Below are 47344 nucleotides of genomic sequence, written 5' to 3'. Positions count from 1 at the left end.
CAAAAAAGTATCTAGAGTTAATGTTTTAGTCATTATCTTTATCTACTTGCTTTTTGATTACATTTAGCATAAGACAAGAATCTATAGTTGATATGGACTGCATCTGGAGATTATGTAAAGAAAAATAGATAATCAATTGTATATCCTAATGGATGCTTAGACAAGATTGAAACTTTATATGAATTTGAATAATTAAGTTCCCCTTTGTTTTTGGGTGCGAGGGACTAACCCTTTCTAATTTGAAAGCAAACTTTTTATTAATTGAAGAATTAAAAGAGGTGGGGATCTTACTGCCCATTAATGCGGGATAAAAGAAAACCGCCTGAAATGATGTGTAATCGAATAGTAGTACATAAAAAAATACAAGTAACAATAAATTAAATCTCGTTAAAACAAAAAGGAGATGTCCCAGGCATGGTACTAGGACATCTCCTTTACTTATCTAAATTTCTAAATTCTATACAGCACTATCAATTAGACAATTATTAAATATATCTTCTATCTAAAACATCGTATTATCATTAGCTGCTTCACTTGGAATCTCTTGAATTACATCCCAGTGTTCGACAATCTTTCCATCCTTGATACGAAATATATCCACTATAGCAACTCCCTTATCTTGAGAATTAGTACGAGAGTGTACATGAAGAGCAACTGTATCCCCTTCAGCTACTACACGTTTAATCTCTGCAGAGGAATTAGGATTTTTAACAAAATCCTCCTTAAAGAAATCCATGAAGGCTTTTCGTCCATCAGCAACAAAAGGATTATGTTGCTTATAATCTTCGCTAACATATTTAGGGATAATATCGATATTATGTTTGTTAAAAACTTCATTATAGAAATCAACTACCATCTTTTTATTCTTTTCATTTTCTTTCACTTCTTTTGATACAGAAGCAACATTCTCGCTCTTTATTGAGTTTCCTTTGTTATTACCGGTGGAAGCTTGATATACCAAAGTCGAAACTACTCCTAAAATAAATACAGAAATAATTGTTATGATTAAACTTTTCTCTAATTTCATATATACCTACCTCTTCTACTTAAATAAGTTTTCTTCTATAAAAAGTTTGAAGAAGGAGAAACCTTCCCCAAAATGTAATGTCAGGGGTAATGTTAGGAATTTCATTTATCCTCCCCCTATACAAGGCATACTAGAAACGATTAACTCTAACTTAATACCTCATTAACAGTTGCACTGTCCACAATTTGAATAAACTTCTTAACCTTATCGTTCTCATCAAACTCATAAAGGTGACAAAAATCTGCTACAAATGACTTCCCTGTAGCTTTATATGTTCCACTATATTTTCCATACACGATAACAATATCGTTATTAAAAGTATAAATTTCATCTTTAGCGCTATAGTCATCCCATTCCGTGCCAAGACGTTCATGTACGTTTTTCACTACTTCATCTGGACCTATATAAGTACCTGCATATGGAAACCCAGCAGCTTCTGTCCAAGATACATTTTCACTTAAATACGTTTTGAACGCATCCAATTTCCCTTCGCCAGTTAACACATACGTTTCATGTAATAGTTTTTGATATTTATTCATATCATTAACCCCAAGGCATTTCTTTTGTTACAACTTTTGCACTTAATTCTAATACACCTTTATTTGCATAGCCTGGATATGCTGCTTCAAGTTTTGCCACAAAATCTTTTGAAGTTCCACTTTCCTCAGAAGCTTGAATCGCAGTTCTTAGATAATCCATTGTCGCAGTAAGTGCTTGATTATTTAGGGATTTTTCGATTGATCCATGGCTAGGTACAATTATGTCAGCATGTAATGCTTGTAATACTTTCAAGTTCTCAATCCACGCCTCCATAGCCGCTTTTGAGCTAGTATCCGCTAAGAATACATGTATTTCGTTAAATACATCAATACCACCAATTAATACTTTTAGTTCTTTATTAAATAGGCTAGTTCTGTAATGATCTAAGCCTACTAGTTCAAATGTTAACCCCTGAAAATCAATCGCTTTTTCTTTAAACACTTGAGGTAATACCACGTTACTTGGTGCATTTTCTCCAAGGGCGTCTTTCCAAACTTTTAATTTTCCTAAGACAGAATGAACGATATGTTCAACAGTAGGCTCTGTTGCATACGCTATAGCTTCTGGGTAAACGGCTTTAATGCTCTCTAATCCAAAGTAGTAGTCTGGATCCCCATGAATAATAAAGATTTTATCTAGAGATAAGTTGTTTTTTTTCAAATACTCTACAATTTCTTTCGAATCAGATTGAGTAAATTTTGAGTTTATTAAAAATGCATGTCCTGCTTTCTCAACTAATGTTGCTGTGACCATAAAGCTTTTTTCGTCCGAACTAAACACCGTTAATTTCACATCTTTTTGATTTGTATCGATTGTTTTAAACATAGTATGTTATTCTCCTTTTGTTAAAGTTATTAACTAATTATCATATTTTTATCTTGTTCCGATAAAATCTCCCACCCCCATTCATCTGAAAGTGTAATAGTACTGGCGAATATTCCGGAGATGAATGTCAGGTGGCCTAAGATAACATGTTTGCTACTATATCCTAAATTTTCTTAATATAAATTTTTAAAACGCGCTTCAATTTTATCTGGCGTCATTACGCCACCACCAATAGGAATAATTTGATTATCCTTTTGTAAAAGTAAGGAAGGATAGCTATTAACACCAAGCTGTCGAACTTTATTGAAATCATTTTGGACATCTATTATTGTTTCTTGAGCGTTTAAACGTTCTAATACTTGTTCAGGGTCCAAACCATGCTCGATTGCAATTTTGCGATATGTTTCAGGATCACTCAGACTTTGGCCCTCATAATAAAACGCTTTTTGCATAGCCGAAGTGAATTCTAATAAACGGTCTGGCGCTAATGAGCGTAAAGCTGAAAAACCAATTGCAGCATCTTTCGAATTCATTTTAAAAGTCCCTTCCTCCACCAATTTTTGATATGAAGGACCAAATTCAGCACCTGTAAGTTGATTAATTCTTTTATTTCCTTCTTCTATATATGAGAAGTTTTTCATTGGTAAATTATCTAAAAATAACCCTCCACATAAAACCGTTAATGGCACTTCAGTGTGGTTTTTGTAAAATCCTTTAATACTTTCTGAAAAACCATAGCACCATCCACAATATGCATCCCATACGTAAATAAGGTTATCTTGTTTCGTCTCCATTTAAATCTCCTACCTTTTTTTTATTATCCAGCTCAACTAAATTTTTGATTTATATAAGTACATCTTTTTATACCTTGTTCTTTTTTAGATACCTTACTATATTTCCCCAAAACTAATATTTCCAAAGAAAGATCCACCAAGGTTTTTAACAAAAGATAACATTGCAACTTATTGCCCCGTAACAGAAAATACTAAAGCTTAGAATATGCATTGATTTGAATGTGTTAGTAACTTTCTACACCGGGTGGCAACGTATGGACCACCATCCTTAATTAAATATATAAATCATATTTTCAGCAGATATTAGTTGTAACTAAATTGATTACATCTTTATGTAACTATTTTAGTTACAACTAATATAGAAGTCAATTCTTTTTTTCGAAAACATTAAATTTCTACATTAATCTACAACCAATCCCACTCTTTAAAAAAATATATCAACGATTATTCGATTATATCGATCGTAACTCCGAATATATCAACGTTTCGACACAACATATCGATTTACCGACAAATTTCGAGCGTGTTATCTCCTAAACTAACAACCAATCCCTCACCTCAGCACAAAAGAAAAAAGCACCAGGTCCCCCCAATGCTTTTCCTCAAATCTAAAACAAATGACAAGCCACCTGATGCCCCTTCGCAATCTCAACCATCTTCGGTACTTCCTGTGCGCATTTTTCAGTGGCGAATTTGCAGCGCGTTCTGAATTTGCAGCCGGATGGTGAGTTTAGTGGGCTTGGTACTTCTCCCTCTAGGATGATCCGTTCTTTGCCTGTGTTTGTTGGATCTGGTTCTGGCATAGATGAGAGTAGTGCTTGTGTGTATGGATGTGCCGGTTTTGTGTATAGGTCTTCACTATCGGCAATTTCTACTATGTTTCCTAAGTACATGACTCCGATTCGGTCTGATATGTGCCTTACCATCGATAGGTCATGTGCGATGAATAAGTATGTGACTCCTGTTTCTTCTTGGATGTCTTGCAGCATGTTTACGACTTGTGCTTGGACTGAGACATCGAGTGCTGAGATTGGTTCGTCACATAGGATAAAGTCTGGTTTTACAGATAGTGCACGCGCGATGCTGATGCGCTGTCTTTGACCTCCGCTAAATTCGTGCGGATAGCGGTATAAGTGTTCTTCTTTTAGGCCTACTTTTTTCAGAAGGTCTAAAATGATTTCTTTTTGTTCTTCTTTTTCATAAGATCCGTGAATATTCATTGGCTCGCTAATAATTTGGAATACATTCATTGCCGGGTTTAATGATGCGTATGGATCTTGGAAAATAATTTGCATTCGTTTTCTATATTCTTTTAGTTCACTTTCTTTTAAACTTGCGATATCTTTTCCGTCGAATAAAACGTTACCTGAAGTGACATCGTGTAAACGAATGATGCTTCTTCCTGTCGTTGATTTTCCGCAACCTGATTCTCCTACTAATCCGAATGTTTCACCTTTTTTAATGGTGAAGCTAAGGTCATCGACTGCTTTTAATTGCTCTGTTTTCCTGCCAAATAGTCCTTTTTTAATAGGAAAATACTTTTTTAAGTTCCGAACTTCAATTAAGTTTTCTTCATGCATGTGAATCACCTACTGTCTTATCGTTTAACCAGCACATGGAACGTCTTTCGTTTCCGATTTCAAAATAGGGCGGACGTTCTTTTTCACAAATGTCCATTTTATGTGGGCAACGCTCTGCGAATGGGCAACCTTGTGGCGGGTTTAATAAGTTTGGTGTTACACCTTGAATAGGAGCGAGTCTTTCTTTTACGCCGTTCGCTATTTTTGGCAAAGAGTTTAATAGCCCTTTCGTATATGGATGATTCGGCGATTGGAAAATATCAAGTACAGGTCCTTCTTCCATAATAAGCCCGCCGTACATAACGATAACGCGCGTACAGTTTTGCGCGACGATTCCTAAGTCATGCGTAATAAGAAGTAACGCCATATTCGTTTCGTTCTTTAAGTTTTTCATTAAATCTAGTATTTGTGCTTGTATCGTTACATCAAGTGCAGTCGTCGGTTCGTCAGCAATAAGAAGGTCTGGGTTACAAGACATCGCCATTGCGATCATAACCCGCTGCTTCATACCACCGCTTAGTTCATGCGGATATTGTTTTACCCTTTCTTCTGGTGACGAAAGGCCGACTTGTTTTAACAAGTTAATCGCGATTTGCTCTGCTTCTTTCTTTTTCACTTTTTGATGACGTATAATTACTTCCGTCATTTGTTTCCCAATTTTTACGACTGGATTTAGCGCTGACATTGGGTCTTGAGAGATAAGTGAAATTTGATTTCCTCTAATAGAGCGCAATTCTTTTTCAGATTTAGAAAGTATGTTTTCATTATGAAAAAGGATTTCCCCTTCTTTCACTTTTCCTGGTGATGTAACGAGAGACATAACAGACTTCGCCATTACACTCTTTCCGCTTCCAGATTCCCCAACGATACCGACTACTTCTCCTTTATTTAAGCGAAATGTAACGCCGCGAACCGCTTCAACTTCGCCACTTTCTATGAAAAAAGAAGTCTTTAAATTTTTCACTTCTAGTAGTTTTTCAGACACGCTTCTCACTCCTTTCACTTAACACTTTAGTTTTCATGTCCGGCTCCTTTTGGTGCGAAAGCTTTCTTCAATGCTTCACCAATTACGTTAAAACTAAGTACCGTTAAAAGGATAAGGGATCCTGGGAAGAGTGTTAAATACCAAGCTTCATCAATATATCCTTGCGCATTGTTTAGCATGCTGCCCCAAGAAGAATCTGGTTCTCTAATACCTAAACCTAAGAAACTAAGTGATGATTCCATTAAAATCGATGTCGCAATCGTTAATGTCGCGGCGATAATAATGGTTGATAAAATGTTAGGAATGATATGTCTTACAATAATCATAAGTGATTTTTGTCCTGATACTTTTGCGTATAAAACGTACTCACGCTCTTTTACAGATAACGTTTCTGCCCTTACAATACGGGCGGTGTCCATCCATGTTAGTAATCCGATAATAAGAACTAGCGTCGTAATTCCTGGTTTTAAATACGCATTTAATAGTAGCATTAAAAAGAATGATGGAATTGACATCAGTACTTCAACAACTCGCATTAAAAAGTTGTCTAACTTTCCGCCAAAATATCCGCTAATTGTTCCAACTGCAGTACCGATTGTAATAGAAACAACCATCGCAAGGAAACCGACCGCAAGTGAAACTCGTCCGCCATATAACGCTCTCGTTAAGTAATCCCTTCCGTAATCATCCGTTCCGAAAGGATGACTCATACTTGGTTCTTGTAAGCGATCTGGAATCGACATTTTGCTAGGATCGTACGGCGATACGAATGCGAAAATTGATGCGACCGTTAAAACCGCAAGTATAATAACTCCCATTGCAACAAACTTATTTTTCGTAAAGCTATGTTTTATCGTTTGAAATCTCCTATTATTCATTCCAAATCACCCCCTCATTCGAATGCGCGGATCTACTACGCCATATAAAATATCAGCAATTAAGTTACCGAGAATTAACATGAATGATGATAGTAATGTAATTGCCATGATAATCGGATAATCAAATCTAAAAATAGCATTTACCCCAAGTGAACCAAGACCCGGCCATGAAAATACTGTTTCCGTAATAAACGCTCCGCCTACTAAACTTGGAATCGATAATCCGAAAATTGTAATGATCGGTATTAATACATTTCGAAGTACGTGATTAAATAACACTGTTTTCTTTGAAGCACCATACGCATATTGAATTTGTACATATTCTTCTTCTAATTGCTGAATCGTACTTGAACGAATATATCTCATATAAACAGATACGTTTTGGAACGCTAACACCATACAAGGTAAAATGCCGTGTTGCACAATATCCCAGACAGAATCTTTACCTACGGTGCGCATACCCATACTCGGAAGTAGGTTCAATTTTAAAGAGAATAAGTAGACTAACAGTAGTGCAAACCAGAAAACCGGCATAGAAATACCAACGTATGAAATAAAGTTTACAATGCGGTCAAAGAATGAATTCTTTTTCACACCTGTAAATAGTCCAAGTGGTATTGCGATTACGAATGAGACGAGTAAAGATGATCCCATTAATCCAATTGTTGCGGGTAATCTTTCTGCGATAAGATTTAAAACAGGACGATGATTTTGAAGTGAGTAACCAAAGTTTCCTGTTAAAATGTTTTTTAACCATAAAAAATATTGCACGTAAATTGGTTGATCTAGTCCTAAACTTTTGCGAATACGCTCCACATCAATTGGACTCATATTTGGCGTAACAAAGTTTCGAACGGGATCCCCCGGTGCTAGTTTTATTAATAGAAAAGAAATAATAGAAATAACAAATAAAAGCGGAATTGCATTTAAAAACCTCTTCGCAATTACTTTATACACAAACTTCCCCCCTCAAGCTAAAGAAGCTGATTTCCACCAGCTTCTTTATTGTTTCTTATTTCACTTCATAAATCTTAGATAGATCTTCAAACATTGTGACAGGAATTGCTTTTGCTTCTTTTAATCCATCAAACTTTTTATCTACTGCAATAACTGCTTTTGGATATGCGATTGGTAGATAAGGTAAGTCTTCTCGAGCTGTTTCTTGAATTTTATGGTATAGCTCTGCACGTTTTGTTTTATCCGTTTCAACTGCAGCTTCTTCCCATAACTTATCGAAGTCAGCGTTTTTATAACGTGCATAGTTGTATTCTGCATTACTTAAGAATAAGCTCTTATATGAATCTGGCTCAGGTCCCATAATGTAACCACCAAATGTAATGTCATATTCTTTATTCTCTTTATCTAAGCCTTTTTCACTTGCCGCACTAGCATCTAATGCATTTAGTTCAACCTCTAAACCAACTTCTTTTAATTTTTGTTGTGTATAAAGCGCTAAGCTTTCCATAATTTTATTATTCGTTACATACATCACGCGTACTTTTTCTTTATCTTTCACGCCTGCTTTTGCTAATAAATCTTTCGCTTCTTTTTTATCATACTTATAGTCTTTAATATCTTTCGCATAATACATAGCGTCTGGCGTTAAGATTGAATTTGCTGGTTCTGCAAATTCACCTGAAACGAATGCTGAGTTAATCATTTCTTTCTTATCTAACGCATGTGCAATCGCTTGGCGCACTTCTTTTTTCTTCATAAGATCAGTATTCATGTTATAAGATAAGTAGAATAATCTACCTTCAGGGAATGTCACCATTGAGAAGTTCCCAGTGCTATCTAGCTTCTTAAAGTCTTGCGGCTCAATCATCTTCATATTGATTTGACCATTTTGCAGTGAAACATTTGCTGTATTACGGTCTTTTACAACGCGGTATACGATAGAGTCTAACTTAGCTTTCCCACCTACATAATCATCAAATCGATCTAATGCAACATACTCATCTGATTTATACTCTTTAAACTTAAACGGCCCTGATCCTACAGGCTGTAAGTTTTTCTTACTCTTCGCTAAATCTGCTTCCCCTTCAAATACATGTTTCGGAATTGGGAAGAAATCATTCATCACACCTTCGAAAGATGCGCTTACTTGTGGTAAAACGAATTGAGTTGTTAACTCATCTACCTTTTTCACCTCAAGCGGCTTTCCTTTAAAAATAAAGTTTTCACGACTTGAGCTATTTTGCTTCTCATCTAAAATAGATTGGAATGTAAATGCTATATCGTCTGATGTAATTTTCTTACCATCATGCCATTTCAAATTATCTTTTAACTTCAACGTCCACGTTAATTGATCTTCTGAAGGCGTAAAGCTCTCAGCAAGAACAAACTTTTTCTTACCGTCTTCCATATGATATAGCGGCGCATATAAAGCTTGCTGCACAGTTAATGACACACGATCATTCGCATAAAGCGGATTCATCGTATCTGGATTATCGCTAACACCAATCGTTAACGCCCCTCCGTCTTTCGGAGTCCCTGATTTACTAGTGCCCGCTTGCTTTGAAGAATCTTTTTCCCCAGAACAAGCCGCTAATGCAATAAGTAGTATTAGAACAAATGGTAATGCAAATAACTTCTGTTTCATCTTTCGGCCCCCTCAAACTAGTTATACCCATAAGAAAACTCGGAATTAATCCCGAGTTTTCTTATAAGTTTTAAATTACCACTACCTGTATGTAAAGTCAAACTTTTTTGTAAATGTGGAAAGTTTGCAATCTACTAATGCATTCTTGCCATAAAATATATTTATAAGGATGATAAAATAAAAAGACCACGAATAGGTTACCTCGTAAAATGAGTAAAAAAACTAGTAGCTTACAAAAAAACTCTAAAATGATTGTTATATATGATCGAAAATGTAGAATGGGATTAAAGACAAAAAACACATTTAGGAGGTTATCATGACATTTGATGAATTGAAAAAAAACAAACCAACAACCTCATGGGTTGAGTATGATGAAGATGGGGAATTTTTTACTGAAGAAAATATAAGTGCAACAAATACAGTTCTTGACACTTACATTAACAATTTACAGCGATTAGGAGAGAATCCAACCGAAGTCGAAGTAATGCAAGTTGTTAAAGAGGTAGTTATTAAATTAAATGAATTAAATATCGAACATGACCATTTTATCGAAACAATGGAAAGAGAAGATCTCTATGAATTTATCGATACAGCAGCACGAATAGCTGGTCTAGAATCTGAAGAAGACATAACAGAAGAATGGCGAGAATGGTAAAAAAAGCTGCATACGTGGCGTCTAAATTTACTCCTTCATAAAACTTTGTCCCCCCTTATTCTTCAATTAGAAAATAAGGGACAAACAAAGACAACTCCAATAGAAACCAATACTGACATATATTAAAATTTTTATTCAAATTAATAATATGATTAGATGTTTTTCTAAGTTCTTCTTCTCTAAATAAAATTAATCTATTTCCCAAACTCATTTTCTAATCAATTACCAAGGTATTTTGAACATAAATATCTTATATTTTTTTAGATGTGTATCTTTAGATTATTAAATAAACAGAAAAACAGCCGACTCTTTGTATAAAAGTCGGCTGCTTTCTTATCATTCAAGCTCCCCCTTTCCCAGGATTTCAACAACTATTTGTGACTGCTCTTTAACACTAGCTTTTGCATTACATTTGAGATGCAAAAGCGCATTACAAACAAAAAGAACACCACAATCTCAATACACTTTCATACACAAAAATATACGAAGCACCAAATAGAATAACTTATAACCCAAATTAAAAAGACCACCAAAAGGCAGTCTCAAAACTCAATCTTATTCCCTACTCCGTGCTCCAACGCTTTCTCATACAAATACTTCGCAACGATAATATCTACTACCGCTAAACCAACTGATTTGAAAATAGTAATCTCTTCATCATTTTCGCGTCCAGCTTTTTCTTTGCTTATAATTTGACCAAGTTCAGCGTGAATGGCGTTTGCTTTGAATAGACCTTCTTTTATCGGAACTTGAAGGTCTCCTGTTTCGTCTAGTGCTGCTTCTTTTGATTCGACTGCTACTTTGTTTGCGCTTGTGATGGCGTGAGATGGTAGTTCTTGCATGCTCGGTCTGAATGAGCCGACGGCGTTTACGTGGACGCCTTTTTGTAGTGTTTCTGAGAAGACTGGTGTGGATGCATTCGTAGTTGTGACGATGATGTCTGCTTCACGTATTGCTTCATTTGGATCCCTGTAAACGTAAGCCGGTTTACCAAATTTCTCTTGTATATATTGCGCAAATGCATACGCTTTTTCTTCTGTGCGATTGTATAAAATGACTTTTTCGATATCTCTAACCGCAAATATTGCTTCGGCCATTCCCTTCGCTTGTTCACCCGTTCCGATAATGCATAAAGTTTTTGCGTTATGACGAGCTAAATATTTTGTCGCTACTCCTGATAAGGCGCCCGTTCGGATCATCGTTAAGTACGATCCTTCTAAAAGTGCAAGCGGTTCTCCCGTTTGAAAGTCTGATAGCATCACAATCCCATTGATTGTTTTCTTTCCTATCTGTTTATTTTGCGGGACTACCGTTACTATTTTTACTCCAAGTGCCTCAAGCCCTTCCGCTACTGAAGGCATAATTAATGCCGTATTTTGCTCATTCGCAAATGGTAACGAGCCTCTTATTGGTGTAATCGTTCTTTCTGCGGAAAATTCTTTTAAAGCAAGCGCCGCGTATTCAATAACCTCATTCATATTTACTAAGTTTCTTTGTTCGTTTGCGCTTATGACTAGCATATCTTTCCACCCCCTTCTTCTATCCCGTATTAACGGGCAGTAAGACTCCCATCTAAAAATTCGGTTGGACAAAGAAGTTACACGGGAGATCAACTGCCCGTAAAAACCCGATTGGTTCAACTAATAATCAGTGGGGAACCCCTCCACTGATTAAAGTTTCACTTTATCCTATCAAAAACCCTCGGTTCAAATCATCTCTCGGATCTACAACGAACTGATGAAACCCTGTAATAAATGCATGCCCCGTTACTTTCGGAACGACAGCTTCATATGTACCTACTGCTGTTACCGACAATACTTCTCCCTCGAATTTCCCGTCAGTAATGCATTCGTGGACGAAAATTTCTTCCTTTTGTAAGGCATCTTTTTCAAAAAGAGTTGCGATTCTCGCTGAAGTTCCTGTACCGCAAGGAGAACGATCTACTTGCCCATCAGCAAAAATTGTTACATTTCGTAGTGTAGCACCTTTTTCTTTCGGTTCATCTGAAAAAATAACGCCGTATATTCCTTTCAAATCTTCTTCAATTGGATGTTTCACTTCCATTTTGCTCTCTATATAATGTTTAATTTTACTTCCCCACGTTTGAATAGCGGGCAAGTCTTTAAAATCAACTTTCAAACCAAATTCTTTACAGTCTACAACAGCGTAAAATGCTCCTCCAAACGCGATATCTACTTGAAATTCATAGTTATCTATTTTAATAGGAACGTCTTTTTTGTATACAAAGGAAGGAACATTTTCAAATGATACAGATTCTACTTCACTCCCGTTATATTTTGCATACGCAATAACTTCTCCGGCTGGGCTATCAATAATGAACTTTTGTTTTTCACCCTTTACTTCAAACATGCCTGTTTCAATTCCAACTGTAATGACAGCAATAATGCCATGACCACACATCGTACTCCAGCCTTCATTGTGCATAAATAATACGCCAAAATCAGCGTGGGCACTTGCTGGCGGTGTAATGATACAACCGTACATTCCGTGATGCCCTCTCGGTTCATACATCAGAATTTCACGAAGGTAATCCAAATGTTCCATACAGTATGCGCGTCTTTCCAGCTGCGTTTCCCCTTTTATTTCTGGCACTCCGCCCGTAATAATTCGAAGCGGCTCCCCAGCTACGTGTGCATCAATCGTTGTATATATTTTACTAACCTTCATTTCTATCTCTCCCCTATACGTTGATACTATTTCCAACGCAAATATCATGCCAAATCGTATAGCATTACTTTTTTTCAAATCCCCTCAGTAATGTGTATTCTTTTTTCAACAAATTCATATACAACTGTCTACTTTTTTATACACGGCTTGGACGTTACGTTATAAAACACCTCGATAACTTTGCAATTCCTCTCGTACACACATGTAGGATTCCTTTTACCATTATTATTTTCAATGTAAAGTTACTTCGCCCCCCAACATATACTGTTCAAAAGCAAAAAGGAAGTGATCCCATGTATTACGGAACAAAGGGCTGGTACGTAGCTGAACTAAAAAAATTAGGCGTACGCTATCATGAAGGACGAAAATTAGAAAGTTACCGCGGACACGTATTACGCAATTTATTAATCGCACAACAAGAAAAATTAAAAGAACAGTAACATTCTAATGTAACAATATCGACGATTCTCGGAATATATCAGCGATTCAACACAATATATCGGCAATTTTTTAAATTTATCAGCGATTCGCCATGGAATATCGACTTACCGACAAATTCCGCTAATTCATCTATCTACACCACCAACCAATCACACATCAAACTACACTAAAAAGGTCACCCAAACGGGTGACCTTCCTTTCTTATTCACAAACAAGAATTTGTCTAGTAAATGATCCTTTTCTTGTAATACAGCGATCTGTAATTTCAAATCCTGCTTCATGGATCATGTCGTCCATTGTCTCCATCGTTACAACGACTACCTTTTTAGCGATGCGGCGCGCACTTGAAAGAATGGAGAGCTGGTCTTCTGGTGTGGCATGCGTAAATAGGTCGTACGGCATATCGATAATGGCAACGTCGTAGTTCTCAGTAATTTCCTCGATTGGTCCTTTTGTTACTGTTCCTTCAAATCCGAAATGTGCGATATTTTTTCTTGTTCCAAGAACTACAAGTGGATTTATATCTCTACCAACGATGTTAATCCCCATAGAAAGTGCTTCTACTACTACTGTTCCAATACCGCAGCACGGGTCAATTGCTCGTACTCCCTCTGGATTTGGTACAGCGATATTTGCAACTGATCTCGCAACACGTGTGCTAAGAGATGTCGAATAACTATGCGGTTTTTTTATGTGATGATACCAAACTGGTTCGCTTTCTACATAGTGCCCAAAGTACCAGCGTCCTCCAAGAGGAACAATCCCGAATACACGCTCTGGATTACGAACATCCGCTTCTCCTTCAATATGCATGCCAAGGTCTCGTTCAATAAGACGTCTTTCTCCATATTCAATTTTATTCTCCCCAACGAGGTCATTGATTTTAACGAAGATAACTTTAAATGTCGCTCCCGCCAAATCAATTTGTTCCACTTGTTTTAAAATGCTTTCTAAGTCGTCCCCTTCATACATAACCTCAACGCGCTCTTTCATAAACGCACTTCTACTCGGGTCAATCTTGACATCACTTTTTAAAATATTAACGTGGGACTCCATTCCAAAGAACGAGCGCATTTCCAAGTAACATAAAGCACGCTCCTCCTCACGAAATGCATACGTATATATACAGGCAGGTGTTTTACTATGATTATTCAATCTATTATCATCCTCTATCGTTTAAAATTGTTATGATTACAATTACTCAAATACTTTTCTTTTGTATATAAAATTAAATGATATCATATGCCGGAAATAAAGAGAAACGTTAATAAATAAAAGAGACTGCCAATGGCAATCTCTTATTATTTATTAACGGAAAGAAGACACGTTGTTACCCATTTCTTCATAGTAATCTAAAATACCTTGATAAATAGCTTCCGCTGCACGTTGTCTCCATTCTTCAGTGGCTAGTTTTTCACCTTCACCTTTAGCATCGATGAAACCTAGTTCAGCTAAAATAGCAGGCATTGTATTGTATTTCACTACATAGAAGTTTTCTGTCTTTACACCTCTATCATTTGATTGAAGTGCTTGTACTAAACGTTTTTGTACTTTTTCTGCTAGTACACGGCTTTCTTCTGAATTTGGATTTGTTGCCGATCTGTAGTAGAACGTTTCTGTTCCTTCTACTTGTTCATTAAACCCGTTTGCATGAATACTTACGAAAATATCACCTTTATTTTCTTGTGCAAATTCTACACGTTTTTTCAAAGATTCACCAGGAGTATTTCCCGGACGCGTATCATCATTACGTGTTAATAAAACAGTAAATGGTGTCTTTTGTTCAAATAGTTTTTGTACACGTAAAGATGTATCTAATACAATAGCACTTTCATCCATTTTCACACCAGAATGCCCTGGATCAACTCCACCATGACCTGGATCAATGATAATCGCTTTTCCTTCTAAGAAGTTACCTTGCTTCACTGGATTTAATTGATTTTTATTAACCCATTGGAAACCAGCGCCCATGCGGATACGAATCCAGCTGCCGTTCTCTTCAATAACAGTTACTTGCTGTGCGTTATGTGTTCCCATTACTTTTGACGAAGAAGAAGCTTCTGCATAAGTAGTGAATCCTTCATTAATAACTTCTGTTTTCTCTACTAAAGGTGTCCATTTATCACCGTTACTTGTTGCAATTTTAATCCATCCATCTCGCTCTTCTTTAATTTCAACCATTTGTGGATTATGCTGATTTGCACTAATCCCAGAACTTAATGATGGTGCGTGATATGTAATGAATTTTCTATCTATGTACATTTTCTTTGTTTCTACTGGACGATCACTATTCTTGCTAAATTTATCTGTTTGCGCAGTAAGTTGAGCTGCTTGTTCACGCGTAATAGAATCATTCGGTTTCCAGCCATCCTCTGTACCTAAAGAAAGTTTTAATTCTACTAAAATATTAACTTCTTCTTTACCCCAATGATTCTCTAAATCAGCGAATTTTGTAGGAACTGGTCCTGTTACTTTGCTTTTCAGATTATATGCTCTTACAAGCATAGCTGCCATTTCAGCACGAGTTACTTTTCCTTCAGGATCAAATACTCCTGGTTCTCGCCCTTTAATAATATTCTCTTTTTCCATAGCTGCAATAAATGAAGCTGCCCAACTATTTTTTGCATCATTATAAGACGGCTTTGCATTTGGATCTACTTTAGCACCAATTGCTGTTGCGATAATCTTTGCTGCCTGGGCACGTGTTAAATTTCCGTATGGCATAAAGTTACCATCTGGCATACCGTTAATTACATTTCTCTCTACTAAATAATAAATTGCGTCTTTCGACCACGCACTATCTGAAACATCAGGAAATTTCTTCGTTTCTGCTAAACTACTAATTGGATGTGCTAGTAAATTTGCTGCTAATAAACCTGCGGCTATTGCTTTGTACTTCATGAAAAATAAATCTCCTCTCAAAACTTCATATTCATACATTTTTTTAATCGAGCTAACTAAAAAATATTAACTATTAATTAATTCCTTTCATAGTGTATAACATTATATATCTATAGTAAATACGTTTCCGGCCGTATAACAAAAATCGCATATATATAACTTATAATGAATGTATATAAAACAAAACTTTAATCAGCCCACAAATAGCGGGATAAAAAAACGATTAGGACATGTCTCCTAATCGCTTCACCAAATAAAAAGCTGATTAAAAATAATATCTTTAATCAGCTCTCTATTATCTATGAAATTATTCTTCAATTAAATTAGACATTACATATGCATACACTAATGATTCTGTATGCGCAATAGAACTTTCATGTGTACGTTCAAATGCGTGAGAAGAATCAATACCCGCTCCAATTAACGCATGTTTCACGTCAAATCCCGCGCGAATCGCAGCTGATGCATCAGATCCGTAGTATGGATAAATATCTACTTTATATTCAATATGATTCGTTTTCGCAAGCTCTACTAAATGTTTACGTAAAGCGTAATGATACGGGCCGCTAGAGTCTTTTGCACAAATAGATACTGTATATTCATCAGATGTTTGTCCATCACCTAACGCTCCCATATCAACTGCTAAGTATTCAACAGTTTCTTCTGGAATATTAGAATTACCACCGTATCCAATCTCTTCATTATTAGAAATTAAGAAATGCGTCGTATATGGTAATGTTACGTTTTCATCTTGTAATCTTTTAATTAATTTTAATAAAATCGCAACACTTACTTTGTCATCTAAATGACGTGATTTTATGTATCCACTCTCTGTAATTTGAACGCGCGGATCAAATGACACGAAGTCTCCTACTTCAATTCCTAATTCGCGTACTTCATCAGCTGAAAATACGCGCTCATCAATACGAACTTCAATATTTTTCTCATCGCGTTTTGCTTCACCTGCATCTTTATATACATGTACAGATGTTTGATGCATTAAAATCGTTCCTGTATACGTCTTGCCACTTGATGTTTCAATTTCGCAATATTCTCCTTCTACAGAGTTCCAGCGAAATCCACCAATCATAGAAAGACTCAGGCGACCATCAGGCTTAATTTCTTTCACCATCGCACCTAACGTATCAACGTGTGCCGTTAATAAACGGTGCTGCGCATCATTCTTCCCTTTTACCGTTAAAATAAGAGCACCCTTATTATTACGTTTCGTTTCTACGTTCCACTCACTTACATAGTTTTCAATGAAATTAATAATTTTTGCTGTATTTCCAGATGGACTCGGAATAGAGACAAGCTCCTTAATCAGTTCCATCGTTTCTTTCGTATGATGTGCCATTGTCGTTTCCTCCTCATTTTCTCTACTATTCAGTATACAAAATTCGCCAGAAAACCTCTACTTATATAGCTTAATTTTCTAAATTGTAGTAAAATTCTTTTTAGTATACAAAAGGAGTCCTGAAATATGAATATATCAAAAAAATATATACACATTGCACTCATTTGGTTTTTAGCATCATTATTTTGTTTACAAATCTCTTATGCCATTCATACTACTACTTCTATTACAATCGGCTGGATATTAACAGCTATCTTCTTCATTATTAGCTTCATTGCAAAAAAAAAGCATAGCGTTACTCATTAACGCCATGCTTTCCCTATAAAACTATTCTTCTGAGACGTCTAATAAATAAATCCCTCTTTCAAATCCACCGCGCTCTACTTCTTTTTTCTTACGAAGGCGTTCCACATCTTCAATCGATGCACCTTCTGCACGTGCTAATGAGATGATAACTTCTAGCGCATCCGCAAGAGAATCTAGCGCATGTTCGCGTTCTTTCATAGAAGCAAATTCACGAATTTCTTCTGTTCCAATTTTCGCTAAAGCTTGTATGTATGCTTGACCTGTTAATTTTTGTGCTGTATACGTTTTTCCAGACATTAAAATCTTCTCTGGAACACGATCTCTTACTAACTTGTTATATGCTGACATCATTCATCCTCCTATATTTAATAACATCCGAGCTCTGCTTTATAGAAAAACCATTTTTTCTTCACGCACGCACTTAACATATCAATTCCTGATCCATGTGCTCTTACATGTGGAAAGAAATAGTGCTCTAAGTCTTCGTCCTTACCATATAGAGTTTGATACTCATCTGGAATCGCTTCTTTTTTCACATCTTTTTCTTTCGTCACCCCGTCAGAAAATGCAACACTTGGATGTCCCTCAAAAAACAACGCAGTCCGAACTGCCAAAGATGGTGTACTATGCAAAGCAGAATATGTAAGCAAAATAATAGTGATAACACCGATCATTTTCTTCATGTATTACTCCTTAAAAAAAAGTGCTAACACAATTATACTAAAATGTGTTAGCACTTTCTCCCCTTTATCCCGAATTAACGAGCTAATAATCAGTGAGGAATGGACAAAATCCTCACTTCACTTTATTCCCCTTTAAATGCTGGTAAACGTTTCTCTAAAAACGCAGCAATTCCTTCTTTATGATCCGCTGTTTGTCTCATTGCATATTGACCACGCTTCTCTAATTGCAATGTTTGCTCTAAATTAGAGCGATTTACTTCACATAAAATTTGCTTCGTTTGAATCATTGCTTTAATCGGTTTTTGTGACCATTCATTAATTTTTTGCTTCACAGCCGTTTGGAAATCTTCACCGATTACTTCATCAATTAAGCCGATATCAAGCGCTTTGGTCGCCGATAATTTCTTGCCTTCCCAAATAATTTGCTTCGTCATGTTTTCACCGACGCGCTTTTGAAGGAAGAAATGACCGCCTCCATCTGGAATTAAAGCGATTCCAATAAAGTTCATCGCAATAACAGATGATATATCCGCCATTACATAATCAGCTGTTAACGCAATACTTAACCCAAGACCTGCAGTTGGTCCATGAATTGCACTAATAACAAGCTTCGGCATCGTATACAATGTCACAACGACTTCAGAAATAGTATTCATAATACCATCAAATTTACTTTCATCATTACTTGAAAGCATCGACTTAATATCTCCACCCGCAGAAAAACCACGGCCGTTTCCGCATAACACAACAATATGCGCAGAACTTTCCGCTACTTCTTTCAACTTTTGTAATAACTCTTTTAATGTCGGCTCATCTAACGCATTTAACACCTCTGGGCGGTTGACCATAACCGTTGCAACGTGGCCTTCATATTTCACAACGACAGATTCTGTTTTACTTGTTATTTCCATTATATATACCCCTCTTTTCTCCATAAAGATTATACTTATATAATTATAGAAAACCACTGAAAAATCCTTCTTTTTTCTCAATTTTCTGTCTAATAATCTCGCAATTTGTACATATACCGTATAAAACATACAATTCCGTTGAAAAATATAGAAATTAAAGTCGGTTTATCCATGCTTTTCATCTATTTACCATTACAATGAAATGGTGTATTCTTAAGTTTGATAAAAAACAAATATTGAAATTCATTCGCCTTACTATGTAAAAAAGGCTTTATACCCATCTTTTGGGTGTTGTAATAAAGGAATGAAGAACTGGAGGAACATATGGTTAATAAGTTGAAACAAACGGATAACTACTTCCCACATTTCCTATTGCTATTCATTGTGTTTCAACCAATTTTAGATTTATTAACATCTTTTTCAATCTATATACTACACATGAGCGCAACAGTTGGAGTTGTAGTCCGTTTCGCCTTTATGCTTCTTGCATTAGGATACCTACTTCTTCATCACAAACAACAAGATGCGAAAAAGTACATCCTCTATTTATGTTTACTCGGAATCGCACTCACAATCGGTCTTGTAAATAATATGATGGTTAAATCGCCAGTTTCATTTGGAGAAGAAGTTAAATTCATTTTAAAAAGCGTATATCCAATTGTGCTACTGTTTGGATATATTATCGCCTTTAAAGAGCTAAAAAATAAAGAGTATGTATTTCATAAAATCATTACATATTTCTTATATGCAACTTTAATTTTAAGCATCACAATGATTGTCGCAATGCAAACTGGAACGGATTTCCCAAGCTATCCTCACTCAAAAATCGGTTCAAGAGGTTGGTTCTTCGCTGGAAATGATTTAAGTTCTCTTTTCGCCATTATGTTCCCAATCATTGTCTTATATTCGATTCATAAAACAACTTCTTTCTCGAAAATATATTACTGGATTCCAACAATACTTGCGATGTATGCAAGTATTATGGTCGGAACGAAAGTCGGATATGGCGCAATTGTTATTACATTAGGCGTAGCACTTTTCTTCTCATTCATTGAATATATGATAAATCGTAAAAAAGAAGGAAAAGGATTCACACATATTGTAAATACCGTTGTTGCCGCAGTTATACTAGGAGGTTTAATTGCTCTTACACCGCATACTCCTATCGCAAAAAATATGGGCATTCACATGCAAATATACGAATACAAAAAATCAGTACAAGAAGAAAAAGATCGAAAAGAAGGAAAAGTAATTAAAGAAGATCCAGAAGATACAAAAAAACATGCAAAAGGTGAACTTACAGATTCTGAAATGAAAAGTTTGATTTACAGTGATCGCGACAAATTCTTAAAAACATACAAACAGTACTATAAAGACGCACCGCTTTCACAAAAACTATTCGGAATGGGTTACGCTGGTAACTACACAGATAAAATTAAATTAATTGAAATGGACTTCCATGACCTATTTTTCGCCTTTGGAATTGTCGGTTTCCTTATTTACTTAATACCACTTCTATACTTTGGTATTAAATTATTCATCCGCATGATCACAAACTTTAAGAAAATCATAACCGTAAAGCATATGCTATTAGCGAGCACACTCATTCTATCACTTGGCATTGGCTTTATGTCTGGCCACGTATTAACAGCGCCAGCCGTTAGTATTTTCTTCGTTGTTATACTCGCTTATATCATTGTTGATTTTGAAATTGAATAAAAAAGAAGGTGCTACGAAATGTCAGTAGCACCTTCTTTTTTATTTAATTAATGTTTTACGTATTCTAAGCTTTCTTTTGCGATATACGCTTCTGTTACAGTAGGGTTATCTGAAATAACTTTAACCCACGCTTTTCCATTTATTATTTCTTCACCAGTAACTGTGACAACTGCATTTGTATTTAAACGATACAGTCGCTCATTTGATATACTAGGATTCTTTTTCACTTCCACGTTATTCATCACACGTGCAAGTTTATACTTGTTGTATTCTTTTTTACCCAAATAAGAATCAAAACGGTTCATGTGCCCCGCTACTTTTTTACCCCAGTTCGCATCAGATGCATATTTTGCATTTAAACCAGCAGCTTTATCACCTGTATATGTTGCTGTATAACGCCAATGTCCTGGATTTAAATATCCTTCATTCATGTATAATTTTGCTGCATGTTCAATACAATCTTCTTTTGAATTGAATGCTTCTCCGTTACCATATGGACTATCGTCTGTTGCTTTTAAACCAAATAAATTATTTTTGTCTTTTGCAAGAGCGCTTGTTCCATAATAACTTTCATGAATTGCTAATGAATATAAGAATAATGCATTTACATTATACTTGCTTTCTACTTCTTTAAATTTCTTTCCTAAACCAATTAATGGAGAGTCTGGCTTAATCGATTTCACATAACTATCTAGTTGTTCAGCTGTATAATCTGTTTTCGAACGTAATGATAAATAATTGAAATATTGATAGAAAGTTTCGTCTCCAAATGTCTTTCCATCTACACTATACATTTGCTGTCCTTGCTTCATGAAAGAAGGTGCCACACCATATCTAAATTCTGTATATCCAGGTGAACTTGTATTATATGTATAATATTTATGGTATAAATATCCATCTGATTTCACATAATAAGACGACTGTTTCATTTCATTTGTAGGAATTAAAGTGATTTCATTCTTCTTCACATAACCTGTCAAACCAGAAAGTTGAACTTTCACACGATCTTCGCCAACTTCTAACACTTTCAATTCTGTTCCATACTGAATATACGTATATACTGTTGACAAATTCTCATCATAAATATTAATGATGTTTTGTCCAGTTATTCTTTTCGCACTTGCAAAACCATCTTTAATCCATAAAAATTCGTTCTCGTATTTTACCGCATTCATACCTTTATTTTGAGCAGCTGTAACCGCTTCTTTATACGTATTATAGCGCTCTACTTCTTGCTCTGTTCCATTTTCTCTTACATTTGTCACAACATATTTCTTAGTTTCTACAGGATTGCTATTTCCGTTTTTTTCAATCGTCTGAAGCATGCGATCCAACATAGCTGAAGCCATCCCTCTTGTAGCTGATAAATGTGGTCTAAATGTATTATCTTCTGGATACCCTTTAATAATTTGAGTAGCCACCATAACTTGCACATGCTCTTTATAGTTAATACTATCTTTATCAGTAAAGGTAAGCGGACTTACAGCTACTTTAATATTTTTATAGTCTAACGCTCGCTTTACCATTATCGACATTTCTTCACGTGTAATCACATCATTTGGTGAGAATGTCTCGTTCGTACGACCATTAATAATTTTCGCTCCATATGCTCTACTTACACCATCATATAAACCGTAAGTCTTCGGCACATCCTCGAAATTCGAATCAGCTTTCGGTAAATTTAAAGCCCTTGCTATGAATGTAGCAAACTCTGCTCTTGTTACTAATTTATCAGGCGCATATACATTGTCTCCATACCCCATTAAAACTCCTTTAGTAATAAGTGAGCGCATATGCGTCTCAAACATATGTCCTGTAATATCATCATTTGCCGCATAACTTGAAATAGGAGTTAAAAGTAATGATCCCGTTAATGCCACTGCTGTTATACCTTTTGAAAAAGTCTTCAAGGTTATCCTCCTCGTAATCTACGAATTTATTATCACAAATTTGATTATATAATAATCACAATCATTTTAGCATAATAAATAGGAATTAAAATAAAACGTTTTTTAATTAGAATTTTCATTACATTCAAAACAAAAATAAAAGACACTTTACTTTTTTAATAAAGTGCCTTTTTCCATATGATCAATGAGTTTCTTTGTTGCCTGTTTGCCTTGCAACCGAAGCTCATCTATTGTCAATTGTAACTCTTGCTGCACAGTTCCTTGTTGCATTAATTGCTTTTTCGCAATTTCATATAAATAATCAGCACTCCATTCGCCATCCACACTTCCTATAACTGGCTGATTCACTTGACTTAAAAACGAATCAATTTTCGGATCGTATGAAATCCCGACCATTGGAGTTTTGGCTACAGCAGAAAAAACTAGTGCATGAAGACGCATACCAATTAGTAATGAACATTGTGATAAAATGAATATTTTCTCGTCGATATCCATTTTATATGGAAGCATATACGTCTCTTCTCCCATTAAGTCTACTACTTCACGCGAAGCTTTTTGATCAAATGGCTCATGCATTGGAACAAATAGAATTTGGTATCCTTCTTGCTTTAATTTTTTTAATGCCGCAGCTAATTTTTTTATATAATCTTCTTTTGCATTCCAATAACGCACACTAACCGCGATTACTTTTCCATGTATCGAATGCTTTTGCAACCAATCCGATTGTTTTGTCCGTTTCCATGTTAAAACAGGGTCTGGAACAATTTCAATATCGTTTTTTATGCCAAGTCCTTTTAAATATAAAAACGAATCCTCATCTCGAACTGATACATAGGAAGCTTTTGACAAGTTCCATTTTACTAATAGACGATTATATCCTTTTGTAATTGGACCTATTCCTTGTGAATAAATATAATACGGCTTTTTTAATAATCGAGCGAGTCCCATAATACCCGTATAATATAGAATACTCTTCGTACTTGTCTGATCTTGAAGAAGGCTCCCGCCACCACTAATAACTCCATCACTGTTTTTGATCGCATGATAAACAGCTTTTATATCCCAGCGATCTACCGATTCTACACCATACATTTCCTTTGTATATTTAGAATCATTTGATAGTACTACTAGTTCTATATCCGGGTTCTCTTTACTTAACGATTCAATAATTGATTGTAGAATCGCCTCGTCTCCAACATTATAAAAACCATAATATCCTGATAAGACTAAACGCACCCTAAATCTCCTCCAAAACTAGGTAACCGTTTATTTCATCTAACATAAACTGGTACCCATTCCTTACCTAAACACCTGATACCCTACATAGTTTCCTCTTTATCAGCTCATATGAATTATAATAAAAAATTAAATTTCTATATTTATCTTTTTAAAAATGGTATTTTGTTTATTGATATCCATTTTAATTTCAAAGCACATATACCATACAAAATGGTTGTAATACTTAATGCTATACCACTGAATAATAACGTCATAATTCTTGAAGATGTAATATTTATCACATTACATAGTTCATACAATCCTAGTCCCAAAATACATGCTATTGCTAGCACACCAAAAAAGCTTTTTAAATGAATAGAATAGGCAATATAGCTTCGAATATACAAATGATTTACAATACAAATCAATACGTAAGTAATGAATGTACTATACGCCGCTCCATCTATGCCAAACTTCTGCACGAACATTATGTTTAACACGACTTTCACACAACTCGCACCAATAACAATCCATGCAGCTTGTGCAGAACGGTTAATGCCCTGTAAAACACCTATTGATAATACCATAACCGCAGTAAAATACGAACTGCCAATCATCACTGTTAACATACTACTGCCTTTTACGTCTGTGAACAATCCGACATTTAACGGTACTGTTAATGCCATCAACCATATTGTTAACGGTGCTGTCAATACATGCGCTAGTCGATTTGTATTTTGAATTGTTATTTTCGCCAAATTTATATCTCTTTTGGCCAATGCGGAAGTTAAGAGTGGTATTAACGGAAATACAATTGCGCTTGCAAAAATAACAATTATTTGCGTGAATGCAAAACCGCGACTGTATATTCCAAATTGTTCTTGAATTTCTGTTGATGATCCTTGTAATACATGCGGTATTGTAAGCGAGTCTACTAAATTTAAAAGTGGCATTGATAAAGCTCCAATAGCGATTGGGATCGATACCCGCAATATCTTTTTGCCGTTTTCTCTTAAATCTCGGAGCGAATAGGAATTGCTTTTATTGTAGTATGGACTTCTATTATATTTTATACGCAAATATATAAGCGAACTAATGACTCCAAGAAAAGAGCCAACCATCGCACCACTAGTAATAACAGTATTACTCTTATCCCATGATACTAGTATGTAAGCAATTATTAACATAAAAAACACACGTACAAATTGCTCAATGACCTGTGATACCCCTGTTGGTTTCATATCACCGAAACCTTGAAAATACCCTCTATAAACCGCCATGTATGGCGCAATGAGTAATGCTAATGAAGTAATAAGCAACGGCATTCTAGTTTCTTGTCCACCAAGCATATTTGCAATTTCAATAGAAAATAATACAATGACTAAACAGCCGAAAACGCCAAATGCTATCCCTATAATTGACGCTGATGTAAATAATTTCGGAATTTCCTTTTGCTTATTTTTTTCGTTCAACTCTGCAATTAATTTCGAAATTGCAAGTGGAACTCCGGCTACCGATAATGTAAGAGCAATCATATATACAGGAAAAACAAGACGGAAAATACCGAGCACTTCATCTCCTGCAATATTTTGTAATGGAATTTGAAAAAAACTACCAAGCAATTTCGACAAAAAAGTTGTAATTGTTAAAATCGCTGCTCCTTTTACAAATGTTTTATTCATATTTTTTCTCTTTTCTTTTATGCATATACTCTCAAACATATTGTTTTAAACGATAGGAATTCACTTTATCCCATTGGTTATCATAACAAATTTATTATAGGTTGAATACTTGGTTTTTTTTACAAAATAGAAAAGAGAACCAATTTACGCCTATCTCTTCACACTCTAATTTCTAATTCCTTCCATTATATGTACATATTATAACTGTTTTCGTTACTCAAAAAGAGCTCTTCTCTATCACTGCGGTACATATTACTAAAAACATTATAAGAATATCCCACAACTCTACATTATAATGTATGTAAAATTGTGAGATATTCTAATTACCATCTAAGCACTTAAGATTTTTAATTGTTCTTTCTGTTCATCGCTTGCCATTACTATGATTGTTTTTTCAATACTCGGATGTACTTGCTCAAGCTTTACACTTGCTCCTACTTTATTTGATTGCTCAACAAAATTTAATAATGCCATAGCTCCTGATATATCCATATAACGCACATCCTTCATACGTAAAACAACCGGTGACTTCACATCTTGTAAAGTAGAGAAAATACGATCTACTGATAAGAAAGAGAGCGGCCCTTGAATTGTATATGTTTCTTCTCTTTCTTTTACGATAGAAGTTTTACGTTCTTTACATTTCACCATATATATGATGAACGAAAGAATAATACCGAATGCAACAGCAATCATTAAATCGAACTTCACCGTCACAATCATCGTTACGAGCATAACAACGACATCACCTTTAGGAGCGACATGCATCTTTTTCATGCTTTCCCAATCGAACATTCCAATACCAGTTAAAATTAAAATACCTGATAGTACAGCAAGTGGAATATATTGTACGACCGAACCAAGACCCATAATAAAAATGAATAAGATAACACTATGCATACATGCCGAAAGTGCCGTTTTACCGCCACTTCTTATATTCACGATAGACCTTACAGTCGCACCTGCACCTGCTAATCCGCCAAACAATCCGCTCATCATATTACCGATACCTTGTCCAACGAGCTCTTTATTACTTTTATGACGTGTACCTGTCACATTATCCATTACGACCGATGTTAACAACGAGTCAATCGATCCTAATAAAGCAATACTAAGCGCTGGTAAAATAAGTGCTGCTATTCCTGTTCCACTTAAAGATGGAATATGAAGCGTAGGCATCGCTTCTGGAATGCTTCCAATCTTTTCAATTACTTTATTTAACGAAAGATTTCCGATAATCGGTAACTTTACTGTAAGTCCTTCGAGTAGAGAAGAAAATAAAGGTAGCAAAGCTGTCACACCGACTAGTGCTACTAAACTAGACGGAATCGCCTTAATCCACTTACCAGAAACAATCATTACAATAATCGTTAACACAACAAGTAAAAAACTATTTTGTACGTGCTTTATTTCGCCTAAAATAATGATTAATGCAATACCATTCATAAATCCCGAAACGACAGGATACGGAATATATCGAACGTAAGAACCGAGCTTACATACACCGAATAAAATTTGAAATAACCCTGCCATCATAAAGGCAATAAAACTTGCCTCTAACCCGTGCGTCGCAATAACTCCTGTTGCAATAACGGTAATTGGTCCAGTTGGCCCTGTTACTTGCCCAGGTGTCCCGCCAAATAACGCTGCGAATAAACCTGCAAAAATCGCACCATACAATCCAACAAGCGCTCCCTCAGACGTTCCTGTCGCGGCAATACCAAATGCAATTGCAAGTGGCAACGCAACAATAGCAACAGTAAATCCTGCTAAACATTCCTTTGCTATTTTTTGAAACATAAAAAAACCACCTTTGTATAAAGTCCATGTTCCATTGTACACCTAAAAAGATACATTCGTTAGCTCACTTTTTACATTCTCGTGACGTAAACGTATTCAATGAAAAGTTTCCCCCTTATCTTTGGAAACAATTGCAACTATGCTATAATGAACAAATTAAATCTTTTACTATATACTTGGAGGCACTATGCTAACTTTTGAAGAAAAATTATCGATTATTGAATCTTTCCCAGAACTAGAAAGAAAGAACGTATCATTAAAACGTGTAAACTTCCACTTTGAAGAAAGTCGTTTAGATAAAAAGAACGTTGTATTTCATTTACACCCAAATGGAAATGGATTTGTGTATGCAAGCGGTATTAAAGGTTACAAAACGGATGATAAGGGTATGGTTAACATCCGTGAGTTTTCAGCAGAAGAGTTACGTTCAGTAATTGAGAAATCAATTGACCTTCTATCACAAGAAGAAGTAGTAGCACCTGTAGAACCTGCGAAAGAAGAAGAATGGCAGAACGAAGATGGTCATATTCTTACTCTTATTTCAGAGGATGACATGTGGAACGTGTACGCTGGTGTAAACTTAGACGGTACATTCAACTCTTATCCAGAAGCTGCGGAATACCTTGATGAAGAAGGGTTTTCACGTAAATAAAAATAGAAACCTATTTCATTCAACGACTTTTATAGTAATCAAAAAAGACACTTAAGGTGTCTTTTTTTGTTATATAAACTCCTTTCTCACACTATCTCTATTAATTTTCATAAAATGATTCAGAGGAGGTTTATATGAATACAACTGCTAAATTAATAAATTGGAAAGAACATGGCGATATGATTATTCTAGAATGTGAATTAAACGGAAAACGCTTCGAGATATCAACATATAAACAACGAATATATAATGCACACCTTTTATCAGCTGACGTTTATATTCGTTTAGATTCATCTGATAATATAATTGGAATAAATATCTATAAAAAGTAAGAAAAGCCCCCTATTCCGTAAGCGGGCTTTATCTTTATTACAAAATTTTAGAGTATACTCTCTTTTTTTCATACAGTTTATGTAATTATACATATTCATTGAAAAATACACTAAATGAATATTACATGTAGTAAAATATAACTTGTGGGCACGTTCTATAAAGCAGATTCTTTTAAAAGGCGTAACATATCAATTATTATAGGGGATGTGGCGTCACTTCGATATTGATCTCAAATCTCTTGTCTTTTGTGAACTAACAATCTAGTGTATATAGACGATTCTGCTTTATAGTGTGTGTTTACACTCATAACAAAGGGGTAATTGTAATACGGATAGATTCCGATTCGTATGAAATGAAATGGTTCAAGTCGGAGAGAGGCACCTTAAGGTGTCTTTTCTTTTTGGACATTACATCCATTTTGTTTTTCCACCTTATTTCAAATGCGCTAATTAACCTTCACCAAGAAGAAATGAGAATTAAGTAAATATAAAGTGATTGATATTCACTTAATTCCCAACCTCTACAAAAGAACAGGACATTTAAGAATTAACAAAGATATTGTTTCTTCTGTTTAATCTCTTACAGAAAAAGAGACGAAAACCCCATAGATATGGGGCATCCTTCATTTTCTATTTTTTCGCACCTTTCAGTGACTCCCTCAGCACAAACTTCTGCAACTTCCCGCTCGCATTACGCGGAAGTTCATCTACAAATAAATAATGACGCGGACGCTTATAATCTGCTAATTCGTCACTTTCTTTGCAATACGTTTCTAAATCAGCTTCTGTTATTGTTTCATCTTTCTTCACAATAACTGCCACAACACGCTCTCCCCATAATTCATCTGGCTCACCAAGTACCGCCACATCTAATACACCAGGATGACTATGAAGGAAATCTTCAATTTCACGAGGGTAAATATTTACACCACCGCTAATTACCATATCATCAACGCGATCTGCAACGAATAAATAACCATCTTTATCGAAGTATCCTAAATCACCAGAATGATACCATCCTTTATACATCGATTTTTTATTCGCTTCTTCACGATTATGATAGCCCGCCATCATAGTTGGGCCACGTAAAATAATTTCCCCCACTTCATAAGGAGGTAATACATCATCTGGTTCTGCCGGTGCATCCTCGTTCGGTTTCACAATACGAACTTCATGACTAAAGCATGGCGTGCCTGCTGAACCCGCTTTCGTAATTTGATCCTCCTCTACGAGAAACGCCACAACTGGTCCCATTTCTGTCATTCCATATATTTGAACAAGGTCAATATAAAGACGTTCTTTACATTCCTTCACTAACGCCGATGCCATTGCCGCTCCGCCATATATACCGATTTTCATTGAAGTTAAATCATACTGAGTTAAATCTTTTTGCAACAACATATTCCACATCGTCGGTGCTGCAAAGAACGTCGTAATCTTTTCTTCTTGAATCGTATGTAATACTGTTTCTGTATCAAAATGATGCAAAATGACATTTTTTCCGCCAACTTGAATGCGTGGTATGATTCCGGTATTTAATTCACCACAGTGATATAAAGGCGCAACAACAAGCCCAACACTATCTCTATTATATTTTAGGAAATACGTACAAATCATACTATGCTCAGCCATTTCACGATGACGATGTAATACGCCTTTCGGATGACCTGTCGTACCGCTCGTATAAAGCATAGAACAAAAGTCCATTTCATCAATTTCGATATTTACTTTCTCAGAAGATGCTGCATTCACTTTTTCATGGTAGGAACTTGCATAGGAAGGTTTATCGTTTTCTATAGACCAAAAAGATGTATTTGGAAAATCTCGTTCAATGATAGCAACAGTTGACTCAACTGCTTTTTCAAAGACAACGACTTTCGAGGATGCGTCCTGAAGAATATAAGATACTTCTTTCGCCTTTAAGCGAAAGTTAATCGGGTTAAAAATTGCACCAATCTTCGCACAAGCTAAGTAAACGTTTACAAATTCATGGCAGTTATATAAGTAAACAGATACTGTATCTCCCTTTCTTACTCCATCTTCTAATAGAGCGTGCGCCGTTTTATTTATTTGTGCATCCCACTGTTTATATGTCCAGCGAATATTTTTTTCAGGTTCCACTAACGCCTCTTTATTCGGATACTTACCAACAGATAAATCAAAAATTCTCCCTATCGTCATGTACATGCCAACAATTTCCCCCTTTTCTCTTTCATAAATCTATCATTTCGTCCATAAGTAGACATTGTCCTTCAATGTTTTGACTAATTTTTCTGATTATTATCGACATAGTTTTACAACACGTGCAAATCGTTGGTACATGAAATTATATCGGCGATTTTTCGAATATATCGACTTACCGCCAAAAACTGACAAGATATAATCGCTCCCCCATTACTGCAGGATAAAAAGAGGTTGTTCCGACTCGGAACAACCTCTTTCTTCTTATGCGAATAGCTCTTCTAAAATTTTCAGTTTATCTTCTGTATATTTTACAAAGCCATCGTTATATGATTTTGGATCTTTCGGATTCGCGAAGTGCGTAATTGCCCCGGTCTTCGGATGAACAAATTTACTTGATGCACCGCAACCAAGTCCGATAATTGATTGTACTTCTTCCATAATGACAATGTTGTAAATACTTTCTTGCGTCGGCATTGCATAACCAACGTTCTCTAAGTTACCTAAAATATTCTTTTGACGATATAGGTAATATGGTACGTAATTATGCTTTTGCGTCCACTCTTCTGCTTCGTGCATCATCGCTGTAATTTCTTCGCGACCTGCTACTTTATATTTACGTTTGTTTTGTGTCATTTCAGAAGCACGTTTAAATGATAACGTATGAACTGTTAATGATTCTGGCATTAACTTTTCTGTTTCATCTAACGTATGCTTGAAGATATCTAACCCTTCACCAGGAAGACCAATAATTAAGTCCATATTAATATTGTTCATTCCCATTTCACGAGCTAAATGGTATTTCTCAATTGTTTCTTCTACAGTATGATGACGTCCAATTGCTTTCAGTGTCTCTTGATGATATGACTGCGGATTAATACTAATACGGTCAATGTTCCATTTATTTAACACTTCTAGCTTTGCTGGCGTGATCGTATCTGGACGACCTGCCTCAACTGTTACTTCACGTACATTTTTCACGTCTGGGAACGCTTCGTACATTTCTTCATACAGCATATCCATCTCTTCTGCTGTAATACTTGTAGGTGTACCGCCGCCATAATAAATCGTCGTAACTTTCACACCTTTTTCTTTTAAAAACTTACCAATTTCACGAACTTCATAATGTAAACCACCTAAGAACGAATCAACAGACCCTTGGCGTCCATTAATCGCATAAGCCGGGAATGTACAGTATGCACATTTCGTTGGACAGAACGGAATACCGATATAAATACTTACTTCTTCTTTCAAACGGTATAAATCCGGAACAACTGCTAATTGGCAATCAACAATACGCTGAAGAAGTTCAATTTTCTCTTCATGAATTAAATAACTTTCACGAAGTTCTTGATGCGCTTCTTCTTTTGACATACCATTTTGAAGCATTTTATGAAGAAGTTTCGTCGGACGTACTCCCGTTAAAATACCCCAGCTTTGTTCAAGTCCAGTTAACTGCTGAAGAACAGAAAGATATACATAAGAAACAACGTGCTTCACTTGCTTCATACGCTCTTTTTCATCTGTGAAAGCAGATAAATCTTTCGAGAATGTTTCTTCATACACATTTCCTGTGCTAACATCCGTTAATCGAGCGGATGCTTTCACATTATCCTCAATGTGTATATCAACGATCAGATTCGCTTCCTCTTGTTCAAATCCAATCGTACTATCTTCAAAAAATAAGCCGCCAATATTTTGTAGCGGACGTAAAAAACGATCATCTTGTAACGTTTTAATTGAAATTAACACATTATCACCTTTTCATTTGCAAACTCTCTTTAGTTTACTTGAAGGGCGTTTACAGGTCAATACAGAAGGTTTTACCTGTTTCTCTTACATTTTTTCAAATAATTCTTTTTATGAATATCGCTCATGTATATAGACATCATGATTTTCTCTTGTTAAAATTTATTAGTACAAAAAATCGTTACATAGCGAAAATACAATATATAAAGGAGGAATGTTAACACTAGATTCCATAATCTAATGTGTTAAAAAAAAATATGAAAAAGAAATTTTATAGTGTTTTAACTCTCTCTCTTGCATTACAAACTGTTCTTGCACCTACTTATTCATTTGCAGAGAGTGCTGAAAAATCCGCCGAAGTATATACGGAGGATCAAGTTTTTAAAAGTATTAAGGAGCATGTTAATGAGCATAGTACTCATGAAGAAGATATCGAGGTTACTGGCCAATTCCTACTATACACTTCAAAAAAACATTCATTATATACCGCGAATGATTTAAAAAACAAATCGAATATCGAGATTACAGAACAAGTCGTAACGGCGACAAAGAAAAAAGGAAATGCTTACTACATAACGACGTCAACTGGCGCTGGATGGATAGATAACAATGATAATAGCTTAGAAGTTCAAGAGATTCATAAACTATCTAACCAAAAATTAATCGTAAAAGAAGAAGCTTCCATACATGCCCTTCCGTTCCAATCGTTTAAAGAAGAAGGGAAACTACAACCACAAGTCATTACTCCTACTGAACAAGCTGGAAATTGGTTTAAAGTCCAAATAAACGAAACAGCAAAATGGATTTATGCACCTTCTGCTACATTTGAAGGTACAAAAGCTTCATTATTAAAAAACAGTCGTACTGCTAAAAATAGTTTATTGAGAGCTCCGGAAGCTCTACAAACAAACAATATTTATGGCGTTACATTTAAAGAAATGATTGTCCCTAAAGGAAATGACGATATTCGCCCTGGCTACCCGATGGTACCTAAATATATTACGATTCACGAAACGGCTAATACAGCGAAAGGTGCCAATGCTCTAAATCATGCAAAATTCTTAGATAACCAAGCACGCGGAACAGCTGATCGCGCCGCATCTTGGCATTTCACAGTAGATGATAAAGAAATTTATCAACATCTTCCGGTAAATGAAGTTGGATGGCATGCTGGAAATAAAACTGGAAACTATGAATCTATCGGAATTGAAATTGCCGTTAATCAAGATGGAAACTATGAAAAAGCGGTAGAAAATGCCCGTAAATTGGCAGCTTATTTAATGAACGACTTAAATATTTCTCTAGATAAGGTCCAAAAACACCAATTTTGGTCAGGAAAAAACTGCCCTGCGTTTATGATTCAACGCGGACAATGGAATGCTTTCTTAAAAGGAACTGAAACATACTATAAAGAAAACCAAAAAAATCCCGTAACTGATGACATTACAGGTGGATGGTATGAACAAGACATTCGTCAATTAGCAGCTAGAGGCATTATGCAAGGAGAAGGGAACGGCAAGTACTTCCCAGAACGTCTTGTTACGCGTGCTGAATTTGCTACACTAATTACTCGTGCTTTACAATTACCAAGTGGAAATGCTAAGTTCACAGACTTAGAACAAGTACACCCATCTTTAAGAGACGGTATTAATCGTGCAGCAAGCGCAGGCATAATCCGCGGACGTGGTGATAATACATTTGATCCAAATACTACAATTACACGCGAAGAAGCTGTTATTATGATCGATCGTTCTCTAAAACACGCTGGTATTTTTGCAAAACAAGTTGAACTACCATTCGTAGACCAAAACTTAATTTACGCTAAAGAAGAAGTACAAAGAGTGTATGGATATGGAATTGTAAAAGGTAATGAATTTAATCAATTCGTACCAAAAGGACCATCACAACGTGCTCACGCAGCTGCATTTATAAACAGAATGCTTAGCGTAATTGAAGCTTAACATATTTATCATTCCATATAGATATTTTCATTTTATCTGTATTCACTTAAAAAGGCATCAGAGATTGTATATCTCTGATGCCTTTTATACATCTGTTAACTATTTTTAGCCATGAATCTTAAACGTATTCCTAGTAGCAGAAGCATAAAACCGATGAATGGAATGTGATTCGTATTGTGTCCTGTAGCTGGAAGTTGTTGATTATTAGAAGAACCTTGTCCTTTTTCTGGAAAATTAGGTTTTTCTACTCCCTCACCTGGTTTTTCTACTCCTTCACCTGGCTTTTCTGTTCCTTCACCTGGCTTCCCTGTTTCTTCACCTGGCTTCCCTGTTTCTTCACCTGGCTTCCCTGTTTCTTCACCTGGCTTCCCTGTTCCTTCACCTGGCTTCCCTGTTTCTTCACCTGGCTTCCCTGTTTCTTCACCTGGCTTCCCTGTTTCTTCACCTGGCTTCCCTGTTTCTTCACCTGGTTTTTCCGGACCTTTTTCTGTATCTTTTTTATTTGTAAATTGAAGCTTTACAACTTCAATTTTTTCATTAGAAATCGTAAATTTCATTTCCTTATCGGATAAAGTGTATCCTTCTGGCGCTTGGATTTCTTTTAAAGTGTAATCTCCTGGTTCTAACTTCTTAGAAGTCGCTTTACCGCTCTTATTTGTTGTTAATGTATCGATTTTTGTTCCGTCTTTCCAAATTTCAAACACTGCGCCTGCTAATATTTTATTTGTATTATTAGCATCTACCTTTGTAATTTCTAATTGACCTGTAATTTCTTCTTTCACTTTTTCATTCATAACTTCTTGTTTTACTACTTCGTTCGCTACAACATTTACTTCTACTGTCACTTCTAGCGCCTTATAACCTTCCGGTGCTTTTGTTTCTTCTAACGTATACTTTCCTGGCACTAAGCTTTCGAATTTCACAACGCCGTCTTTATTCGTTGTTTTCGCTTCTCCAACTACTTGACCAGCTTCGTTCTTTAATTTAAATTCTGCACCTGCTAGAACTTTTCCACTCTCTGCATCCTTTTTGATTACTTGTAAGCTTCCTAGTTCTTTTGCGTTTTCTATTTGTACTTCTACTACTTTGTTTGCTTCCACAACGACTTCAATTTCTTCTTTTAACAATTTATATCCTTGTGGTGCTTTCGTTTCTTTTAATGTGTATGTTCCTGGTTCTAATTTCTGAGAAATTACTTTACCTGTTTTATCTGTTCGTAACGTATCTACTTTCTTACCATCTTTATACACTTCAAACTCTGCGTCTGATAATACTTTCGTTTTATCTTCCGCATCTACTTTTACAATTTCGAATTGACCAAGGCTCTTACCGTTCGTTACTTTTACATCAATAACTTTTTCACCGTCAACTGTTACATGAATTATTTGTTTTGTTAACTCATAACCTTCTGGTGCTTTTGTTTCTTCTAACGTATATTCACCTGGCACAAGTCCGTCTACTTTAACCGTTCCAGACTTATCTGTTGTAATTCCTTCTTTTACAACATTTCCTTTTGCATCTTTCAATGTAAATTCTGCGCCTGCTAAGCGTTTCGTTTGATCTTTATCATCCATTTTAATAATTTGTAGAGAACCTAAGATTTTTTCGTTTTCTGCCTCTACTTTTACTACTTCTTTCTCGTTTTGAATTGTTACTTTCCATTCTTTATTTGAAAGCTTGTAGCCCGCTGGTGCTTTCGTTTCTTTCACTGTGTATTCACCTAGCGGTAATTTTGGTGACATCACTTTTCCACTCTCATCTGTTTTCAGTTCCGCTACCTTTTTACCATCTTTATACACTTCGAATTCTGCACCTGATAACAATTTCGTTTTATCATTCGCATCTACTTTCACGATTTCGAATTGACCTGTTACTTTTTCATTCATAACTTCTTGTTTTACTACTTCATTTGCTACAACATTTACGTCTACTGTTACTTCTAGCGCTTTATAACCTTCCGGTGCTTTTGTTTCTTCTAACGTGTACTTTCCTGGCACTAAGCTTTCGAATTTCACAACGCCGTCTTTATTCGTTGTTTTCGCTTCTCCAACTACTTGACCAGCTTCATTTTTCAGCTTAAATTCTGCACCTGCTAGAGCTTTTCCACTCTCTGCATCCTTTTTGATTACTTGTAAGCTTCCTAATTCTTTTGCGTTTTCTACTTGTACTTCTACTACTTTGTCTGCTTCCACAACGACTTCAATTTCTTCTTTTAACAACTTATATCCTTGTGGTGCTTTCGTTTCTTTTAATGTGTATGTTCCTGGTTCTAATTTCTGAGAAACTACTTTACCAGTTTTATCTGTTCGTAACGTATCTACTTTTTTACCATCTTTATACACTTCGAATTCTGCATCTGATAATACTTTCGTTTTATCTTCCGCATCTACTTTCACAATTTCAAATTGACCTGTTACTTTTTCGGGGATCTTTTTATTCACCACATCTACAGTCACTACTTTATTAGCCTCTACATCAACAGAAACTGAACTAGATGATAATTCATATCCTTTCGGTGCTTCTACTTCTTTTAATGTATAGCTTCCAACTGGAAGTTGTTTCGATAAGGCTTCACCTTTATCATCTGTAACAATTGTTTCCACAACTTTCCCATCTTTATCGATAACATCAAATTTTGCACCTGGTAGAAGTTGACCAGATTCACTATCTTTTTTCAATAATTTAAATTGGCCATTCTCTACTTTTTTCGTATTCTTCATAACAAGTTCAATTACGTTTGTATTATCAATTGTTACTTTGACTGGTGTATCAACTTTTATATATCCTTCTGGTGCACTTATTTCTTTTACAAAATAGTCACCAAGTGGTAAATCTTTAACTTCCGCAATACCCTTTTCGTTTGTTGTAACAGTAGCCACAACGTTATTATCTTTGTCTATAACATCAAATTTTGCGTCTTTTAAAACAATGTTTTTATCATTTTCATCAACTTTTTTAATTTGTAAATGTCCTTTTTCGGCTGCTGGTTTATTCCATTTTGGCCAGTTAAATTTAAAGTTATGAACCTCAAAACCATCTCTTTGGTGTAATCCTCCAACATAGGCTTGTCCATTAATAGAACCACCTTTTGTTTCTACAACTGCATTAGGTGCAAACACACTACCTACTACACCATATCCTTTAGTTGTTATCTTTTTAGCATTAGGGAACACCCAAATGACTTTACTAGCTAACTCAGTGAAGAAGGAATTAGGGTCATATGCTTGAGAGGTATTAACTAATGTGAACCCGCCCTTATCTGTCGTATCATACAGGATTGCACCGCCACCAAAATTAACTTCTTCTGCATCTGAATGAATAACAATAAAATCTTTGTTACTTACATTTGGAAGATAAACATCCTTTACATTGAATGGTTCTTGCCCTTCTAATCCTGAAGAGACATAAATATTAGGATTCTTTACATCTTCACCGATTCCAAAGGTCATACCCGATTTTGGTTTATCAGTATGTAATTGGCCCGCATCCTCAATTACGCTATCAACGTCTTTTCTAAATTCTTTAAACTTAGCATCAATCTCCGCTTGCTCTTTATAAGAGATACGGTCATATGATGTTTTCATTGCGCCATCTGGGTCACCGTCTTTTGTCATCGCCACTGTTCCATCTTGAATAATTACTTGTCCTGCTCCCGCTTTCGTAAATTGACCGCCTAGTAATAATGATGGATATCCTTCATCTACCCAAGTTGCTCCAGCTAAGTTATTTGCTCCAGTTGCAGCCGCTACGACTGTATAACTTGATGCGTTCATATTTTTCTGAACAGCCATCGCACCTTCAATATCCGCACTCGTTGCACTATGATCTCCAAAAATGATGGCGTTGTAATAAGATACATCACCTAAACCTTTTAATTCTGTTGTAGCTGCCTCTGCTTTAAATGGTAAATGGATTAAAAAATTCATACATATTAGTAATACAACTATTAAACTACTACTTAACTTTTTAATTTTTTGATTAAATGATTTCCTCAAGAAATTCATTCCCCCTTTTAAACTTCCTAAAACCACAAAAAGAAGTACATTTCATATGTACCAGGTCTTACTCACATTAACTTAAAATAATCCATTTAAATACAACAAAGGAACGCTACAACTACTTAATAAAATTACTACAATTCATTTTTGAAATAATACGTGAACTAAACTGTCATGCGGAAATACTTTTACGTATGGGAGCCCAATAAAATTAATCTGAAGAATATTTCATGTGGTGTAACTATTTTGACAACATCATCCACTTTACATTAGTTTTCTGAAGGATTCAAGTGAATTGTATGAATCCCATACACAATTCACAATTTAAAACGTTTTCATTCATTTTAATAAGCTCAACAAAAAAACGTAGCCAAAAAGCTACGTTTTTCTTTCATCGTTTCGGTGTATTTTTATGATTCTTCAAAAACGGAAGCGGGAATTGCTTACGGAAATGCTCTTTAATCATATACTCTACACCGTTTTCACTATTTGAGCGTGTAATCCAATCTGCTGCTTGCTTTAATTCTACAGGTGCGTTCCCCATCGCTACCCCAAGTCCCACGTTTTCAATAACCTCTAAATCTTCCATACTATCTCCAATCGCAACCATTTCATTTAGCGAAATATTTAAATGCTCTCCAAGCAATTGTAATCCACGTAACTTTGATACATTTTGCGGTAAAATTTCTATTCGTTTTGAATCACATTCAACATACTCTACATCTTGGAATGCTTTTCTTAATGTGTTCAGTCCTCTTTCTTTTTCACCTTTACTTTGGAAAATAACATCAATTTTTGGCGCTGCTACCGGATGGTCACGAAGCGCGTCACCTAATGAATCTACAAATTGAACTGGATAAAATAACGGATCTGCGCTTGATAATACAGTGCGCGCAATTAAGTTTGGTGTATTTCTCTCACGATTTCCTATCGAAAACCGTTCATGAGAAATGCGTACGTTACAATCAAAGTGCTCTAACACTTGCACAATGTTAAAAGTCTTCTCTTCAGATAATCTTCTTTGAACGTACGGCTTATCTAACGTTGCTGAAACGAAAGCACCACCATGTGTCACTAATATAGAATCTAATTTTAACGCCTTTGCTACTTTATGAGCGGATTGAAAATTACGACTCGTAAATAACGTAACGTATACATCTTTTCTTTTCACAAATTCAATTGTTTCTCTTAATCCTTTTGCAATTTTTCCATTGTTGTATAGTAGTGTCCCATCTATATTAAGAGCTAGTAAGCGATAAATCATGTCGCACTCCCCCTCTTCGCTGTTGTACTCTATCCATAATTTATGAAATACACCCGATAAATAGAACGAGTTAGAATTACTACTGAAAATTTGGTTTACTATATACATATACACTTAGTAAAGGAGATAGTACAATGCAGGCACCTCCTTCCTTTTATGAAGGCGATACGTTAGAAGTAGCAAAAAAATTACTCGGGCAAAAACTCGTTCATATTGTAGACGGAATAAAGCGAAGCGGAATCATTGTAGAAGTAGAAGCATATAAAGGCCCAGATGATAAGGCCGCACATAGTTACGGCGGCAGACGGACAGACCGCACAGAAGTCATGTTTGGCGCACCAGGGCATGCTTACGTATATTTAATTTACGGTATGTATCATTGCTTTAACGTTATTACAGCGCCAGTGGGCACCCCGCAAGGTGTTCTCATTCGAGCTCTTGAGCCGGTAGATGGAATAGAAGAAATAAAACTAGCGCGCTACAATAAGACCGAAATTACAAAAGCGCAGTACAAAAATTTAACAAACGGTCCTGGCAAACTATGCCGTGCACTTGGCATCACTTTAAGAGAACGCGGTGTATCGTTACAAAGTGATACGTTACATATTGAATTAGTTCCAAAAGAAGAACACATATCATCACAATATAAAATAACAGCAGGACCTCGTATTAATATCGACTATGCAGAAGAAGCTGTACATTATCCGTGGCGTTTTTATTATGAGGGACATCCGTTTGTTTCAAAGAAATAAGCAATATCAACGATTTTTCAAATATATCTATCATAACTTACAATATATCAACGGTTCGACAAGAAATATCGATTTATCGACAAATAATAACATTACGAATAAAAGAAGACTGTTCCAAAATGGAACAGTCTTTCCCTTTTACTCTGCACCTTCCGCAGTTGCAATATTATCCTCTAAATTTTCTCTTGATAATTCAGCCGCCATAAAATCAGCTGTTTCTGGAAGTGCTAAATACATATGAGCTTTTTGACAAATTTGGATCGTACAGTTTTCTATAACATAGTCGAAAACATGTCCACCCCCGCTTCTTTCATCATCAATATAATGTAAGTGGAATCCAGCTACACCAATACCTTGCGCATAATCTGGTGTCCAAAATCCAGCAAGCGTACCTTCTGTATTTTCAAATGAAAAGATTGGTTGTGATTTCGTCACTTCAACGAGTGGTGTATACGGTTTTTCTTGTCTTGGAACAGTTCTCGTTCTTACTTCACGGAACGTACCGTCCATTCGAATACCGTAAAATAAGTTTTTACTTGGCATTAATTCATGTAATAATGCTTCAACTTCTTCACGATTCATCGGACGCTCTACCGTATAACTCATTTCTTTTTCAAAAAACGTTACAGTCGCAAATGGTGTTGTTTCTTCTGGTTCTACTTTTTCTGCTGAACCGTCTGAACGTAAATGATAAAATTCATTATCAAATGCAATCATTTCACCATCTAATTGATCAAATGTGCCGATGCCAAAATCACCATGTTTTTTCAAATCTTCAAAGCTAATCACACCATCATATATACCATCTAATAGCGCAAGCATTGTAGATGTTTGATATACTTCATTACTCGTTTTCGTTTTTTTTGCATCAATATCAATTAATTGCGCAACAGTCATCTCAAATCTGCCTCCATTAGTTTAATTGGTTTGGTAATAATTTTTCGCTTAATTTAATATTGTCACGATAGTCAATTGGAATATCAATAATGACAGGACCATCTGCTGCTAATGCTTCTTTTAATACCCCTTCTAATTCATCAGGCGTGTTAACACGAAGACCTAACGCCCCGAAACTTTCCGCATATTTCACAAGATCCACATCGCCAAACTCTGTAGCTGATGTTCTGCCGTATTTCATCATTTGTTGGAATGCAACCATATCATATGTGCCGTCTCTCCAAACAAGATGGACGATTGGAGAATTTAAACGTACCGCCGTTTCTAACTCCATCGCTGAGAATAAGAAACCACCGTCACCTGATACGGAAACTACTTTTTTACCTGGTTCTACTAAAGTAGCTGCGATTGCCCAGGGAAGTGCAACACCTAACGTTTGCATACCGTTACTAAATAATAATCTACGTGGTTCATAAGAACGGAAACATCTCGCCATCCAAATAGAATGGGAACCGATGTCACATGTAACAGTTGTATCGTCACTAATTAAAGAACGAAGTGTACGAATCACTTGAAGTGGATGCGTAACACCTTCTGAAGGACGATTTGGAACTTCTGCTTGTTCTGATAATTTCGCGCGTAATCGTTCTAATACCGCTTCTGATTTCGTACTTAATACAAGTTTCGGTAATTTCTCCGCGATGCTATTTACCGTTAAGGCAATATCACCAATTAATTCACGCTCTGGTTGGTAATCATGGTCGATATCTGCTTGATGGTCGTCAAGATGAATAATCGTTCTGTCGCCAAGTTTATTCCAGAACTTTGGATCATACTCGATTGGATCATAACCGATAGAAATAACAAGGTCTGCTTCTTCTAGTAAAATATCACCTGGTTGGTTACGGAATAATCCAACGCGGCCGAAGAAATGATCTTCTAACTCACGTGAAATCGCACCAGCTGCTTGATATGTTTCAACAACAGGAAGCTCTGTATCCGCAATTAATTTACGAACAGCTTTCGTCACTTCATTTGTACTTGCTCTCATACCGAGTAAAATAACTGGTAATTTCGCTGCTTTTATTTTTTCTACTACGTATGTAATATCATGTGTGGGAGCGATTCCAAGCTGTGGCTTAGAAAGCGCACCGATAGACTCTACAGTTGTTTCCGCAGTCATAACGTCTTGCGGAAGACTTACTAAAGTAGCTCCCGGATTTGTGGAAGTCGCACTTCGAAATGCATTACTAAGTGCTTCTGGCACATTATCAGGATGCTCTACTTCTACGCTATATTTTGTGATTGGTTCGAATAGTGCAGCATTATCCATAGATTGATGCGTACGTTTTAATCGATCCGTACGCGGTACTGCACCAGCTAAAGCAACAACGGGATCACTCTCCGCATTCGCAGTAACAAGACCTGTCGCTAAATTTGATGTCCCTGGTCCTGAAGTTACAAGACATACTCCCGGTTTCCCTGTTAATCTACCAATAGCAGCTGCCATAAATGCTGCGTTTTGTTCATGACGACAAACAATTAACTCTGGTCCTCTTTCTTGCAGTACATCAAATACAGAGTCAATCTTTGCTCCTGGAATACCGAAAACATGTGTAACACCTTGTTTAATTAAACAATCAACAACAAGATCTGCTCCCTTTGTTTTTGTCTTCACGTCGTTTGCTTTTACACCTGTACTCAAAACTAATCACCCTTTATTTCATAATGTGTGTAATAAAGATTTTAATTTCACCTAGTTAATTAAGCTGGTGAAGTATATTTATCATTATATTACAAATACATTATTTTTCCAACAATATGAATTTGACATTATTTTGACAAGTTTTAAAGAATGCGCTTACAACCTTTTGTTTATCTTAAAATAATATTTTTATATCTCTTCTAAAAATACGCAAAAATATTTCCACCCATTTATAATATTAATAATTTTATAGTACCTTGCAAAGAACAATAGTAAGTGATATATTTGTAAATAATGGAATAACCATTATTTGGAATGTTATTCACAATTAGTATATCTCCTTTCAAAAAGTAGATATGGATCGAGTGTGCTGTTTAGAAAAAAGATAGGATTTTCAGCCATAATTCATCATTTTATAAAGGAAAGTGATCGTTATGAACAAAAGTGAATTTTTAGAACAACTTAGTTCTTCCCTACGGAATATGCCTAATTCAGAAAAGGAGGATATTATCTCGGAGTACGAAACTCATTTTATTAGTGGTAAACAAGATGGAATATCTGAAGAGGAAATTTCTAAAAAGCTAGGAAACCCTAAAACCATTGCTAAAGAACTTACTGTTTCCTATGCAATAAGCAATGCTGACAGTAAACGAAGCTTCAAAAATATGATAATTGCACTTTTTTCTGTTATGAGCTTAAGTGTTTTAAACTTTGCCTTTATCTTTATCGCCTTTTTCGTACTACTCTTTTTATTACCGATTCTTCTAGCACTTATCATTGCCACGCCAGTATTAATTATTTCGTCTATTTTATTAATAGGATTAGGATTCTTTAAAGGGTTTCATCAAATTAGTTATTCCGATGTTTATAATGTGTTCATCGCTTTTTGCGTCGGTTTACTCATATCCGTCATATCTTATCAAATGGTAAAACATCTATATGCACTTTTAGTAAAGTATTTGAAATGGAATATTGCTATTTTACAAAGACACTACTGAATGTAAAAGGAGATTAAAATGAAGAAATATACTTTATATTCACTCATGCTACTTACTCTTTTATTTCTATCAGCTTGTTCAAACAGTGTACAACCTAAGGAAGAAAACGATGTACAATCTATTAAAGATGTTGCTATTAAAGTTCCAGAAAATATATTTAGTTCCTCAAAGAAAAACGAAACTATTAATGAAGACGAAATGAAACAAAATATAAAAACTTATTTAGATTATAGCGGAGAGTTATACGAAAACATCGTTCCACTTTCGTCAGCCATGTCTGACGAGAAGGTTACTGAGTCCGACCGAGAGAAATTACAAAAACTAATAGATTTAGCTCAACAAAACGATGCGAACTTCCATCATTTTATTAGTAACAATACGATTCCTGATGATTACAAACAGCCTTCAAAGGAAATTCATAATTATATTTCAGCATCTACAGCACTTTCAGTAGAATTAGATCAGGAAATAGAAAAATTCGCTCAAGATGGTAACTTATTCAAAACTGATTTCTCTTTTACAAAACGCTTTGAGAAAGTTAATGGTAGGAAGCAAAAAGAAATTGAAAAGTTTTTGAAGGAGAAAAACATTAAAACGGAGTATTTCAAAAAATAACAAACAAAAAAGACGTGTGTAGAGATAATAAACTTGTTTACTTCTTATAGGGCTAATGAAGTAGTTTAATGGAAGAAGAATTTATAGTGAGTGTTATAATAATCAATATCTTAAGCAAAGGGGGCAGCATTTTTGCACAAACTCAATGCATTAATACCAGAGCTATCAGTTTCAGATATGGAGGAAAGTTTAAATTTCTATTCGGAAATTCTCCTGTTTAAAATTGAATATCAAAGACCAGAGGATAAGTTTGCTTTACTGTCTTTAAATGACTGCCAGATTATGATTGAAGAAGTAAATGGTCATTGGAGTACTGGGGAGTTATCTTATCCCTACGGAAGAGGAATCAATTTTCAAATTATCATAAATGATATTGATTCACTATATGATAGTTTGAAAAAGAACGAGTATCCAATTAAATTTGATATTCAAGAGAATTGGTATAGAGCTGATACTAAATTAAAGGGACAAAAAGAATTTTTAATTATGGATCCTGATGGTTATCTATTAAGATTTGTTCAAAATTTAGGTGAAAAAGATGTTGAGGCAGATTAAGCTATGTAAAACAGGATAAAAATTTAGTAAATGGAGCAAGCTACTTTTTTTCAATAAGCGGCATTAGTTGAAGAAAAATTAACCAACTTTATTATTTTATAAATTAAAGGCTACAACAATTAAATTTAGTTTTAAATAAATTTAAAACCACCTACAAGTTAATTTTAATAGGTGGCTATTACATTTCTTATACTAAAATTAAACACCTTTATTGTCACTGAAAAAGACGCCCCTATACTAGGAGCGTCTTCTCTCATTACGCTTGTTGTTGCGCGCTATATAATTCTTCAAGTGGCTTCATGATAATTTTGTTAACGTCACCGATTACAACGTTTAGGCGTTGCTCAGTTTCCATTAATTTTGTAATTTTAGCATCTTGTTGAATGCGAGCTACAACTTCTTGTGCTTGTTGGTTGTCTTCTTCAGTGATTTCTTGGCCTTGCATCATTTTTTGTTGTAGGCTAAGTTGCATTGTACGGAACTCATCAAATAAGTTTTTTGAAGCTGTGTCAGCTTGAACTGCTGCGTAGCTCTCTTTTAAAGTTTTGAAGTCTTCGTTTTCAGCGATTGCTTTTTGTAATTCATATGCAACATCATGAATGTTCTTTGTCATTTTATTTTTCCTCCTTTAGAAGGCTAGCGCTTTTCATACGCACTGCCTTTTCAGTGCATTTACATACGCACCTCTTCTTACCATATCAAACTATGCAAGAGATGTGAAGAAATTTCACTTTTATTTCTATGTACTCACCTTATTATCTAAGAAACAATAGTAACAATCCTTGTACGAGTCCGATCATTCCACCTAATAATGCTCCTAAATACGTAATCATTTTTAATTCGTTTTTCGTAATAGACAGAACTAAGTCTTCTAATCTTTCTGTTGAGAATGTAGACACTTCTTGCTGGACAATTTCCGCAAGGTGTAGATTATTTAGTATACTCTCTACGTTTTCTGTTCCCCACTTCAAGCCTTTCTTTACTGCACTTGGAACCACTTTTTCAATAATTGTTTCTCGAACCGGCTCACATACTTGCTGAACAGATTGATTTAAAAACTTACTCACTGTTTCCTCTACTTTAACTGCTGACAGCACGGAGCTTACAATCATTTCTTTCTCTACAAATGCTTCTAATTCTTTTACATCTCTTCCTTTTAACTTTTCCCACTCTTTTTGCAGTACGTCAGTTAAAAGCTGCTTTGTACCATCTTGACCTAAAAACTTAATAACTTCTGGCTGCACACGATCCACTACACTTACATTTCCTAAAAACATTCCGACTAAGTTAAGTAGCGTTCCGCGAGAAGCAAAGAAATCATCAATCATTTTTGAAAGACGTACTTTCCCTTCTTCACTTTCAAAAAAGCTAATTCCTCGCTCTAAAATAAACGCCGAGACATTCGGAATCGCATTCTCTACTTTTTCATTTACAGAATGAGGTAAAGCCTGTTCCCATGTATATGTATAATACTCTGCTAAAAATGCATGAATTTTTTCTGTAATAACATGTTCGATTTTTCGAGTCGCTTCTTCTTCTACATGCGCTACATTCCATTTTTCTAACATATGTCGCAGTGATTGTTCATTCGTAATTACTTTATCCACTTCCACTTGCGCCCAGTGGATTAAACCCTTTTGAAACTCTTCATTTGTTAGCTTTTTTCCGATTCCTTCCGGTGTTAACAAATGCTCTACAACCATTTTCCCTAATTGAACAGCAAGTTCATCCCTGCGCTTCGGAATTAATCCTGGTGTAAATGGAACTTGAAACTTCCCGATATAAATAGGACGATGAGGACGAAATAACATTTTTATCGCTAAATGATTCGTATATCCTCCAATAATCGCTCCGAGTCCTGTCGTCGTTAACATATTTAACCATATATTCATTACAATCAACCTTTCACTTCTCCAAAACTATAGCATATCATCATACGGACAAAAGTATAATGGTATAAAAACGTATTTGCAATATATAGCTTCGCCTATTATGCAAATAGTAGTAAAGGAGTGATTTCGTTGGTTCTCGGTCTTTTAGCTTCTAAACTTCATTACGAACAAACGTATTACACCGAAATCGCTAAACGCGCTCGGCTTTATCATAATGTCGTTGCCCAGTTTACGCCATTTTGTATTGATCCTAAAACAGACCTTGTTTCTGGTCTTATTTACGATACAGAT

Annotated in this window: 41 protein-coding genes (1 of these 41 cut by a window edge); 12 read left to right on the top strand and 29 right to left on the bottom strand. The window is 35.5% G+C overall.

Annotated elements, in window-relative coordinates; all coding sequences use genetic code 11:
• Window positions 1-502: 502 nt before the first annotated feature.
• The 9 genes from ACTJJY_RS17955 to ACTJJY_RS17915 form a co-directional block, all read right to left on the bottom strand.
• Window positions 503-1027, bottom strand: a complete 525-nt coding sequence (locus ACTJJY_RS17955; RefSeq protein ID WP_000764214.1) for a nuclear transport factor 2 family protein — start codon at window positions 1025-1027, stop codon at window positions 503-505.
• A gap of 146 nt (window positions 1028-1173) precedes the next feature.
• On the bottom strand, window positions 1174-1566 hold the full coding sequence (locus tag ACTJJY_RS17950; RefSeq protein ID WP_440606169.1) for a nuclear transport factor 2 family protein: 393 nt from the start codon (window positions 1564-1566) through the stop codon (window positions 1174-1176).
• Window positions 1567-1570: 4 nt separating this feature from the next.
• Window positions 1571-2392 (bottom strand): cytoplasmic protein, encoded by an 822-nt coding sequence (locus ACTJJY_RS17945; protein WP_440606168.1) that lies wholly within the window; start codon window positions 2390-2392, stop codon window positions 1571-1573.
• Between the two features lie 173 nt (window positions 2393-2565).
• On the bottom strand, window positions 2566-3186 hold the full coding sequence (locus tag ACTJJY_RS17940) for a DsbA family protein (protein WP_000448622.1): 621 nt from the start codon (window positions 3184-3186) through the stop codon (window positions 2566-2568).
• Between the two features lie 608 nt (window positions 3187-3794).
• Window positions 3795-4766 carry an ABC transporter ATP-binding protein gene (locus ACTJJY_RS17935; RefSeq protein WP_000544136.1) on the bottom strand — a complete coding sequence of 324 codons (972 nt, stop codon included), beginning with the start codon at window positions 4764-4766 and terminating at the stop codon, window positions 3795-3797.
• Window positions 4759-5751 carry an ABC transporter ATP-binding protein gene (locus ACTJJY_RS17930; protein ID WP_098033338.1) on the bottom strand — a complete coding sequence of 331 codons (993 nt, stop codon included), beginning with the start codon at window positions 5749-5751 and terminating at the stop codon, window positions 4759-4761. The genes ACTJJY_RS17935 and ACTJJY_RS17930 overlap by 8 nt, the downstream gene beginning before the upstream one ends.
• 26 nt (window positions 5752-5777) lie before the next feature.
• Complete coding sequence (locus ACTJJY_RS17925) at window positions 5778-6629, bottom strand: ABC transporter permease (protein WP_440606167.1); 852 nt, start codon at window positions 6627-6629, stop codon at window positions 5778-5780.
• A gap of 6 nt (window positions 6630-6635) precedes the next feature.
• Window positions 6636-7586 (bottom strand): ABC transporter permease, encoded by a 951-nt coding sequence (locus tag ACTJJY_RS17920; RefSeq protein ID WP_440606166.1) that lies wholly within the window; start codon window positions 7584-7586, stop codon window positions 6636-6638.
• A 55-nt stretch (window positions 7587-7641) separates the two neighbouring features.
• Window positions 7642-9231: an ABC transporter substrate-binding protein gene (locus ACTJJY_RS17915; RefSeq protein ID WP_440606165.1), complete on the bottom strand. Its 1590-nt coding sequence runs from the start codon at window positions 9229-9231 to the stop codon at window positions 7642-7644.
• A gap of 316 nt (window positions 9232-9547) precedes the next feature.
• Between ACTJJY_RS17915 and ACTJJY_RS17910 the strand changes: the two genes are divergently transcribed.
• Window positions 9548-9886 (top strand): hypothetical protein, encoded by a 339-nt coding sequence (locus ACTJJY_RS17910; RefSeq protein ID WP_000141782.1) that lies wholly within the window; start codon window positions 9548-9550, stop codon window positions 9884-9886.
• Window positions 9887-10428: 542 nt separating this feature from the next.
• On the opposite strand, the gene ACTJJY_RS17905 is transcribed toward ACTJJY_RS17910, so the two are convergent.
• The gene (locus ACTJJY_RS17905) at window positions 10429-11406 is read right to left on the bottom strand and encodes an ornithine cyclodeaminase family protein (RefSeq protein WP_440606164.1); all 978 of its coding nucleotides are present in this window, start codon (window positions 11404-11406) and stop codon (window positions 10429-10431) included.
• A gap of 163 nt (window positions 11407-11569) precedes the next feature.
• Window positions 11570-12574 (bottom strand): proline racemase family protein, encoded by a 1005-nt coding sequence (locus tag ACTJJY_RS17900; protein ID WP_440606163.1) that lies wholly within the window; start codon window positions 12572-12574, stop codon window positions 11570-11572.
• A gap of 209 nt (window positions 12575-12783) precedes the next feature.
• Here ACTJJY_RS17900 and ACTJJY_RS17895 point away from each other — a divergent pair, with 209 nt between their 5' ends.
• A complete protein-coding gene (locus tag ACTJJY_RS17895; RefSeq protein ID WP_130055420.1) occupies window positions 12784-13014 on the top strand; it encodes a YflJ family protein in 231 nt (76 codons plus the stop codon).
• A gap of 202 nt (window positions 13015-13216) precedes the next feature.
• Here ACTJJY_RS17895 and ACTJJY_RS17890 read toward each other — a convergent pair whose 3' ends face one another.
• From ACTJJY_RS17890 to ACTJJY_RS17880, 3 genes are all read right to left on the bottom strand, one after another.
• Complete coding sequence (locus ACTJJY_RS17890; protein WP_001059321.1) at window positions 13217-14170, bottom strand: TRM11 family SAM-dependent methyltransferase; 954 nt, start codon at window positions 14168-14170, stop codon at window positions 13217-13219.
• A 153-nt stretch (window positions 14171-14323) separates the two neighbouring features.
• Window positions 14324-15916, bottom strand: coding sequence for an N-acetylmuramoyl-L-alanine amidase (locus tag ACTJJY_RS17885; RefSeq protein WP_440606162.1), 1593 nt, complete (start codon window positions 15914-15916; stop codon window positions 14324-14326).
• A gap of 307 nt (window positions 15917-16223) precedes the next feature.
• A complete protein-coding gene (locus tag ACTJJY_RS17880; RefSeq protein WP_440606161.1) occupies window positions 16224-17273 on the bottom strand; it encodes a M42 family metallopeptidase in 1050 nt (349 codons plus the stop codon).
• Between the two features lie 126 nt (window positions 17274-17399).
• Between ACTJJY_RS17880 and ACTJJY_RS17875 the strand changes: the two genes are divergently transcribed.
• Window positions 17400-17579, top strand: a complete 180-nt coding sequence (locus tag ACTJJY_RS17875) for a hypothetical protein (protein ID WP_440606160.1) — start codon at window positions 17400-17402, stop codon at window positions 17577-17579.
• A 21-nt stretch (window positions 17580-17600) separates the two neighbouring features.
• Here the strand turns inward: ACTJJY_RS17875 and ACTJJY_RS17870 are convergent, their stop codons facing one another.
• The 3 genes from ACTJJY_RS17870 to ACTJJY_RS17860 form a co-directional block, all read right to left on the bottom strand.
• On the bottom strand, window positions 17601-17927 hold the full coding sequence (locus tag ACTJJY_RS17870) for a nucleoside triphosphate pyrophosphohydrolase (protein WP_001277348.1): 327 nt from the start codon (window positions 17925-17927) through the stop codon (window positions 17601-17603).
• A gap of 17 nt (window positions 17928-17944) precedes the next feature.
• Entirely contained in the window at window positions 17945-18262 is a 318-nt protein-coding gene (locus ACTJJY_RS17865; protein ID WP_000738198.1) for a hypothetical protein, read from the bottom strand.
• Between the two features lie 122 nt (window positions 18263-18384).
• Window positions 18385-19197: an enoyl-CoA hydratase gene (locus ACTJJY_RS17860; RefSeq protein WP_440606159.1), complete on the bottom strand. Its 813-nt coding sequence runs from the start codon at window positions 19195-19197 to the stop codon at window positions 18385-18387.
• 300 nt (window positions 19198-19497) lie between these two features.
• On the opposite strand from ACTJJY_RS17860, the gene ACTJJY_RS17855 reads away from it, so the two are divergent.
• Window positions 19498-20892 carry an O-antigen ligase family protein gene (locus tag ACTJJY_RS17855; protein WP_440606158.1) on the top strand — a complete coding sequence of 465 codons (1395 nt, stop codon included), beginning with the start codon at window positions 19498-19500 and terminating at the stop codon, window positions 20890-20892.
• A gap of 47 nt (window positions 20893-20939) precedes the next feature.
• On the opposite strand, the gene ACTJJY_RS17850 is transcribed toward ACTJJY_RS17855, so the two are convergent.
• The 4 genes from ACTJJY_RS17850 to ACTJJY_RS17835 all read right to left on the bottom strand — a co-directional run bounded on the left by ACTJJY_RS17850 (window position 20940) and on the right by ACTJJY_RS17835 (window position 27502).
• A complete protein-coding gene (locus ACTJJY_RS17850; protein WP_000847495.1) occupies window positions 20940-22802 on the bottom strand; it encodes an S-layer homology domain-containing protein in 1863 nt (620 codons plus the stop codon).
• 147 nt (window positions 22803-22949) lie between these two features.
• Complete coding sequence (gene csaB / locus ACTJJY_RS17845) at window positions 22950-24038, bottom strand: polysaccharide pyruvyl transferase CsaB (RefSeq protein WP_098840427.1); 1089 nt, start codon at window positions 24036-24038, stop codon at window positions 22950-22952.
• A gap of 143 nt (window positions 24039-24181) precedes the next feature.
• Window positions 24182-25702 carry a putative polysaccharide biosynthesis protein gene (locus ACTJJY_RS17840; RefSeq protein WP_098840426.1) on the bottom strand — a complete coding sequence of 507 codons (1521 nt, stop codon included), beginning with the start codon at window positions 25700-25702 and terminating at the stop codon, window positions 24182-24184.
• A gap of 330 nt (window positions 25703-26032) precedes the next feature.
• Window positions 26033-27502: a SulP family inorganic anion transporter gene (locus ACTJJY_RS17835; RefSeq protein WP_440606157.1), complete on the bottom strand. Its 1470-nt coding sequence runs from the start codon at window positions 27500-27502 to the stop codon at window positions 26033-26035.
• 187 nt (window positions 27503-27689) lie between these two features.
• Here ACTJJY_RS17835 and ACTJJY_RS17830 point away from each other — a divergent pair, with 187 nt between their 5' ends.
• Complete coding sequence (locus tag ACTJJY_RS17830) at window positions 27690-28154, top strand: hypothetical protein (protein ID WP_000954998.1); 465 nt, start codon at window positions 27690-27692, stop codon at window positions 28152-28154.
• Window positions 28155-28288: 134 nt separating this feature from the next.
• The gene (locus ACTJJY_RS17825; RefSeq protein WP_001098258.1) at window positions 28289-28486 is read left to right on the top strand and encodes a hypothetical protein; all 198 of its coding nucleotides are present in this window, start codon (window positions 28289-28291) and stop codon (window positions 28484-28486) included.
• 630 nt (window positions 28487-29116) lie between these two features.
• Here ACTJJY_RS17825 and ACTJJY_RS17820 read toward each other — a convergent pair.
• The gene (locus tag ACTJJY_RS17820; protein ID WP_440606156.1) at window positions 29117-30673 is read right to left on the bottom strand and encodes a fatty acid--CoA ligase; all 1557 of its coding nucleotides are present in this window, start codon (window positions 30671-30673) and stop codon (window positions 29117-29119) included.
• A gap of 258 nt (window positions 30674-30931) precedes the next feature.
• Window positions 30932-32419 (bottom strand): coproporphyrinogen III oxidase, encoded by a 1488-nt coding sequence (locus ACTJJY_RS17815; protein ID WP_000908776.1) that lies wholly within the window; start codon window positions 32417-32419, stop codon window positions 30932-30934.
• Window positions 32420-32673: 254 nt separating this feature from the next.
• On the opposite strand from ACTJJY_RS17815, the gene ACTJJY_RS17810 reads away from it, so the two are divergent.
• The gene (locus ACTJJY_RS17810; RefSeq protein WP_440606155.1) at window positions 32674-34377 is read left to right on the top strand and encodes an S-layer homology domain-containing protein; all 1704 of its coding nucleotides are present in this window, start codon (window positions 32674-32676) and stop codon (window positions 34375-34377) included.
• Between the two features lie 95 nt (window positions 34378-34472).
• Here the strand turns inward: ACTJJY_RS17810 and ACTJJY_RS17805 are convergent, their stop codons facing one another.
• A complete protein-coding gene (locus ACTJJY_RS17805) occupies window positions 34473-38372 on the bottom strand; it encodes a SpaA isopeptide-forming pilin-related protein (RefSeq protein WP_440606154.1) in 3900 nt (1299 codons plus the stop codon).
• Between the two features lie 394 nt (window positions 38373-38766).
• The gene (locus ACTJJY_RS17800; RefSeq protein ID WP_081144058.1) at window positions 38767-39639 is read right to left on the bottom strand and encodes a Cof-type HAD-IIB family hydrolase; all 873 of its coding nucleotides are present in this window, start codon (window positions 39637-39639) and stop codon (window positions 38767-38769) included.
• Between the two features lie 134 nt (window positions 39640-39773).
• Here ACTJJY_RS17800 and ACTJJY_RS17795 point away from each other — a divergent pair, with 134 nt between their 5' ends.
• Complete coding sequence (locus ACTJJY_RS17795) at window positions 39774-40391, top strand: DNA-3-methyladenine glycosylase (protein WP_440606153.1); 618 nt, start codon at window positions 39774-39776, stop codon at window positions 40389-40391.
• A 138-nt stretch (window positions 40392-40529) separates the two neighbouring features.
• On the opposite strand, the gene alsD is transcribed toward ACTJJY_RS17795, so the two are convergent.
• Together alsD and alsS are read right to left on the bottom strand one after the other, a co-directional pair.
• A complete protein-coding gene (gene alsD / locus ACTJJY_RS17790) occupies window positions 40530-41288 on the bottom strand; it encodes an alpha-acetolactate decarboxylase (RefSeq protein WP_267416690.1) in 759 nt (252 codons plus the stop codon).
• Window positions 41289-41304: 16 nt separating this feature from the next.
• Window positions 41305-42993, bottom strand: a complete 1689-nt coding sequence (alsS, locus tag ACTJJY_RS17785) for an acetolactate synthase AlsS (protein ID WP_306187313.1) — start codon at window positions 42991-42993, stop codon at window positions 41305-41307.
• 434 nt (window positions 42994-43427) lie between these two features.
• Here alsS and ACTJJY_RS17780 point away from each other — a divergent pair, with 434 nt between their 5' ends.
• The 3 genes from ACTJJY_RS17780 to ACTJJY_RS17770 all read left to right on the top strand — a co-directional run bounded on the left by ACTJJY_RS17780 (window position 43428) and on the right by ACTJJY_RS17770 (window position 45161).
• The gene (locus tag ACTJJY_RS17780) at window positions 43428-43991 is read left to right on the top strand and encodes an HAAS signaling domain-containing protein (protein ID WP_440606152.1); all 564 of its coding nucleotides are present in this window, start codon (window positions 43428-43430) and stop codon (window positions 43989-43991) included.
• Window positions 43992-44009: 18 nt separating this feature from the next.
• Window positions 44010-44606, top strand: coding sequence for an NDxxF motif lipoprotein (locus tag ACTJJY_RS17775; protein ID WP_440606151.1), 597 nt, complete (start codon window positions 44010-44012; stop codon window positions 44604-44606).
• Window positions 44607-44738: 132 nt separating this feature from the next.
• Window positions 44739-45161: a bleomycin resistance protein gene (locus tag ACTJJY_RS17770; protein WP_106823022.1), complete on the top strand. Its 423-nt coding sequence runs from the start codon at window positions 44739-44741 to the stop codon at window positions 45159-45161.
• Between the two features lie 256 nt (window positions 45162-45417).
• Here the strand turns inward: ACTJJY_RS17770 and ACTJJY_RS17765 are convergent, their stop codons facing one another.
• Entirely contained in the window at window positions 45418-45774 is a 357-nt protein-coding gene (locus tag ACTJJY_RS17765) for a YlbF/YmcA family competence regulator (RefSeq protein WP_000164614.1), read from the bottom strand.
• A gap of 142 nt (window positions 45775-45916) precedes the next feature.
• On the bottom strand, window positions 45917-47053 hold the full coding sequence (locus ACTJJY_RS17760) for a DUF445 domain-containing protein (RefSeq protein ID WP_440606150.1): 1137 nt from the start codon (window positions 47051-47053) through the stop codon (window positions 45917-45919).
• Window positions 47054-47182: 129 nt separating this feature from the next.
• Between ACTJJY_RS17760 and ACTJJY_RS17755 the strand changes: the two genes are divergently transcribed.
• A protein-coding gene (locus ACTJJY_RS17755; RefSeq protein ID WP_440606149.1) for a YheC/YheD family endospore coat-associated protein crosses the window boundary here: on the top strand, window positions 47183-47344 show its beginning. The gene runs 891 nt beyond the window's last position; only the first 162 of its 1053 coding nucleotides appear in the window; it begins with the start codon at window positions 47183-47185; its stop codon lies off the right edge, out of view.

This window comes from Bacillus sp. 22475 (assembly GCF_052044835.1).
Classification (GTDB): domain Bacteria; phylum Bacillota; class Bacilli; order Bacillales; family Bacillaceae_G; genus Bacillus_A; species Bacillus_A cereus.
Note: the sequence above shows the minus strand (reverse complement) of the source record. Positions and strands in the feature narration are given on the sequence as shown.

Bases quoted from the DNA above. Each gene is read 5' to 3' on its own strand.
- ACTJJY_RS17865 (WP_000738198.1), bottom strand. From the start codon at position 18,262: ATGAAGAAAATGATCGGTGTTATCACTATTATTTTGCTTACATATTCT.
- ACTJJY_RS17900 (WP_440606163.1), bottom strand. From the start codon at position 12,574: ATGAAGGTTAGTAAAATATATACAACGATTGATGCACACGTAGCTGGG.
- alsD (WP_267416690.1), bottom strand. From the start codon at position 41,288: ATGACTGTTGCGCAATTAATTGATATTGATGCAAAAAAAACGAAAACG.
- ACTJJY_RS17810 (WP_440606155.1), top strand. From the start codon at position 32,674: ATGAAAAAGAAATTTTATAGTGTTTTAACTCTCTCTCTTGCATTACAA.
- ACTJJY_RS17765 (WP_000164614.1), bottom strand. From the start codon at position 45,774: ATGACAAAGAACATTCATGATGTTGCATATGAATTACAAAAAGCAATC.
- ACTJJY_RS17775 (WP_440606151.1), top strand. From the start codon at position 44,010: ATGAAGAAATATACTTTATATTCACTCATGCTACTTACTCTTTTATTT.
- ACTJJY_RS17885 (WP_440606162.1), bottom strand. From the start codon at position 15,916: ATGAAGTACAAAGCAATAGCCGCAGGTTTATTAGCAGCAAATTTACTA.
- ACTJJY_RS17935 (WP_000544136.1), bottom strand. From the start codon at position 4,766: ATGCATGAAGAAAACTTAATTGAAGTTCGGAACTTAAAAAAGTATTTT.
- ACTJJY_RS17955 (WP_000764214.1), bottom strand. From the start codon at position 1,027: ATGAAATTAGAGAAAAGTTTAATCATAACAATTATTTCTGTATTTATT.
- ACTJJY_RS17860 (WP_440606159.1), bottom strand. From the start codon at position 19,197: ATGGAGAAAAGAGGGGTATATATAATGGAAATAACAAGTAAAACAGAA.
- ACTJJY_RS17835 (WP_440606157.1), bottom strand. From the start codon at position 27,502: ATGTTTCAAAAAATAGCAAAGGAATGTTTAGCAGGATTTACTGTTGCT.
- ACTJJY_RS17915 (WP_440606165.1), bottom strand. From the start codon at position 9,231: ATGAAACAGAAGTTATTTGCATTACCATTTGTTCTAATACTACTTATT.
- ACTJJY_RS17840 (WP_098840426.1), bottom strand. From the start codon at position 25,702: ATGAATAAAACATTTGTAAAAGGAGCAGCGATTTTAACAATTACAACT.
- ACTJJY_RS17830 (WP_000954998.1), top strand. From the start codon at position 27,690: ATGCTAACTTTTGAAGAAAAATTATCGATTATTGAATCTTTCCCAGAA.
- ACTJJY_RS17925 (WP_440606167.1), bottom strand. From the start codon at position 6,629: ATGAATAATAGGAGATTTCAAACGATAAAACATAGCTTTACGAAAAAT.
- ACTJJY_RS17795 (WP_440606153.1), top strand. From the start codon at position 39,774: ATGCAGGCACCTCCTTCCTTTTATGAAGGCGATACGTTAGAAGTAGCA.
- ACTJJY_RS17760 (WP_440606150.1), bottom strand. From the start codon at position 47,053: ATGAATATATGGTTAAATATGTTAACGACGACAGGACTCGGAGCGATT.
- ACTJJY_RS17780 (WP_440606152.1), top strand. From the start codon at position 43,428: ATGAACAAAAGTGAATTTTTAGAACAACTTAGTTCTTCCCTACGGAAT.
- ACTJJY_RS17940 (WP_000448622.1), bottom strand. From the start codon at position 3,186: ATGGAGACGAAACAAGATAACCTTATTTACGTATGGGATGCATATTGT.
- ACTJJY_RS17800 (WP_081144058.1), bottom strand. From the start codon at position 39,639: ATGATTTATCGCTTACTAGCTCTTAATATAGATGGGACACTACTATAC.
- ACTJJY_RS17905 (WP_440606164.1), bottom strand. From the start codon at position 11,406: ATGCTAGTCATAAGCGCAAACGAACAAAGAAACTTAGTAAATATGAAT.
- ACTJJY_RS17825 (WP_001098258.1), top strand. From the start codon at position 28,289: ATGAATACAACTGCTAAATTAATAAATTGGAAAGAACATGGCGATATG.
- ACTJJY_RS17945 (WP_440606168.1), bottom strand. From the start codon at position 2,392: ATGTTTAAAACAATCGATACAAATCAAAAAGATGTGAAATTAACGGTG.
- ACTJJY_RS17820 (WP_440606156.1), bottom strand. From the start codon at position 30,673: ATGTACATGACGATAGGGAGAATTTTTGATTTATCTGTTGGTAAGTAT.
- ACTJJY_RS17870 (WP_001277348.1), bottom strand. From the start codon at position 17,927: ATGTCAGCATATAACAAGTTAGTAAGAGATCGTGTTCCAGAGAAGATT.
- ACTJJY_RS17880 (WP_440606161.1), bottom strand. From the start codon at position 17,273: ATGGCACATCATACGAAAGAAACGATGGAACTGATTAAGGAGCTTGTC.
- ACTJJY_RS17875 (WP_440606160.1), top strand. From the start codon at position 17,400: ATGAATATATCAAAAAAATATATACACATTGCACTCATTTGGTTTTTA.
- ACTJJY_RS17855 (WP_440606158.1), top strand. From the start codon at position 19,498: ATGGTTAATAAGTTGAAACAAACGGATAACTACTTCCCACATTTCCTA.
- ACTJJY_RS17910 (WP_000141782.1), top strand. From the start codon at position 9,548: ATGACATTTGATGAATTGAAAAAAAACAAACCAACAACCTCATGGGTT.
- ACTJJY_RS17950 (WP_440606169.1), bottom strand. From the start codon at position 1,566: ATGAATAAATATCAAAAACTATTACATGAAACGTATGTGTTAACTGGC.